This window comes from Flavobacterium rhizophilum, from assembly GCF_046000485.1.
Taxonomy (GTDB): domain Bacteria; phylum Bacteroidota; class Bacteroidia; order Flavobacteriales; family Flavobacteriaceae; genus Flavobacterium; species Flavobacterium rhizophilum.
Window position 1 is genome coordinate 56,761 of the sequence record NZ_JBELQB010000010.1, and the last position, 57,671, is coordinate 114,431.

At 36.7% G+C, this 57,671-nt stretch carries 52 protein-coding genes and 1 tRNA gene (2 of these 53 only partly in view); 25 read left to right on the forward strand and 28 right to left on the reverse strand.

Translation table 11 applies throughout. The annotated features are described in order from the left end of the window. Nucleotides 1-824, forward strand: the 3' portion of a protein-coding gene (locus tag ABS768_RS13365) for an aminotransferase class V-fold PLP-dependent enzyme (RefSeq protein ID WP_408075457.1). It extends 673 nt beyond the left edge of the window; 824 of the gene's 1,497 nt are visible here — the last part of the coding sequence; its start codon lies beyond the left edge, outside the window; it ends in the stop codon at nt 822-824. Here the strand turns inward: ABS768_RS13365 and ABS768_RS13370 are convergent. Next, nucleotides 814-1,716: a lysophospholipid acyltransferase family protein gene (locus tag ABS768_RS13370; protein ID WP_408075458.1), complete on the reverse strand. Its 903-nt coding sequence runs from the start codon at nt 1,714-1,716 to the stop codon at nt 814-816. The two genes, ABS768_RS13365 and ABS768_RS13370, sit on opposite strands and share 11 nt — an antisense overlap. 110 nt (nt 1,717-1,826) lie before the next feature. Here ABS768_RS13370 and ABS768_RS13375 point away from each other — a divergent pair, with 110 nt between their 5' ends. From ABS768_RS13375 to ABS768_RS13420, 10 genes are all read left to right on the forward strand, one after another. Next, nucleotides 1,827-2,474 (forward strand): rhomboid family intramembrane serine protease, encoded by a 648-nt coding sequence (locus ABS768_RS13375; protein WP_408075459.1) that lies wholly within the window; start codon nt 1,827-1,829, stop codon nt 2,472-2,474. Nucleotides 2,475-2,676: 202 nt separating this feature from the next. After that, nucleotides 2,677-3,366 (forward strand): SIMPL domain-containing protein, encoded by a 690-nt coding sequence (locus tag ABS768_RS13380; RefSeq protein ID WP_408075460.1) that lies wholly within the window; start codon nt 2,677-2,679, stop codon nt 3,364-3,366. 488 nt (nt 3,367-3,854) lie between these two features. Further along, on the forward strand, nt 3,855-6,209 hold the full coding sequence (locus ABS768_RS13385; protein WP_408075461.1) for an arylsulfatase: 2,355 nt from the start codon (nt 3,855-3,857) through the stop codon (nt 6,207-6,209). Between the two features lie 556 nt (nt 6,210-6,765). Continuing rightward, a complete protein-coding gene (locus ABS768_RS13390; protein WP_408075462.1) occupies nt 6,766-8,379 on the forward strand; it encodes an arylsulfatase in 1,614 nt (537 codons plus the stop codon). Between the two features lie 78 nt (nt 8,380-8,457). Further along, nucleotides 8,458-9,501, forward strand: coding sequence for an HAD family hydrolase (locus ABS768_RS13395; protein ID WP_408075463.1), 1,044 nt, complete (start codon nt 8,458-8,460; stop codon nt 9,499-9,501). Between the two features lie 50 nt (nt 9,502-9,551). After that, nucleotides 9,552-10,376 carry a hypothetical protein gene (locus tag ABS768_RS13400; protein ID WP_408075464.1) on the forward strand — a complete coding sequence of 275 codons (825 nt, stop codon included), beginning with the start codon at nt 9,552-9,554 and terminating at the stop codon, nt 10,374-10,376. Nucleotides 10,377-10,978: 602 nt separating this feature from the next. Beyond that, nucleotides 10,979-11,584: a DUF4136 domain-containing protein gene (locus tag ABS768_RS13405; RefSeq protein WP_408075465.1), complete on the forward strand. Its 606-nt coding sequence runs from the start codon at nt 10,979-10,981 to the stop codon at nt 11,582-11,584. A 12-nt stretch (nt 11,585-11,596) separates the two neighbouring features. Further along, entirely contained in the window at nt 11,597-12,187 is a 591-nt protein-coding gene (locus ABS768_RS13410; RefSeq protein WP_408075466.1) for an OmpW family outer membrane protein, read from the forward strand. 108 nt (nt 12,188-12,295) lie between these two features. Further along, nucleotides 12,296-13,084, forward strand: coding sequence for a hypothetical protein (locus ABS768_RS13415; protein WP_408075467.1), 789 nt, complete (start codon nt 12,296-12,298; stop codon nt 13,082-13,084). Nucleotides 13,085-13,092: 8 nt separating this feature from the next. Further along, nucleotides 13,093-13,878 (forward strand): DUF2490 domain-containing protein, encoded by a 786-nt coding sequence (locus tag ABS768_RS13420; protein WP_408075468.1) that lies wholly within the window; start codon nt 13,093-13,095, stop codon nt 13,876-13,878. 3 nt (nt 13,879-13,881) lie between these two features. Here the strand turns inward: ABS768_RS13420 and ABS768_RS13425 are convergent, their stop codons facing one another. After that, nucleotides 13,882-14,373 carry a YqhA family protein gene (locus ABS768_RS13425; RefSeq protein ID WP_408075469.1) on the reverse strand — a complete coding sequence of 164 codons (492 nt, stop codon included), beginning with the start codon at nt 14,371-14,373 and terminating at the stop codon, nt 13,882-13,884. Between the two features lie 288 nt (nt 14,374-14,661). Here ABS768_RS13425 and ABS768_RS13430 point away from each other — a divergent pair, with 288 nt between their 5' ends. The 3 genes from ABS768_RS13430 to ABS768_RS13440 all read left to right on the forward strand — a co-directional run bounded on the left by ABS768_RS13430 (nt 14,662) and on the right by ABS768_RS13440 (nt 17,028). After that, complete coding sequence (locus ABS768_RS13430) at nt 14,662-15,243, forward strand: TetR/AcrR family transcriptional regulator (RefSeq protein WP_408075470.1); 582 nt, start codon at nt 14,662-14,664, stop codon at nt 15,241-15,243. Nucleotides 15,244-15,247: 4 nt separating this feature from the next. After that, the gene (locus ABS768_RS13435; RefSeq protein WP_408075471.1) at nt 15,248-16,156 is read left to right on the forward strand and encodes an alpha/beta fold hydrolase; all 909 of its coding nucleotides are present in this window, start codon (nt 15,248-15,250) and stop codon (nt 16,154-16,156) included. Nucleotides 16,157-16,257: 101 nt separating this feature from the next. Beyond that, nucleotides 16,258-17,028 carry a toxin-antitoxin system YwqK family antitoxin gene (locus ABS768_RS13440; RefSeq protein ID WP_408075472.1) on the forward strand — a complete coding sequence of 257 codons (771 nt, stop codon included), beginning with the start codon at nt 16,258-16,260 and terminating at the stop codon, nt 17,026-17,028. A gap of 68 nt (nt 17,029-17,096) precedes the next feature. Here ABS768_RS13440 and ABS768_RS13445 read toward each other — a convergent pair whose 3' ends face one another. From ABS768_RS13445 to ABS768_RS13495, 11 genes are all read right to left on the reverse strand, one after another. Further along, nucleotides 17,097-17,273: a histone H1 gene (locus ABS768_RS13445; protein ID WP_035134746.1), complete on the reverse strand. Its 177-nt coding sequence runs from the start codon at nt 17,271-17,273 to the stop codon at nt 17,097-17,099. A gap of 106 nt (nt 17,274-17,379) precedes the next feature. Continuing rightward, nucleotides 17,380-18,420 carry a DUF4932 domain-containing protein gene (locus ABS768_RS13450; protein ID WP_408075473.1) on the reverse strand — a complete coding sequence of 347 codons (1,041 nt, stop codon included), beginning with the start codon at nt 18,418-18,420 and terminating at the stop codon, nt 17,380-17,382. A gap of 179 nt (nt 18,421-18,599) precedes the next feature. Continuing rightward, nucleotides 18,600-18,791: a cold-shock protein gene (locus tag ABS768_RS13455; protein ID WP_408075474.1), complete on the reverse strand. Its 192-nt coding sequence runs from the start codon at nt 18,789-18,791 to the stop codon at nt 18,600-18,602. Nucleotides 18,792-19,173: 382 nt separating this feature from the next. Beyond that, the gene (locus ABS768_RS13460) at nt 19,174-20,403 is read right to left on the reverse strand and encodes a DUF2254 domain-containing protein (RefSeq protein WP_408075475.1); all 1,230 of its coding nucleotides are present in this window, start codon (nt 20,401-20,403) and stop codon (nt 19,174-19,176) included. A gap of 154 nt (nt 20,404-20,557) precedes the next feature. Next, nucleotides 20,558-20,698, reverse strand: a complete 141-nt coding sequence (locus tag ABS768_RS13465; protein WP_408075476.1) for a DUF2256 domain-containing protein — start codon at nt 20,696-20,698, stop codon at nt 20,558-20,560. Then, nucleotides 20,695-20,970, reverse strand: a complete 276-nt coding sequence (locus tag ABS768_RS13470) for a TIGR03643 family protein (RefSeq protein ID WP_408075538.1) — start codon at nt 20,968-20,970, stop codon at nt 20,695-20,697. The genes ABS768_RS13465 and ABS768_RS13470 overlap by 4 nt, the downstream gene beginning before the upstream one ends. Nucleotides 20,971-20,994: 24 nt before the next feature. Then, a complete protein-coding gene (locus ABS768_RS13475) occupies nt 20,995-21,699 on the reverse strand; it encodes an SDR family NAD(P)-dependent oxidoreductase (RefSeq protein WP_408075477.1) in 705 nt (234 codons plus the stop codon). Further along, a complete protein-coding gene (locus ABS768_RS13480) occupies nt 21,680-22,759 on the reverse strand; it encodes an FAD-binding domain-containing protein (RefSeq protein WP_408075478.1) in 1,080 nt (359 codons plus the stop codon). The genes ABS768_RS13475 and ABS768_RS13480 overlap by 20 nt, the downstream gene beginning before the upstream one ends. Before the next feature lie 79 nt (nt 22,760-22,838). After that, entirely contained in the window at nt 22,839-24,521 is a 1,683-nt protein-coding gene (locus ABS768_RS13485; protein ID WP_408075479.1) for a DUF4397 domain-containing protein, read from the reverse strand. Between the two features lie 449 nt (nt 24,522-24,970). Further along, the gene (locus ABS768_RS13490) at nt 24,971-25,597 is read right to left on the reverse strand and encodes a response regulator (RefSeq protein WP_408075480.1); all 627 of its coding nucleotides are present in this window, start codon (nt 25,595-25,597) and stop codon (nt 24,971-24,973) included. Nucleotides 25,598-25,608: 11 nt separating this feature from the next. Continuing rightward, nucleotides 25,609-27,423: an ATP-binding protein gene (locus ABS768_RS13495; protein WP_408075481.1), complete on the reverse strand. Its 1,815-nt coding sequence runs from the start codon at nt 27,421-27,423 to the stop codon at nt 25,609-25,611. Between the two features lie 269 nt (nt 27,424-27,692). On the opposite strand from ABS768_RS13495, the gene ABS768_RS13500 reads away from it, so the two are divergent. Further along, entirely contained in the window at nt 27,693-29,525 is a 1,833-nt protein-coding gene (locus tag ABS768_RS13500) for a hypothetical protein (RefSeq protein WP_408075482.1), read from the forward strand. Between the two features lie 13 nt (nt 29,526-29,538). Beyond that, the gene (locus ABS768_RS13505) at nt 29,539-31,182 is read left to right on the forward strand and encodes an FKBP-type peptidyl-prolyl cis-trans isomerase (RefSeq protein WP_408075483.1); all 1,644 of its coding nucleotides are present in this window, start codon (nt 29,539-29,541) and stop codon (nt 31,180-31,182) included. Nucleotides 31,183-31,282: 100 nt separating this feature from the next. On the opposite strand, the gene ABS768_RS13510 is transcribed toward ABS768_RS13505, so the two are convergent. From ABS768_RS13510 to ABS768_RS13520, 3 genes are all read right to left on the reverse strand, one after another. Next, nucleotides 31,283-31,948, reverse strand: coding sequence for a hypothetical protein (locus ABS768_RS13510; RefSeq protein WP_408075484.1), 666 nt, complete (start codon nt 31,946-31,948; stop codon nt 31,283-31,285). A 149-nt stretch (nt 31,949-32,097) separates the two neighbouring features. Beyond that, nucleotides 32,098-32,820 carry a LytR/AlgR family response regulator transcription factor gene (locus tag ABS768_RS13515; RefSeq protein WP_408075485.1) on the reverse strand — a complete coding sequence of 241 codons (723 nt, stop codon included), beginning with the start codon at nt 32,818-32,820 and terminating at the stop codon, nt 32,098-32,100. Then, nucleotides 32,820-33,848: a sensor histidine kinase gene (locus ABS768_RS13520; protein WP_408075486.1), complete on the reverse strand. Its 1,029-nt coding sequence runs from the start codon at nt 33,846-33,848 to the stop codon at nt 32,820-32,822. The genes ABS768_RS13515 and ABS768_RS13520 overlap by 1 nt, the downstream gene beginning before the upstream one ends. 203 nt (nt 33,849-34,051) lie before the next feature. Between ABS768_RS13520 and ABS768_RS13525 the strand changes: the two genes are divergently transcribed. Further along, nucleotides 34,052-36,424 (forward strand): outer membrane beta-barrel protein, encoded by a 2,373-nt coding sequence (locus ABS768_RS13525; RefSeq protein ID WP_408075487.1) that lies wholly within the window; start codon nt 34,052-34,054, stop codon nt 36,422-36,424. A gap of 182 nt (nt 36,425-36,606) precedes the next feature. On the opposite strand, the gene ABS768_RS13530 is transcribed toward ABS768_RS13525, so the two are convergent. Next, a tRNA-Tyr gene (locus ABS768_RS13530) sits at nt 36,607-36,690 on the reverse strand. 272 nt (nt 36,691-36,962) lie between these two features. On the opposite strand from ABS768_RS13530, the gene ABS768_RS13535 reads away from it, so the two are divergent. Both ABS768_RS13535 and ABS768_RS13540 read left to right on the forward strand, forming a co-directional pair. Next, nucleotides 36,963-37,844 carry a cation diffusion facilitator family transporter gene (locus ABS768_RS13535; protein ID WP_408075488.1) on the forward strand — a complete coding sequence of 294 codons (882 nt, stop codon included), beginning with the start codon at nt 36,963-36,965 and terminating at the stop codon, nt 37,842-37,844. Nucleotides 37,845-37,930: 86 nt separating this feature from the next. Further along, the gene (locus ABS768_RS13540) at nt 37,931-38,602 is read left to right on the forward strand and encodes a hypothetical protein (protein WP_408075489.1); all 672 of its coding nucleotides are present in this window, start codon (nt 37,931-37,933) and stop codon (nt 38,600-38,602) included. A gap of 40 nt (nt 38,603-38,642) precedes the next feature. Here the strand turns inward: ABS768_RS13540 and ABS768_RS13545 are convergent, their stop codons facing one another. The 5 genes from ABS768_RS13545 to ABS768_RS13565 form a co-directional block, all read right to left on the reverse strand. Further along, nucleotides 38,643-39,800, reverse strand: coding sequence for a redoxin family protein (locus ABS768_RS13545; protein ID WP_408075490.1), 1,158 nt, complete (start codon nt 39,798-39,800; stop codon nt 38,643-38,645). Between the two features lie 111 nt (nt 39,801-39,911). Then, entirely contained in the window at nt 39,912-41,069 is a 1,158-nt protein-coding gene (locus ABS768_RS13550) for a redoxin domain-containing protein (RefSeq protein WP_408075491.1), read from the reverse strand. 106 nt (nt 41,070-41,175) lie between these two features. Further along, entirely contained in the window at nt 41,176-42,324 is a 1,149-nt protein-coding gene (locus ABS768_RS13555; RefSeq protein WP_408075492.1) for a redoxin domain-containing protein, read from the reverse strand. 81 nt (nt 42,325-42,405) lie between these two features. Then, entirely contained in the window at nt 42,406-43,824 is a 1,419-nt protein-coding gene (locus tag ABS768_RS13560; RefSeq protein ID WP_408075493.1) for an MBL fold metallo-hydrolase, read from the reverse strand. Nucleotides 43,825-43,836: 12 nt separating this feature from the next. Continuing rightward, nucleotides 43,837-44,637, reverse strand: coding sequence for a sulfite exporter TauE/SafE family protein (locus ABS768_RS13565; RefSeq protein ID WP_408075494.1), 801 nt, complete (start codon nt 44,635-44,637; stop codon nt 43,837-43,839). 310 nt (nt 44,638-44,947) lie between these two features. Here ABS768_RS13565 and ABS768_RS13570 point away from each other — a divergent pair, with 310 nt between their 5' ends. Continuing rightward, nucleotides 44,948-46,225, forward strand: a complete 1,278-nt coding sequence (locus tag ABS768_RS13570; RefSeq protein ID WP_035134794.1) for a Glu/Leu/Phe/Val family dehydrogenase — start codon at nt 44,948-44,950, stop codon at nt 46,223-46,225. A gap of 554 nt (nt 46,226-46,779) precedes the next feature. Here the strand turns inward: ABS768_RS13570 and ABS768_RS13575 are convergent. After that, nucleotides 46,780-49,272, reverse strand: a complete 2,493-nt coding sequence (locus ABS768_RS13575; protein ID WP_408075495.1) for a TonB-dependent receptor domain-containing protein — start codon at nt 49,270-49,272, stop codon at nt 46,780-46,782. 85 nt (nt 49,273-49,357) lie between these two features. Next, the gene (gene arsC, locus ABS768_RS13580) at nt 49,358-49,699 is read right to left on the reverse strand and encodes an arsenate reductase (glutaredoxin) (protein WP_408075496.1); all 342 of its coding nucleotides are present in this window, start codon (nt 49,697-49,699) and stop codon (nt 49,358-49,360) included. Between the two features lie 75 nt (nt 49,700-49,774). On the opposite strand from arsC, the gene ABS768_RS13585 reads away from it, so the two are divergent. From ABS768_RS13585 to ABS768_RS13600, 4 genes are all read left to right on the forward strand, one after another. Further along, nucleotides 49,775-50,686, forward strand: coding sequence for a CPBP family intramembrane glutamic endopeptidase (locus ABS768_RS13585; RefSeq protein ID WP_408075497.1), 912 nt, complete (start codon nt 49,775-49,777; stop codon nt 50,684-50,686). A 17-nt stretch (nt 50,687-50,703) separates the two neighbouring features. Beyond that, entirely contained in the window at nt 50,704-51,750 is a 1,047-nt protein-coding gene (locus ABS768_RS13590; protein ID WP_408075498.1) for an AMP-binding protein, read from the forward strand. Between the two features lie 216 nt (nt 51,751-51,966). Beyond that, nucleotides 51,967-52,287: a hypothetical protein gene (locus tag ABS768_RS13595; RefSeq protein WP_408075499.1), complete on the forward strand. Its 321-nt coding sequence runs from the start codon at nt 51,967-51,969 to the stop codon at nt 52,285-52,287. Between the two features lie 25 nt (nt 52,288-52,312). Then, complete coding sequence (locus ABS768_RS13600; protein ID WP_408075500.1) at nt 52,313-53,146, forward strand: hypothetical protein; 834 nt, start codon at nt 52,313-52,315, stop codon at nt 53,144-53,146. A 25-nt stretch (nt 53,147-53,171) separates the two neighbouring features. On the opposite strand, the gene ABS768_RS13605 is transcribed toward ABS768_RS13600, so the two are convergent. The 3 genes from ABS768_RS13605 to ABS768_RS13615 form a co-directional block, all read right to left on the reverse strand. Next, complete coding sequence (locus ABS768_RS13605; protein WP_408075501.1) at nt 53,172-53,765, reverse strand: DUF4291 domain-containing protein; 594 nt, start codon at nt 53,763-53,765, stop codon at nt 53,172-53,174. Nucleotides 53,766-53,859: 94 nt separating this feature from the next. Further along, nucleotides 53,860-54,921, reverse strand: coding sequence for an inorganic phosphate transporter (locus ABS768_RS13610; RefSeq protein WP_408075502.1), 1,062 nt, complete (start codon nt 54,919-54,921; stop codon nt 53,860-53,862). A gap of 32 nt (nt 54,922-54,953) precedes the next feature. Beyond that, nucleotides 54,954-55,598, reverse strand: a complete 645-nt coding sequence (locus tag ABS768_RS13615; protein WP_330444423.1) for a DUF47 domain-containing protein — start codon at nt 55,596-55,598, stop codon at nt 54,954-54,956. 292 nt (nt 55,599-55,890) lie between these two features. Between ABS768_RS13615 and ABS768_RS13620 the strand changes: the two genes are divergently transcribed. Beyond that, on the forward strand, nt 55,891-57,012 hold the full coding sequence (locus tag ABS768_RS13620; protein ID WP_408075503.1) for a hypothetical protein: 1,122 nt from the start codon (nt 55,891-55,893) through the stop codon (nt 57,010-57,012). Nucleotides 57,013-57,072: 60 nt separating this feature from the next. Here ABS768_RS13620 and cls read toward each other — a convergent pair whose 3' ends face one another. After that, nucleotides 57,073-57,671 carry the 3' portion of a cardiolipin synthase gene (cls, locus tag ABS768_RS13625; protein WP_408075504.1) on the reverse strand. Its footprint extends 874 nt past the window's final position, so the window shows 599 of its 1,473 coding nt (coding positions 875-1,473); its start codon lies beyond the right edge, outside the window; the stop codon is at nt 57,073-57,075.

The window sequence follows — 57,671 nt, forward strand, 5'->3', positions numbered from 1 at the left end:
GTTTTGTAGACTTTGCCTGTAGCGCACCTTATGTAAATATAGACATGCACCCGGCAGATGAAGAGGCTTACCTTGATGCCATTTTCTTCTCTCCGCATAAATTCCTTGGTGGTCCCGGTACATCGGGAGTGCTTATCTTCAACAAAAAATTATACAAAAACATGGTTCCCGATCATCCGGGAGGTGGTACCGTTAGCTGGACCAACCCTTGGGGAGAGCACAAATACCTTGATAACATTGAAGAGCGTGAAGATGGTGGTACACCAGGCTTCCTTCAGGTTATTAAAACAGCGCTTTGCGTTAAGCTAAAGGAGCAAATGGGGGTAGAGAACATGCTGAAAAGGGAACATGAAATTATAGACTATATTTTCACTCAGTTTAATGAGGTAGAAAATATAAACATACTTGCTCCGCAGCATCAGGAAAGGCTTGGGGTTATTTCGTTCTTTATAGATAACCTGCACTTTAACCTTGGTGTAAAAATACTTAACGATAGGTTTGGTATTCAAACCCGTGGCGGATGCAGTTGTGCCGGTACTTACGGTCACTATCTGTTACACGTAGACCACGAAAAGTCACAGTATCTTACTAACAAGATTACCGAAGGCGACCTGATACAAAAACCGGGATGGATTAGAATGTCCATTCACCCAACTACTACCAATGCCGAGATTGAATATGTTTGCAAGAGCATTATTGAACTGGCTAAAAACCACGAGGAGTGGAGCAGGGAATATGAGTATAACAGGGCTAATAACGAATTTACACACGTAAAATCTCAGCCTGTGGTACAAAATATGGTAGATAACTGGTTTAAGCTTTAGGCGGATATCCCGGCGGATCGTTACGGCGGTTTTTAAATCGTTTGTGTGTCCATAGGTAATAAGCCGGGGCTTTTCTAATCTGGTCTTCCAGCATACGAAGAAAAATATCGGTTAACCCGAAGTTAGGCACTTCTTTAGGGTTACCCTCATACGGAATAAACGTGGCTTTATAATGGCCGCGTTTTATTTTTTCACCCTTAACGTAAATTACGTTCATATCTAACTTTTTGGTAAGTAATTCGGCACCACCGTGTACGGGTACTTCCATCCCGAAGAATTTCCCCCAGTAGGGAACGCGGTATATTTTAGGGCTTTGGTCACTAATAAAACCATAAATACCCAGTATACCCTTGCGGGCATTGTTTTTCATTACAGGTATACTTTCTTTGGTATCAATAAGTTCGGCACCAAGCCTTCCGCGCAGTTGTCTTACCATTTTGTCAAAATACGGATTGGCAAGCTTTTTATAAATACCAAAACCTTTGTGGCTGGTAAAATGCCTGTTCATGGCAAGAAGCCATTCATAACTGCCGTAATGTCCTATAAATAAAGCAATACTCTTGCCTTTTTTTTCGTATTCGTGTATAAGTTCTATGTTTTCAAAAACAAAACGTTTTTCAATTTCCTTATCGCTAATGGTCATTGTTTTTGCCATTTCGAATATGGTATCACAAAAATGACGGTAAAACTCCTTTTCGGTTTTTTTGCGTTGGGCTTCGGTTAGTTCCGGCAGGCAAAGGGCAAGATTAAGGCGTACGGTTTTCTTGCGGTACCCTATTACGTGGTATACCAGTACATAAGCGAAATCAGATAATAAATAAAGTAACCTGAAAGGTAGTATAGAAATTAGCCAGAGTATAGGATAGGCTATGATATAGGCTAAGAATTGCATTCCAAAATTTTTTACAAATATACTTTATTATGGTTTATTTAAGCTTTTCTTCTTCAAATGGTAAGAAAAGTTTCATTACTATTGGTTAAATTTACATTTTAAAATTGAATATGGATATAGGGAATTTAGCAATTTGGGTAGTAATAGGTATTACTGCATTAGTAAGTTTTAAGGGTTTTGATAATGTTTATTTCTTTAGGAAATACGACTTTCATATAGGCAGTATAAGGGCAGGGGAGCAATACAGAATGTTTACGAGCGCATTTTTACATGCCGACCCAATGCACCTTATTTTCAATATGTATGCCCTGTACCTTTTTGGGTTTGATGTAATTTGGGGCATGGGGGTGCTGGAGTTTGTTATTATTTATTTTGCGAGCCTTATTTGCGGTAACCTGCTTACGCTGTACTTTCATAAAAACGATTTGTTTTACAGGGCAATAGGAGCATCGGGGGCTGTAATGGGCGTGATGTATTCGTCAATCGTTATGTTCCCTGATAAGCAATTACTTCTGTTTTTTGTTATACCTATGCCGTCTTATGTTTTGGGTATAGGGTATTTACTGTATTCTATTTATGGTATGAAGGCTAAGGCCGATAACATAGGGCACACGGCTCACTTTGGCGGTGCTATTGGCGGACTCGTTTTTACCCTTTGTAAAATGCCTCAACTGTTTCAAACCAATACACTTGTAGTGGTATTGCTTATAGTACCTATCATTATTTTATTCTTTATGGCCCGTTCGGGGAAAATATAGTATGAATTAATTCTTCAATTTAAAAAGAAAGTTAGTTGTCATAGAATTATGATAAAACACTAAAAAATTATCTTTCTCCATTCATTTGATTATCATTTTCTTAACAGCCTGTGTTGTGAGGTTTTGTTAATTTCGTAACAATTGTACGCTTTTATGGCATGCAATTTGGAATTCATTAGCCAAAACAAAAAATATAATCACTATGAAAAAAATTGCAATAGTATTAGTTATGATGGCAGCAGGAGCTGCAAACGCACAACAGACACCCATGCCACAGGTAACCGTACAGGGTGAGGGTATAGTAAAAGTAACGCCGGATATGGCTACCATTACCATTGGGGTAAATAACGAAGGTAACGATGCCAAAGAGGTAAAAAAGGAAAATGATAAGGCTACCGATGCTGTTATTAAATACCTTAAAAAAGTAGGGATTGACGCAAAGGATTATCAAACTGATCGTGTTTATCTTAACAGGAGCTATGATTACGACAAAAAGAAATACTACTACAGAGCTTCTCAAACCATATCGGTTAAGTTAAAAGATTTAAGTAAGTATGACGAACTTATTACAGGCCTTACCGATGCCGGAGTTAACAACATACAAGGAGTAAACTTTGAATCTTCTAAACAAAAAGAATATGAAGCACAGGCAAGAAGGGAAGCTATGCTTGATGCTCAGAAAAAAGCAAAAGAATATGCATCGGCACTGGGGCAGAGTATAGGTGCTGCTATGATGATTACCGAAAATGGTTCGTCGTCTTATATGCCTTTGCGAATGAAATCAGTATCTTATGAAATGGCAGCTGATTCAGCAGGATCCAGAGAAACTATTGCTGTAGGTGAGATAGAAATAAAAGCAAATGTAACTGTTGGTTTTGCTTTAAAATTATAATATTAGTTAGAGAAAAAAAATATAAAATAGAAATCCCCAAAGGCATTGCCTTTGGGGATTTTTTTATATCAAGTGTCTGTGAATGAGTTGCTAAAGTTTTGTTAAGTTGTGTAAGTAGTCTTTCGGTATTTGTTAATTTAAAGGTGTGAATTTAACACTTGCCTTAATTTACATTTTGTAAAACATGAAAACCGCATCACAAATTATACGAATTAAGAATTTAGTTGTCTACCTGAAATAGGTTGGACTTTGTTCCTGTCCCCGGGATAATGCGCCCCGGGGATTTTTTTCTGTTCTGTAAAAAATAAGTTGATTAAATATTAGGTTAGTTATTGTGATTCCCCTGCAGTCCTCCTGTTAAAAGCAGGAGGACTTTATTTTCCAGAAAGATATTACTTAAAGCATATAAGGGGGATTTTTATAAGGATTTATAATAATCTTTAGGTTTACCTAAAGTGTTTTTATATAGTAATTTAAACCAACCAACAATGAAACATTTTTTCACTTTTTGTATTGTCATATCGTTTATGGCAATATCCTGTAACAATTCCGGTAAAAAGGGGAATGATACTCAAAAAACAGACAGAGAAAGTAACGTTTTACCACATCCCATTCCTGAATTTAATGGGGATATAGGGGAAACTTTTGAAACTTCTACCCCTGACTTCCCTCAGCCTTATAAGGCGAAAGATGGGGCTCCAAACATAGTTATAATACTTTTGGACGATATAGGTTTTGGTCAGCCCAGTGTTAACGGAGGACTTATTAATACTCCGGTAATGGACAGTCTTAAAAATATAGGCCTATACTATAACCGATTTCATACTACAGGTATATGTTCTCCTACAAGAGCCGCTCTTTTAACAGGCAGAAATCATCATCAAAGCGGTAATGGTACTATTACTGAGCTTAGTACAGGTTACCCGGGGTACAATAGTATGTGGGGTAAAGACATTGCTGCCATACCAGAAGTACTAAGGCAGTATGGGTACAGTACTTCAGCTTACGGAAAATGGCATAATACACCTGATTGGGAAACAAGCGCTATAGGCCCTTACGACCGTTGGCCCACAGGTGTAGGGTTTGAGCATTTTTACGGTTTTTTTGGTGGAGAAACCAGCCAGTGGGAACCGCAGTTAATATTAAACACTCAAACTATAGAGCCACCATCATTGCCCGAAGAGGGTTATCATTTAGGTAAAGATATGACAGACCGGGCTATTACATGGATGAAAACCCAAAAATCAATAGCTCCTGAACAACCATTTTTTACCTATTATGCAACCGGTGCAGCACATGCACCACATCATGCCCCTAAGGAATGGATAGATAAATATAAAGGAAAGTTTGATATGGGGTGGGACAAATACCGGGAAATAGTATATCAAAACCAGCTTGAACAGGGTATAATACCACAAGGCACCAAACTTACAGAGCGACCAAAGGAAATTCCGTCGTGGGATTCCCAATCTGCCGATGCAAAAAAATTGTTTGCCAGACAGATGGAAGTATTTGCAGGCTTTTTGGAATATACCGATTATCAGATAGGCAGGCTATTAAAAGCTATTAATGAACTACCTGATGCTGATAATACCCTTGTATTTTTTATTGTAGGAGATAATGGATCTTCGGCAGAAGGAAGTATGTCGGGTACCAGTAACAACATGTATACCCAAAATGGTTTCCCAGATACTGTAGAAAGCCAGTTAGCTATTATGGATGAGCTTGGCGGGCCTAAACATGAAAATCATTTTGCTGTTCCGTGGAGCTGGGCAGGAGGTGTACCTTTTCAATGGATGAAACGTGTTCCGAGTCATTTTGGCGGAACCAGAAACAGTATGATAATCACATGGCCAAAAGGAATTGCTGCCAAAGGAGAAATACGCTCACAGTTTCATCATGTTATTGATATTGCTCCTACCGTTTATGATGTACTAGGCATTACTTTTCCAACAAGTGTTAATGGTGTAGAGCAGGTTCCGTTAGCTGGGGTAAGTATGAAATATACTTTTGAAAATGGAAATGCAGAAGGCACAAGGAAGGTACAGTATTTTGAAACAGGAGGGCATCGTGCTATTTACAATGATGGTTGGGTAGCAGCAAGTTTTCATGGTGCCCCTTGGATACTTACAGGTTCTAAAGGCTTTAAGGATAACCAATGGGAGTTATATAATATAAATGATGACTTTTCTGAAGCGGTAGATCTGGCAGCTAAAAAACCTGAGAAACTTAAGGAATTGCAGCAGTTGTTTGATGAGGAAGCAAAAAAATATAATGTTTATCCGCTTGATGACCGCTTTGCCCAAAGGGCTCAAATACCAGACAGGCCTAGTAATGTGAGAGGTAAAACCAAATTTGAATATTCGCAGGGTGTTGTAAGGATTCCTGAGGGATCTGCGCCACCTATTTATGCCAGAAGCCATAATGTTACAATAATTGGGCAAAATAAAGGTAATAATAGCGGAGTACTTGCAGCTGAGGGTGGAGGTGCCGGAGGATGGACACTTTATGTAAAAAACGGTAAAGTGTACTATGATTATAATTTCTTCGGAAAAGAAATATATTCTGTAGCTTCAAACACTACACTGCCTAAAGGTAATTTCAGCATAAAAATGGTGTATACCCAAACAGGTAAGGAATATGGCGATGGCGGTACGGCCGAATTGTTTATTAACGAAAAACCGGTAGGTAAAGGAGATATACCAAAAGTGGTTCCGGTTAGGTTTAGTGCTACCGAAACACTTGATATAGGTAAAGATTTAGGAGCCTTAGTTAGCGATTCATACGGACACAATAATTCATTTAGTGGTGTTATAGATAAAGTAGTTATTGAATTGAAATAATCCTGTAATTTTTGAGATTCTTCTGTTTTGGTAGTACTTTATTTTACAACTTTAAGCTATATACAAAATACTGCAGGCGGGAACTAGGCAGTAGTGCATATTCAGGTTAATTAATGTAATTGTAATCCCCGCAATATTTCCCCGCATAGTAGTATGTGGGGAAATTTATTTTAATCCCTTTCATTCTAATAGTCACTCTAACCTTAACTAAGGTGAATTATGGGTAAATTATGTAAATTTATTAAATATTTTATATAAAAATTAAACTCCTAAACTTTTGTTAATACTCTGGTTATTAGTTCTTTATTTTTGTTAAATTTAATAATGAATTTAATGTAAATGATGTTATTATTGTCAAATTTTTAACAAAAATCAATCCGGATAATAAACTGTTTACTTCAGCAAAAATTAGTATATCGGTCGTTTAACGACGCGATTTAGAGCCTTTACCACGAGGTTAGTATACCTAGGCGGAAATTTTACTTATCTACTAACTAAACTCAAACCTATAGTTATTAAAGTAAATCAATTTCAACTAATTATTAAATCTATTCTTATGAAAAAAAGATTATTATCACTAGTTTTTACCGGTTTATTTTGCTTTGTATTTACACATACTTTCGCGCAAAGCAAAAAGAAGCCAAACATTATAATGATTATTTCGGATGATACCGGATGGGGAGACCTTGGTGTTTATGGCGGCGGTTTAGGCCGTGGTATGCCAACTCCTAATCTGGATAAGATGGCTAAGGAAGGAATGCAGTTCTGGTCGTTTTACGGGCAGCCAAGCTGTACACCCGGCAGGGCAGCAATGCTAACCGGGCGTATTCCTAATCGAAGTGGTATGACAACAGTTGCCTTTCAGGGGCAGGGCGGCGGTTTACCTGCTGCCGAATGGACACTTGCTTCGGTATTGAAAAAGGCAAATTACAAAACCTATTTTTCGGGTAAATGGCATTTGGGTGAGGCTGATTATGCCATGCCTAACGCACAGGGTTTTGATAAAATGGAGAATGTGGTATTATATCACTTAAATGCTTACACTTATTGTTTTCCTTCATGGAATCCTGATATGTCGCCGGAAATGAATGAGTTTTTCCAAAAATCGACTACGGGTGTATTGGAAGGCTTAGCGGGACAGAAAGCAAGAGAAACAACTAAGGTAACTGAAGATAACATTGCAGAACTGGATATGATGATGACGGATAATAACCTTAAGCAGCTTGAGGCTTATGCTAAAGAGGGCGATCCATTCTTTATGTGCATCAACTTTGCTAAAAATCATCAGCCTAACCTGCCGTCTAAACAGTTTGCAGGCAAATCTCCCGCAAAAAGCAAATATGGCGACTGTGTTATGGAGATGGATTATAACGTAGGGCGTATTATGGATAAGATACGCGAACTGGGTATTGCAGAAGATACTTTTGTAATTTATACTGTAGATAATGGTGCATGGCAGGATGTACATCCAGACTCAGGCTATACACCATTTAGAGGTACTAAAGGTACTGATAGAGAAGCGGGTAGCCGTGTACCTGCCATTGCATGGTGGCCAGGACAGATTGAAGCAGGCAGTGACAGCCATGATATTGTAGGCGGACTTGACCTAATGGCAACATTTGCAAGCCTTGCAGGTGTACAATTACCTACTAAAGACAGAGAAGGAGTAGCTATGGTATTTGATAGTTATGACATGTCTAATGTATTATTTAAAAAAGGAAAACCACTTCGTGACAAATGGTTCTATTTTACAGAAACAGAATTGTCTCCGGGAGCTGTACGTATAGGTAAATGGAAAGCGGTATTTAATACACGTGGTGATAATGGTGCTATAGCGGGCAGCGATATGCCGGGGCAGCAACTGGGCTGGAGAGGTGACGAAACGTATATAGCAACAGTGCCTGCTATTTATGACCTTTGGCAGGATCCGCAGGAACGCTATGATTTATTTATGAACAGTTGGACAGAAAAGACCTGGACTCTAGTAGTGTTTAATCAGGCAACTGCCGAGCTGATGAAAACCTATGTAGACTATCCGCCAAGGCCACTGCAAAGTGAAGTGTATACAGGCCCTATGACAATAGAACATTTTAGGAACATTGAAAAAGTAAAAAAACTGATTAAGGATAACGATATAAAAGTTCCTTCCTTAAGCGCAGATCCAAAATAATATAAAGGATAAGAAATGCTGTTGGGCTATTATGTTCAGCAGCATTTTTTTTTGACCAACCTTAAATGATATCCAATTATGAACAATAAATTAATCTCCCCTATAACAAAAGCCTTTGCTTTTATGGTGCTTTTTATCTCTTTATCGGCCTGTAAGCAGGAACCTGCTAAAGATACTGAGTCAGGAACTGAAACAGTTGAAGTAAGTAACTCAGATCCGCTGCCGTCATGGAATGAAGGAGCCAATAAAGAAGCCATAATAAACTATGTAAAAGATGTTACTACTGATGGCAGTGCTGACTTTATCCCCGTAGCCGACCGTATTGCCACCTTTGATAATGATGGAACCCTTTGGAGCGAACAGCCTGCTTATTTTCAGTTGTTTTTTGCCATGGATAGGATAAAAGCCCTTTCGGCAGACCATCCTGACTGGAAAAATAAACAACCTTATAAGGCAGTATTGGAAAACGATATGAATGCATTAATGCAGCAGGGTGAAAAAGGTCTTATGGAAATAGTAATGGTATCCCATAGCGGTGTAACTACCGATGAGTTTGATACAATAGTGAAAGACTGGATTGCTACCGCTAAACACCCAACTAAAAATGTACCGTATACCGATATGGTTTTTAAACCAATGTTGGAGCTTGTAAAATATTTACAGGCAAATGACTTTAAGGTGTTTATAGTTTCGGGTGGTGGTATAGGCTTTATGCGTGCCTGGGCCGAAGGTGTATATGGTATACCAAAAGACCAGATTGTAGGCAGCAGTAATAAAACCGAGTTTGACTACAATAACGGAAATCCGGTTATAAGAATACTGCCCCAGCTTGAATTTATGGATGATAAGCAGGGTAAGCCTGTTGCCATAAATAAGTTTATAGGGCGCAAACCTGTTTTTGCGGCAGGAAACTCTGATGGCGATTTGCAAATGCTGCAATACACAGCCTCAAACAAGTATAAGAATTTTGAACTTTATGTGCATCATACCGACTCTATAAGGGAGTGGTCTTATGACAGGAAGTCGCATATAGGTACTTTTGATAAAGGCCTTGACGAAGCCAACCAGAAAGGCTGGACAGTTGTTAATATGAAAGACGACTGGAAAACAGTTTACAAGTAAGAATAAATATTCCTGCCCTTCACTGATTATCAATTTAATAAAAAGTAACTATGGGAAAGAATAACAGATGTCGGTATTTTCTAACTCTTTTAGTAACAGTAGTGTATTGTTATTTAATGAACGCTCAGGACACTGTACAAGAGCCTGAAGGTACCACTTCGGTAAAATTATCACAGCAGGTAATGAATCCTACCACGCTTGCATGGCAGCTTCAGCTGGAAGAGTTTACAATTTTTAAAACACATAATCAGGATGGGGTTGCCCAAAATTTCCGTATACGGGGTATTATCCCTTTAAAAGAGGGGCTTTTAATTAAAGTACCCCAGCTTATAAGGGTTATTGCTTTTGTAAATACAGCTCCCGATGGTACTACGGGCTTAGGAGATGTGACCCTTAACCAGTTTTTTATACTGAGTAAAAAAGACTGGGGGCAGTTTGGTGCCGGATGGAACTTACAAATACCCACAGCAACAGATAATCAGTTAGGTTCTCCGCAATTAGCAATTGGCCCCGCTTTTACAGTTACTTTTACTGATTTGGGAAAATGGCAGATGTACTGGATTTGGGAAAACTTTTTCTCAATTTCCGGCAACGGTAAATATGGATCTTCAGCTTTTGCAATACTACAGCCTAATATATTTTATACATGGGCAAATGGTATATATGCAGGAATTGAACCTGAATGGCAGTTTGACTATAAAACCGGAAAAGTAGCCATCCCAATGGATTTTAGAGTAGGCTATATATGGTCGGGTAAATTAAAGTATAACGCTTATATAGAACCTGAGATTATGGCTTACCGTTCTGATGGATATACACGAAACCTAAACGATTTCGGAGTACGGTTTGGTTTTAGGTGGTATCTGCCTATGTAATTAAATACTATAAAAGCCCTTATTAACTGAGGTTTTTTGTAAAAACACTTTTCCTGAAAAAAAAAATGTTAACAACCTGTTTTTCAGTATTAATTTTTATTGATTTTAATAAGAGTTTAAGGGAAGCATTATTATAAACCTATAAAATTCAAAAATAGCATTTAAGTAATCACTAGTGTTATTTTACTTCATTTAATTAGTGGTCGGTCACATACCTGGCGCGACTTTGAGCTTATACCACAGGACTAATCACTGGCGGTAAAAATTAATTTTTCATCATTAACTCATAGATCTTCACTATTTGAAATTTAATCTAACCACTAAATTAAAATACATGAATGTTACTACTCTAAGAAAAAGCATTTTACTTCAGTCCGGGTTTATGAAGACTTTTGCAAAGTCTGCCCCAAAAAGAAAACTTTAAAAGGGTGACCATATTTGGTGTAGGTATAGATGTTAGCGAAGAAAGTTTTGCTGACCTTGAAACAGAAGCAGCAAGAATGATGAAGTGAGATTAGATCTCATTTATAGTGTTTAGCCCCTAACCATAATATTGGGGTGTTTTTTTATTTTTTTAAAATTCAATTTAAACAAAGACTGTTATGCGTAAAATTTTACTTTTTTCTCTGTTTATACTATTGGCAGGCTGTTATCCGGACGGACCTGAGTATACAGATGAGCTCGACTCGGTTTATACCAACTATTCACCTGATTTTAACTTTTCACAACCCCTTACTTATTCATTACCCGATGCAGTAATTGATGTTGACGGTAACCCTGATAACAGCCCTGTATTTATAGATACTAATTTTAGTGATGCTATAATAAGCTCGTTGAAATCTAACCTTAACGCGCAGGGATGGACAGAAGTAGATGAGAATGATGACCCTGATGTTGTAGTGCTTGCCGCAGCAATGGACTCTAACTTCCTGTACTATAGTGTTGACTGGTGGGGCTGGTATTATCCTGGGTATTTTCCGGGATGGGGCTGGTACTACCCCGGCTATTACCCAACCTATATTAGTGGATTTAGTGTAGGCACCATAGTGATACAGATGACAAGCCCTTCGGGCATTACAGGCAATCAGGTTCCTGTGGAGTGGGTATGTGTTATTAATGGCCTTTTAGAAGGTACCGATGCCTATATAATAGACAGGATAGATGCTAATATAGACCAGGCTTTTATGCAGTCTCCGTTTAACAATTAAAATCCCTGTATTATGAAAATGAAAATATTTTTAACAGCAATTTTTTCCCTTATATGCGCACAGGGATTTTCTCAAAATTCGTTTGGATCTGTAAATTACTCAATTGGATTCCCTTCGGGCGACCTTAAAGATTTTACAGGTAATACCAGTGGAAGGGGAGTAGCCGTAGATTATGCCTTTATGCTAAAGAGTAATGTAAGTGTAGGGTTAGGTATTGGGCTGCAAACCTTTTATGAAGAAAAAGGTTATAGTTCACTAACCGATGGTACCCAAACCTTTTCGGGGAACCAGTTTAACTATGTAAACGCACTGCCTATATATGTAAATGGTGCCTATTATTTTGGCAACAGCTCTAATGTAATGCCTTACATAGGAGTAGGCATAGGGACGATGTATGTTAACAAACGGGCAGATATAGGCATTTTTGAGATTGAAAACGACGGCTGGGCTTTTTTAGTAAAACCCGAAGTTGGATTTCAGTATAAAGCAGCCTCAAATATAGGGTTAAACCTTTCATACAGGTATAACTATGCTTCTGATATAGATAATGTGGGAAGTATGACCTATTCGTCAATAATGATAGGGGCTATATGGTTTTATTAAAGTTAGTTTCATTTAAACAGGTTATTGTTATAATCAATTCCCCAACCCTAAATGAGGGGTGGGGAGATACATCTCACTAAAATATCATTAACTAATACGAATCATACTATGAAAAAAATATACGCCTTAGCTTTTCTTTTTTTAGGAATGCTAACAGTAAGAGCTCAGGATGATGCTGCCGAACTTGCAAAAAAACTGTCTAACCCTATAGCATCACTTATAAGCGTGCCTTTTCAGAATAACAGTGATTATGGTATTGGCGACCTTAACGGATCCCGAAACACCATGAACTTTCAGCCTGTTATTCCGGTAAGCTTAAATGAAAACTGGAACTTAATAAACAGATTAATTCTTCCCGTAGTAACCCAATATAACATTACCGGACCGGGTGAAAAGCAAAACGGGCTAAGCGATGCGGTTGTGAGCAGTTTTTTTAGTCCTAAAAATTCTAAAAACGGACTTACATGGGGTGTGGGGCCTGCTTTACTTTTGCCGGTAGGTACAGATGATTTCCTAACTACTAAAAAGTTTGGTGTAGGGCCTACGGCTGTTGCACTAAAACAATCTAACGGATGGACATATGGTGCTCTTGTAAACCAGATATGGAGTGTGGCAGGAAGCAGTGACAGACCCGATGTAAGCCAAATGTTCCTTCAGCCGTTTATTACCTATAACTGGAAAAGCGGTGCCGGACTGGGGGGGAATATGGAAATGACTCAGGACTGGCAAAACAGCAATACAACCTTATGGCTTAACCCTACCATAAGTGGGGTAACAAGCCTTGGTGGGCAAAAAGTATCTATTGTAGTGGGACCAAGGTTTAACCTTGCAGCTCCCAGTGGTACCAAAGCAGACTGGGGGTGGCGTGCCGTACTGATTTTCCTTTTCCCTAAATAATCCATGCTGTGCATCTTGTAAATAATTATAAAAACATTTGGCCTTACCTGTTATTACTAACAGGCTTTGCCGTTTATTGCCAAACCGAAAACTATACGCAGTTTTGGAATGAGTATGCTTTTGTAAAGGATATAAATGAAAAATGGTCTATTGAGGCTGATGTAGGTATTACCACAAGCGGTATACCCGAACATAACAGCCCTTTTTACGGAATCATACAGTTTTATGGCAGGGGATGGGGACACTATTATCCCAGTGAAAGATGGAAGCTATCCTTTTTTTATGCCTTTTTTTATAACACTAATGTACCCGAGCTTTTACAGGAAAAATCACCCGAACACAGGCTTGCTGTACAGCTAACTTACCTAATGACAAAAACCAGGCTACGCACTAACCTGAAAGCAAGGCTGGAAGACAGGCATCTGGAAAATGATACCGGTTATTTTGAAGCCGTTATGCGATTAAGGTTTCAGGCTAAGGGAACTTATCCGTTAAACGGGCCTATTATTAAACCGGGAATACTATATACTTTTCTTTCAGATGAGGTTATGTTTAAAACACGGGGAAGTGTTAGCGGCAATACTTTTTTTGACAGAAACCGTTTTACTGTTGGTTTTGGTTATTCGTTTGTTAGTGAATTTCAGGTAGAAGTTTCTTATGTAAACGAGTTGTTACCACGACCTGATAAGACTTCAAGTTATGATGCTTTTCAGATAAATGTGGTTTTTACCGATTTGTTTTCAGATCTTTTTGCTAAAAAATATAAAAGAGAAAAAACGGCTATTGACAAGTAGGTTTCAATTTTCTCCCTTTTTAAGAAAATACAGGCTTAAAGCCAATAAAAAAACAGCTCCCGGAAGTATTAATTGTGACGTTGTGAAGCTACCGTGTTTAAGTACTTTATGTAATGCTAAATCGGCAATGTAAGTAACTATAAAAGTGGTAAGTATAGTTTCCCATAAAATTACTTTTAATTGTGTAAGATTTTTTATTTGCAGCCATTCGGGGAGGGTGAGTATCATAGCCTTTTTCTCTTCGCTTTCTTTTGTAAACAGTATGGCTATACCTAATGAAAAAATAAAAAACACTAATGAAATCAATACAAAATCTACGGTTTTAAGCATACCCGCTGCAATCATGGCCGATTTATTGTTAGTTTCTTCAAAAACCAGTTTAATGGCTTCTATAAAGTCTTTCCCGGCTAGGCATAATATAACTATACCGCATAAAAATACAAGTCCGGAAACCAGGCGGGAAATATTCCCCATAATAGTAAAGAGGATTTTCATAATTGGTTGGCTTTTAAAGTTTTAATTTACTAATACTTTGTTAAAAATTAAAGCCGATTATGTTTTCTTTAACATATTAAAAACCATTGTGATGAGGTTTAAATTTCTCTGGTTCTTATTTTTTCACGGTGATTTTCAACCTACTTAACAAGGGGCAGTACAGGCTTTAGGGTGTCATTGGGCAACGGGTATAGTACTTATAGTTTTATTGAGTATTTCATACACCCATTATCATAAATTGTAGGCAGCGAAAAAGGATAAGTAATTTTTGTCTTTTTTTAAAGATAAATGTCGTATATTAGCGACATGAGTAAAACGTATGATAAAATAGTAGACGCAGCAATTGAAATATTTAACAATGATTTTTCGGCAAATCTGGATCTTGTTGCTCAAAAAGCAGGGACTTCTTCAAGAACAATGCAACGCCATTTTAAGGGAAGAGACGACCTTATACATGTTTGCAGAGAAAAGATGATGGTACATTGTCAGGGTATGATGCAGGATGCCTATTATGCCACAAATAACTCGGTGAAACAGCTAGAACTAACACTATATGCAGTAATTGATTGCGGAAGTAAATTCAGGTTTTTACAAAAACTGGATAAGAGAAAATCTTTTTCTGAACTTTCTATGAATGAAAAACAAACAGGTATGGATAATATAAAGTCTAGGTGGTTTGGTGTTATTTCTGAATTAAGGAAAAAAGATTTGATTAATAAGGATTTAAATGATGCATGGGTTTATACATTATTTGGATGTATAGTTGACGGTACTATTGAAGTATTGGAATCAGGTGATGTTGCTCCTAATGAAGTTAAAAAGATTGCATGGTATTCATTTAGTAAGGGGATTGGATTAACTATTAAATAATAATATGAAATATTTAGAGGAACAATTATCTGATGAAGCTTTAGTACAGCATCTTCCCGGATTTGAAAATCATTATATAAGCACTAATGGTATTAAGCTTCATTATGTTAAGGGAGGCACAGGTAAGCCTTTGTTTTTATTACCGGGATGGCCCCAAACATGGTGGAGCTATCATAAGCTTATGAATAAGCTAGCTGGCTTTTATACTGTAATAGCTATTGATATTAGAGGGATGGGTACAACAGATAAACCAACCGATGGTTATGATAAAAAAAACATGGCTAAAGATATTTATGAGCTTATTATTGAATTGGGCTATGATGAGGTTTTTGTGGCAGGGCATGATATTGGGGCATCTGTTGCTTACAGCTTAGCGTGTGATTATCTTGATAAGGTAGCTAAGCTTATTATATTAGATACCCCTCCGGCAGATGAGAATATGTACAGGCTACCTATGCTTCCGTTAATGGACTTAACTGATAAATCAACAGGTTATACTTACCCTTGGTGGGTAGCTTTTAATCAGATTGATGAATTACCCGAGAAATTACTAAAAGGAAGATATAATTTAGTGTTGGATTATATATTTAATAATCTCTGTTTTGATAAAGAAACAATTACTGATTTTGATAGAGCTGTATACACAAATGCTTATGAATATGATTATGCTATTTCGGCAAGTAATAAATGGTACAGCACTTTTCCAAAAGATATAGCAGATAATAAACATAATAAGGTTTTAAAAATACCTGTTTTAGGAATTGGAGGAAGTGGTTTTAAATTACTTGAAATGGTTTTACCGGTACTTGTAGAAAATCTTCAACTGTTTGAAATAAAGAATTGTGGACATTTTGTTTGTGAAGAAGCTCCTGATGCAACATTTAGTGAAATCATCAATTTTTTAGGTTCCTAAATTGCACTTTTCATTTTTTACTGACTTGAGAAGTAGTTTATAGTTATGTTGAAGTGAAGTTTAGGTTAGAAGTTATAAATTTGGGCTTTTATGATTGAAGGATGGTAAGTAAAGAAAAATTAAAGAAATTTTGTTTAGCTGTATTATTCACCTTTTTACTAATAGGTTGTGGTGATGATAATACCGAAGAAAAGAAAATATATGACAACAATGGGAATATTATTGAAATCGAGTTGTATAAAAATGGAATATTAAAAGAAAAGACATGGTTTTCCAATGATGGAAAAAAAACAAGTGTAACAAAATGGCTTGATCAGGACAATAAGATTATTGAGAGGTATTATCCAAATGAAAATGTTAGAATAACAGGAACTCTTTATCGTGATTTAAAAACAGGTTGGTGGTCAAGTTACGATGAAAACGGGGCGCTAAAATCAAAGCATGAGTTTTTAGTTATTAACGGTCAAGAACATGCAAATCAATCCATTATTTATGATGATAGAAATAATATCAAGGAGGAAAGTGTTTATGCTAACATTAACTATCCCGATCATCTTGTCGTAGGCCGTCAGATTATAAAGGTGGATTATCATTCACCCCATATCTCAGATAGTCATGTAATGGTTTGTGTTTCAGATTCTATCAAAGATGATTTTAGTAATATAAATGAAGTTGCTCTTGATACTTTCTATTCAGGAGATAATAAAAATGTTTGGTTTGGGGTAGAATGTAATGAAAAAAAATCAAAAATTATTAGAGGTTTCATTCTTGAGGAATATATTCACGAAGAAGAGAGTGAAGCGGAAGATTCTGTTTATATAGTGGTTTCAAACATCAAACTTTATTTTGATAAGAAACTCCCTGTGAAATAATTGTAAAAGTAAAAAAACCTGCAAATTTTGCAGGTTTTTTTATAATGTATAACTATACAGTTATAGTCTTATTTTTTAGACTCTTCAACAGAAACTTTTCTGAAATCTTTCATTAGTTTGCTTACTTCAAGAGCTGCTTTACGGGCACGGGTACCTGCTGCTTTGTTACCTTTCTCGATGTGTTGCTCAGCTTCTGCTTTAAACGATTCAAACTGTGCGTTAATCTGGTCAAATAATTCTTTCATGTTATACTGTATAATATATTGGTTACTAATTGGTGTAAAGATAGTATTTACAGGACATCACGCAAAATTGATAACTATTTTTTAACGCTTGGTTTCTTATGTTTCTTTATTGTTTGTAATTTTCTAAAAACTGTACTATCTCCGGGTAAAAGGTATCAATCTCCTTAAAGGAAGTCCTGTTAGATAGGTATGAATCAAAAAAATCATAAAGTGGTTTTGCCAGTTTGAAATGTTTTGCCTGATTGTTAATCTCCTCAATTCCCTTTTCATTACCAAACTTTTGGGTTAAAATGTGTGCTGTACAAACTCTTACAAGTAGTTCATCAAGTTCGTTTTCCCATTCAGATTCATTTAATACCTCTCCGCTACTTGTGGTGAGGAACAGGTGACGTATTTTATACAGACGCTGGCGGTATTTTGGAATAAACTCTTTAAGGAAGAGGTGGCTTATTTCGTGTGTTACTACATTAATGTAGGGTGTAAATACTACGGGAGACTCATCTGTTAAGTTTTTGCTTTCATCATTTAGATATGCCAGCCGGAACATTCTCTCTTTAATAAACAGGGGATCATTGCTGCTAATAGCATTACTGCCTAAATTATTTAGCAAATCTAAATAGATAACAAACTTGCTCTCAACAGTAGTACCGTAGAAGGATTGTATATTGTTTAATATGCCCGAAGTTTTAACAGTATCTTCTGCACTTTGACAGACAGACTGGTATAGCTTTTTGTGCTTATTGATAAAGCTATACATATCTGTATCCTTATAAAATTTATTAAATTGGTAAAGAAATGTTTCGGGAGTAGAACTTCTTATATATTTCACTTCCGGTTCAATAGTTATAGTAAAAGGATATTGTCCTGAAAGGAAAAGCCCCAGTGAAGCCATATCATAACCATCCCAAGCGTCAAGGTTTCTGTACCAGTTTAATGATTCATGGTTTTTAAAAGGTTCAAAATACAGTTTTACATCCCTGTAGTATGTTGACGGAGTAGGTTTTATATCCAGTGTGTCTGCTGTTGCCAGTGTGTAAAAAATACTCAGTGCTTCCATCCTGGCATCTACTTTTATATCTAAATTATCTTGTGCCCATAACAGGGTAGGGAGTAGTAGCAGATAGAACCGAAAAAAATTAATAGTCATGCTGATTGGAGTTTAGCTAAATAAGGTAGCTCTTTAATACGGCTAATTAAACTATATTCTATAAGATATTAAAAATAAAAATATTTAATTAGATAGAAAGACTTATTTCATGCCTAACAGGAAGACAAAAAAAAAGCATCTGCTAATTGCAGATGCTTTGTAACGAATCTTATAGAATATTAAGCTACGACTACGTTTTTTGCACTTGGGCCTCTTTGCCCTTCTTCAACATCAAAATGAACTACGTCATTCTCACGAATAGTTTCCGTAAGACCTGAAACGTGAACAAAGATTTCTTTTCCTCCATTAGCCGGAGTAATAAATCCGAAACCTTTTTCTTCATTGAAGAATTTTACTGTACCTTCTTGCATTTTAAATAATTTAAATTTTTTGTAAAGATAGTCTTTTGAATTTAACTTATTGAAAAATAATAATTTATTTATTAAAATATTTTTTTTTAGGTTACTGTTTCATACTTTCACCCATGTTTTGTGGCTTCATGATGTTTTTTAACGTGCAAATGTACCATGATTTTGTCACAAATTATATCTTGGTAGCCTTAGCTGAAGAAGATTTAAGGTACAATAGAGGTAAAACTTCTATCTAAATATTACAAACAAACCATTTGTTTTAATTTTAGTTTCAATCAAACAGATTTATTAGAGATAGTAATTGGAAATTAGGTAATTACACTTATTCTGCAATTATATTAGCTATTACTACATTGTTTAAGTAATAACTGGTATTAGCTGTTTACAGTTTATTTTTTTCTTTCAATTCATTGATTTTAAACTGAAGTTTATCAAAAAGATCATGATAGCTGTTTTTTATATCTCTTTGTTTTAAAAGTGCTATAGCATTTAACATTGCTTCCTGTATAAATTGATCATTTTTACCGTAATTCCATATTGGAATGATACAGGTTTTAAATATTTCTCTAAAACCTGATGACGGGCAGTATATTCGTGGCATATTTTCTTTATCGGTGTAAACTTCAGGCAGTTTACTATACAAGCGGCTGGCTAAAACATTTGTAAGGGCATTAAGACTTAGCACAGCAGTTGCAGGATCATTTATTCCCGGGCTCAATGCTTTAATAGCTACTTCGCTTAGTTGCATGCAGCCATAATCAGCATTTAGTTCAATGGGTTGTCCGTTGTATAAATCTATAGTCCCTATTATTTTGTCTACAACTTCTTTAGTCATGGGCTTTTTTGAGATAACATTCATTAATATGGTATTATCTAATAAAAAACTACTCCGTTTATAACAGAAATGGATTATCAAATCATTTTCTATAGTTGTTTTTAGCAAACTATCTGTATTAAGGCCCTGAAAATATCCGGAGTAAGGAACTGCTATGGGAATACCTTTGGATTGTGACATGGTATATTCTGCAACTTCATTTTTAAATGTATTAGATATTGCGGTAAGTGTTTTCCGTTCAATCCTTTCTATTACTGTTTCATATTTTACTGTCTTGGTAACATAATCCAAAAAATAAATAAAAAGGAAAACAGCTATTACTGTTAGTACAATAAGCAGATAAACACTAAGTGAGGGGATTGTGATGGAGTCACTTGTATCACGTATAGTGGTTAATATAGCGAGAGCATACACAATGGTGCCAATATAATAACCCAGTACAATTTGTTGAAAGCGATTTTGAATCATACTGGTAAGTACCCTGTTGCTCATTTGTGAGGCAGCCTGATTAAGTACTACCATTACCATAGTAAAGCTAAAAACAGTAAGAGAAAGCAGTGCAGCTGCTATTGTAGAGGCGATTGACCTTGCTGTACTGGCATCTTTTAACTGTAGCCAGCCAGTACCTGATTTAAGTTTTGTACCAAAAGATGATAAATCAATCTCTAACATGATGATTGATAATATTAAAAAACATATAGCAATTATAGCCGGTAGAAATGCAATACTGTTAATGACTCTTGTATACAGTATCCTGAAATTGTTTTTAATATTCATTGTGTATCTTATTGTTGGTATATTAAGATATGAAAATTTTACAGACTTTCAATTTCATGGAGGTAATTAGTTGTTTTTTGCAGAATATCCGATTTTTCTTCAGGGTTCATTTTGTATCATAATCGGTATATCATGCCCAGTTTTGCAGTTTTTTTCATGATTTGTTTTTACTGCACTTTTTACTGCAATACTTAACCTCCTCCCAGTTTTTATCCCATTTTTTTCTCCATGTAAAAGGACGGTTACATACAACACATGTTTTAATGGGTAAATTCTTTTTTTTTACTTTTTTCAACGTTTAGAAATTTTATTACCCGTTAACTTTTGTCTTGTGCATTTAAAACGGGTAATACCTGCAATACGTTTTGCAGCATGTTTGGTTTTGCAGTTTTCAACTCTTTTTCGCCATAGCCTGTAGCTGGAGAACTTCAAATGGATTTTCATAAAACTCTTCACTTCATCTTCTCTTAGGCCGAACTGATGATAAATAGCTTCAAAAGGAGTTCGGTCTTCCCAAGCCATCTCTATTATTCTGTCGGTATCTTCTTCCGAAAATTTGTTTTTCATCATTAATAATCAATGTTAAGGGTTTTATTTTATAATGGTCCCCATTCCTCCGTTAATCCCAAAAACCTGTCCTGTTATCCAGGTAGACTGGGTAAGCAAATGATTTGCAAATAGGGCTATTTCCCGCGGCGAACCAATATTTTTTAGCGGATGCCTTTGTTTATTGGCTTCTATTTTAGCTTCGCTGTTAAGTAATGCACCTGCCAATGGCGTGTTGGTTAACGAAGGTGCAATTGCATTTACCCGAACAGTAGGGGAGAGTTCTGCAGCAAGAGCACGAGTGAGTCCTTCTACAGCACCTTTTGCCATAGCAATACTTATGTGATAGGGCAGGCCTGTTTGTACTGCTACGCTGCTAAATAGAAGTATAGACGCATTGGTACTGTTTTTAATATTGTTTGTATATTTTTTTACAAAAGAGAATGCACCTTTTGCATTGATAGTAAAATCATTATCAATATCGCTAACAGATAGTCGTTCTAATGGCTTAAGGGTTATACTCCCCGGACAGTATATCAGTCCGTTTGCATTTGCAGAAATATCGGGAAGGTTTTCATCAGTTAAAAAATCAAAAAGGATGTGCCTGTAGTTTTCATGATGCTGAAGTTCACCGGGAGTACGGCTTATGCCGTATACAATATTATTTTTAACCAACGTTTTCGCCAGTTCCAGTCCTATTCCACTACTGGCTCCGGCTACAATGTAAGTTTTAGAATCGGAAGTATTCATAGTCATTTTTTTTAATTGTTTTAAGGTATTTGGAGTAAGAAGCGAAATATCCTGTAATCTCTTCGGCTAGCCATTCACGAGGTTCGATTTCAGCTCCCTTATATTTAAAAATGGGATGCTCTTTGGCAATAAATATGTTAGGGAATTTATTTTTAAGATTGTCGTATTCCCCAATGTAAATTTGTATGCCAGAAATATTACTTGCCAGTTGTAAAATAAAATTCATGACCTTTTCACTAACGGGATAGGTCTTAAAATGAGAAGGCTCCAGTAAAAGGACACGGTTAAAATTTTCGTTAACATGCCATTTAGGATCAAGATTATAGGAGTTGTAAATAAGAACAGGTTTGCTGTCTATCTCTATGTTTTTAGTTTCAGGTAATAGGGTAGTAAAAGTGATATTACTGTATTGATTCAGTTCCTCAATGCCTTCAATATTTTGCAGCACTTCATAAGGGTAATCCAAAAAGGTATCTTTTTGTACTGTACTGCAAAATCTATTAATATTATCTTGGTTAGCAATGTATCTTTTCCCGTTAAGTAAACCATATACCCACTGCCAACTGAAATAATTACTGGCTACATCACCATCCAGCAGATGATAATACATCCACTGTGCAGGAATATTATACCTATACCCAGACATATTACAAACAGATGCTGTATACATCCTTACATGATTGTGCATATAGCCTGTGGTGTAAAGTGATGAAATAGCATAATCTATAGCTCTTATACCTGTTGCTGCATGTAATAGCGCATCAGGTATCCCTTCTTTATATTTTAATCCTGTAGGAGAGATGTATGATACATTGTTTTGTAGCAATCTCTGGAAATATTCTCTCCATAAAAGTTCCTTTACAAATGTTTCACACTGATCAGCTTTGTATTTAGTTCTGATAATGGAGTACACCTCATTACTGCTTATCACCCCTCTCGAAAGGTATGGCGAGAGCATAGAAACACTGCCTGTAGTATAGTTTCTGGTTTGTGCATATGCTACAGGATTAATGGCGGTTATCCGCTCTATAATTTTATTATAATCAGTAGGAAACTCCATTTAAGTTAGTTAAAAAGCGTACCGTGTACTCATATAGTTACACGATACGCTAAAATGGGGAAGAGGATGATATGGAACTTTATCTTTTTATTACAAGTTTTTGTGTACTTACTTGTTGTCCGTCAGTAGATATAATATTATAAATTCCTGCTGAAAGCCCCGAAACATCTATAGTACTGTTTGTGGTAGCTATTACTTTACGTCCGTAGGAATCAAAAATTTTGTGCTCTGCTGTTCCCTCAGTAGTTCTCAATCCGGTTATATTTATACTGTTAATGGCCGGGTTAGGGTAAACGGTAAAGTTATTGCTTTGGAATTCATCGGTACTAAGTGTAGTGAGCGGTAACTCAAGCATAGCACCTCCTGCACTGGTGGCTGCCCATAGGCCAAAAGCCGGACCATCACTATTTTCTGAAGGATCTAAGAAACCACTTGCCAATACCGTTAGGGATTGTCCTTCCAGTCCTAATGTGCTTAATGGTGCCTGATAGGAAGCTACAACTGTTGCCCCGTCTGCTGTTGCTATACTAATTATATAATCATCTGTAGGTAGCTCTAAATAATCTCTAAAGTTGCTGTATTCCAAATCATCTACCAGAGTACCTGCACCAACAGCCTGTACATCAACAGTAGGAGCATCGGTTGCTCCATGGAATACCAATATATCGGTATTTTCATTCATACTTGCCATCTCTCTTGCCATAGGGTAAACAAACAAGCCGAAAGGTTGAGAAGGATTGTACCCTGATTCGCTTACAATTCCGTTAGCTACTACAATATATGTTCCGTCAGGATCAAGTGTTACGTTAACCGAGTAAATATTATCTTCAACCGAAGTACTGTTTGAAGGGGCAACACTTAAGGTTATTTCTTCTCCTGCCGGGGCATCAACAAAAGGAGATGCAGTTCTGAAAGCAAAATCATTAATAAGTAGGGTTTCGTTAAGATAAACATCTACAGTTTGAGCAGCGAGATCGGCTGCATTGTGAAGTACCTGTACACGAGCTGTTTGATTAGCAAGAGGTAGCTCAATTAAATCACCGCCTTCAGCAGTAGCTACCCACAGTCCAAATGCAGGTCCGTCGCTGTTCATTGAAGGATCAAGGAAACCACTGGCTAATACAGTAAGTGCTGCACCATCAAGACTAAGGCTTGCTAAAGGTACCTGATAAGATGCTACAACAGTCATACCTGTCTCATCTGTTATATCAAGTATATAGTCTTGGGTTGCCAGTTCCAGATAATTTTCTGTAAATGAAGGATAGGAAAGGTCGTTAACAACAGTACCGGCAGGAATACTGGTTTCAACTGCATCAACAGTCGGTGCATCTGTAGCTCCGTGATTTACCAGTATATCAGTACCGGCAGACATGGCCATTTCACGTGCACCACTGTAAACAGAAATCTCAAAAGCCTGATTTGGGCTGTAACCGATAGCACTTACAATACCGTTAGCTACTAAAATATACTTTTCGTTTTCGGTTAGTGTAGTGCTTAGTGTATAAATACCATCATCAGCAGAAGAGCTGTTACCGGGAGCCACTACAATAGTTATCTCTTCACCTGCAGGTGCATCAATAAAAGGTGTTGCAGTCCTGAATGCAAAGTCATTAAGAAGTATAGTCCCATTAAGGTATACATCAACGGTTTGTGCGGCAAGATCGGCACAATTATGTATTACCTGTACACGGGCTGTCTGTGCTGTGGCACAATTAAGTGCTAAAAGAAAAATAGCTGTCAGAAATTTTGTAATTTTTTTCATGGTTATCTATTTTTTTTGTTTAAACATTTTCAAAATTAATTAAACAAAAAATATTTTACTCATTTCTTAACAATATGTAATTTAAAATTAACTATTGTTCAGTTGTTTAGGTTGTGCTTTATGTTTCTGGTTTTTAATGTTTTATATTTTGTTTGGCTTTTGTATTTAAATATAAAACAATTGTAGTTTATCTTGATTAGTGGAATAGGCTGTGTATCACACAACTCACCGGTAGTCATTCATTGTTTGAAAAATATTGATATTTTTATGATAGATTTAAAAAAACAGGTTAAACAAAGTTTGTAGAGGAATTATGGATTTATGATGCTCTTAAAATTTGAACATCATTAAACAAAACACTACCTGTCAAAAATTCACTTTTATTATTTTAGGAATTAAAGCGTTAGCCAGAGGAAAGTGTTATTTATAAAAGTCGTATTCGGCTTGGCTTATAAGTTATTTTCATAAGCATAAGAGATAAGTTCTTTAAGGGAATTTAGTTTTAGTTTTCTTAAGATGTTCTTTCTGTGAGTGTCAACCGTAAACTGACTGATATTAAGTTCTTCTGCAGTAGCTTTTGATGTAAATCCTTTTTTAACATATAGAATAATTTCCCTTTCACGTTTACTGAGTAAAAAAGCATATGATCCTCCCTCCAAATCAACTTTTGTCTCAGGGTTTACGGGTTTAATAAAAATATCTTTTCCTTCCATCACTTCCCGTATTGATTTTTTAACCAGTGCGGCATCAGTAGTTTTAGGTATATATCCATTAGCACCTGAGTTTTTACCCTCATTAACCACATTCAAAGATTCGAACATTGAAATCAGTATAATTTTTATTTGAGGCATTGTTTTTTTTAAATCACTACAAAGCTCAAGCCCGTTAGTACCTCCCATTTGTATGTCCAGCATTATCAAATCAGGTTTATGGTTATTGAGCATATGGTAAAGCTCGGTACTATTATTACAAATACCAATTACTTCAAAATCATCCTCGTCTGCTAAAATACGTACCATACCATCGGCAAAGAGCTGATGGTCATCTACTATGATTATTTTATAGTTCTCTTTCATATTATTGATTTTTAATTCAAAGGAATTGTGACAATAGTTGTAGTTCCATTAGCTCCGCTTGAAATATGTATTTCTGCATTCCATCGTTTAGCACGGGCATATATATTATTTATACCCATCCCATTGCTTTTCGCCTTAGGATCAAATCCTTTACCGTTATCTTCCATCATAATTTGTACTTGTGATGAATCGGCAAACAACTGTAATGTGGCTTCAGAAGCTTGGGAATGTTTTAGTACGTTGGATAATAATTCAAAACAAATCCGTATGATAGGTAATTTTAAAGCATCGGGTACTATATCTTCTTCACCTGTAGTTATAAACACAAATTGTATAGTACCAATGTTATTAAGTTCATCCACCTTATCCCTAAGAATGTCAAATAATCCCTGTTGTGGTAGTGTTAGCTTGTTAAAAAAGTACCTCAAATCATTATTAGCCTTTGTTATCATTTTAACCAAGGTTTTGTCGTTAAGGTAACTGTTTGTTACAATGAGTTTTATTGCGCTTATAGTAGTGCCTAAATCATCATGAAGGTCACGGGCAATTTGTTCCCTTTCCTGTTCCTGTATCTCTATCTCCCTGGTAAGAGATAGTTCGTCCTGTAAGGCCTTTTCCTGTAAAAGCTGATAATGATTTTGAACGGTTTTTTTGTAACGCCAGGCTAAAACGCAGCCTATACCTATAAACTCTATGCACACTATCCAGTAAAATTGGTTAGGATAGGTTACTTCATAATAGCTTAGTATTCCCGCATAGTTTAGAAAATAACCTGCCGGATTAAAATATAGAATAACAAAAGCCAAAATGAGTCCGGGTATTAATAATCTCTTTTGTTGCATAGTTACAATCATCATTACTGCAGTTATGAGAATAACAAAAATCACGACTGCAATTCCTGTATACCACATAAAGGGATAAAACCATTGCCCATGATTCAGTTTTTCCATGTAGATAAAGTAGTAAACAGAATACACTATACCATACAGTAGGAATACATTATTAAGCCGGGTTAGAAACTTAATCAGTTTTCTTTTGGTGCTTTCCGGTTTGATAATATATAGTATGATATGGTAGTGAATAGCCAAAGCTATTATAGCTATGGGTAAAGAATGTAGCCTTTTTAGGATATTAAAAAGAAACGGATTAGAAATAGAAGGAACCATTAACTCCTCCATTAATGCCATTGCAATGATTAAGATTAGGTAGACTCCATATCTAAAAAAGTTTTTTTCACGAAGTACAATACTGATAAAAAAACTAATACTACTAATTAGTAAAAAACACCCTATAAAAAAGCCGATTGACCAATAAAAATTTGTTTCCCAAAATAAATTATTCTCCGGAGTAGTGAAGTCGGTAATAGCATTTTGAGTATGTCTGTAGTTTTCAATTTTAACTAATAGTTCTTTGTGCTCATAGCCTTTTAGTATTATTTCGGCGGTGGAAAATCGGGTTTTTATTTTTCGTTTGGAGAGTTGTAATCCATAAGTAAGGGTATCTGTACTTATCCAGCCAATAGCAGATTTTTGATAAACAGTTATAGTATCAGCATGAGTATAAAAGCCCCACCAGTATTTTTTTAAATCAGGCACCGTGCTTTTTACATTAAGATGCAACCACAACGGATGTGGGTTTAATCCAAGATTAAGGGTTGTTTCCCGATTCCAGTGAATGAACTTATTTTTTTTTAATGCTGTTTCAGCATTAGTTATATCGGGAGTTTTTGTACTGTCAACCCAAAAGGTAAGGTATTTGGAAAGATGTTCAGAGTTAGGCCCATTAACAAACAGGGTGTCAGAATAAATAGCTTTATCCTGAGCCATAATGGGATTAAGGCAACCTGAAAAGCTGCATAAAACGCCTAATAGTAAAAAAATAAACCGCTTCCCCATTTGTTTTTTTATAGCTGTGAACAAATATGCTTTAATATATTGAATATAAAAATACCTAAAACTTGGTATTGTTATGTGTATACTGTTCTGGTTATTTTTGAATAGGTTTAGATTGATTAACTAAATAACAATGAATTAGGTATGCTGGAGTATTTTACTACAAGGTGTATTAATAATCTATAATTTAAAGCTTGGGCAACATGAGAACATTTATCATAATAGTATTTATTATATCTAGCCTGAAGCTTAATGCACAAAGTGTAGTTAATGGCGGATCAGGGCAGGGGTTAGTAAGTCTTGTACCTGATAATGGCTTTGAATTTAAAAGCGGATTTAAAAACATAAATCCTGAAACAAATCTTGGTTTCTGGCGATTAAGGATATTACCTGAAAGATTATCTACTGGTTTACAGGAAGTCAAGGTAACTTTTGAGTTTTCAATTGATAAGCCTGTTAAGATTAGAGGATATAATTCAAGCGGAGGAGAAATGCTATATAATCCTTCTGATTTTCAGGTTGTATTGAGTGGGAGTATGAACTTTATAATTGAAGGGCAGTATACAGATCCCATTACAGGAAAACAATATACTTTTAACAATAAGAAGTATGTTTCGCAGTTGGGAAATAGCACCATTAACGGGGGACTTTTTACTTATGGGCCTGAAATAGTAACTGCCATAGGGAAATTAAAGATTACTCAGGAGGCCGACCCTCTTGCGGCCTTTTTAAGTAAGTTTAAAGTTCAGGTTACTTCTATTAAGGCAGTATCAAGGAATTTAAGGGGGTTTAAGGATTTAGATAATAAAATTGGAAAGTTGCTTGAAACAGGAAAAAGAGAGGCCGAAAATAAAGCGCAGGCAGACTCGTATTTACGTCAGGGACATGTACAGTATGGAATAGCAGATTACAAAGGTGCAAAAGAGTTATATCAAAAAGCTTATCTGTTAAATAAAGACCCAAAGACATTGGCTTTAGTGGAAGATGCCGACAAAGCTATTCTTAACAAAGCTGAACAGGAACGGCTACAGAAGGAAACTGCAGAGAAACAGGCTAAAGAAAATAATGTATCCCAAGCCTCGCCCAATGCATCACTTACACAAACAACAATAAAATCTAATAACAACACAGCATCTACTTCATCATCTAATCAGTCTAATAAAAATACAGCTTCAAAAAATACTTCAAATTCTAACACCACTTCAAATTCGTACAGGAAGGAAGAAACCACTAAAACCTATGAGCAAATGCTGTATGAAAGAGAGGTTTATCAGCGTCAGCAAAAAGAGAAGCTGCAACAGGCTACTAATCCCGGCGGATATTATATGGAGAAAAGCGGAGTAAATGCTTATTTTGATGCTCAAAATGAACGTATTAAGAAAGAATATGCAGAAAAGGAGGCTCGGGAGGAGCGGGAGTGGCTCGCACGTAAGCGTAGGGAAGAAGCAGAAGAACGTAGGTTACAACAGGAATATGAGGAGCGTAGACGTAAAGAGGAAATTTTTAGTAATAAAATAAAAAGCCTCAATGCATTCCTAAAGGAACATGGTTATTATTCGGGAGCCACCCTGCCCAATTCCTCTTTAAATGTTAACAGTGATAAGCTATATTATTTTGCCTACTATACTGATCATGGAAGCCATACCCGAATAGAAGATGCAAAACTTCAAATCACTAATGTATTTGCCATTGGTCGTTATGCTGATGGTTCATGGCCTTTACAGGATGCTATAAAAAGTGAAATAAACAAGCTCGTAAACCCCTATTGTATATATAGAGGTTACTACACGTCAGAACAGGCGGCAGCAGCTGAAAGAAATGCTTTTATTACAAAATTTAAAGCAGAAGGTGTTACAGTAACAGAGAAATACTATGAGGGTAAAAATACTAATGTGGCTTCCCGGAATACCGATGTAAAAGTAGATTATTGGGGTAATCCGGTAAAAAAAACGGGCAATCCGTCACCTGAAAAGAAGCAAAGTACACCTGCAAAAAAACAAAAATTAGATTATTGGGGTAACCCAGTGAAAAACTAATAAATACTAAGCTATGAATAAAATATTCATCATTATCTGTTTACTCTGTGCCTTTTGTACAACAAGTGTTAAAGGACAAAATACTCTGGCAAAACTGGAATATGAAGAAGCTGAAAAATGTTATCTGAAAGGAGATTATGCAAATGCTGTAACAAAATTGCAGGTGCTGGAAGATAAAGGATTTAAGAATCCAAAAGTACTTCATTTGAGAATTATAGCAAGAAGCTGTTTTGTTTTAGGTATATCCCGATTAGATTATATTCTGTCTGGTTTTTTAATGTTGGAAAAATTAAATAATGAATGTGATTTTTATTTAAATAATTATGACATAGAAGGGTTAGAAGATAAGTACAAAGAGGTTTATTTTATTAAAAAAGAACTAAGCAAATTTCCGCAAACACAAGCGGCATGGGATGCAAGGGTTGCAGAAATAAAAGCTGCAGAAAAATCAAAAAAGGATAAAATAATTAAGGAATTCCTAAACAGTTTTGTTTTGGTAGAGAAAGGGAGTTTTTATAAAAATGCAAAATCTTATGGACTGGTATACCGTAAAAACGGATATAAGGATACTACTAATTATCGTCCTGTAAAAACTACGGTAGCTAATAGTTTTTATATTTCAAAAGCAACCATAACTAATGAGTTATACTGGGCATTATATCAAACTCCGGTTTTTTCTTATGTTACGGTATCGCCGGAGTACAGAAATAGGTCGGACAAAGATGCTATGTATGAACACCCTGTATTAGGTATACTAACCAAAAATATGGAACTGGCTTATCCTAACGATTTGTATGTAACTTATCCCAAAATGAAAGCATTTATAGAAAAAATTAATGCAGTAACAGGAAAAAGTTTTCGTTTACCAAGTGACGATGAGTGGGAGTATGCTATGCGTGGCGGGCAAAAACAACGGCTGGTAGAAACTAAATATGTTATAGGAGGAAATAAGCGAAAGGGGTTTAAATACCGCTATGTATACACCTATAAAAACAGGACGCAGTTTGCCGAACCAAACGAACTTGGTATGATTTTTTATAAGTTAAGTAGCCCTGGCGATAGCGGGGTGTCCCAGTCAGAAATGGTAGCAGATAAGGTTTATAACGGTTATCCGCCATCATCACAATCCATAATAGGGCGCGGTATGGCACACGGGCGCACCTACCTTATAGAGGAATTATGGAGATATACACCTAAAGAAGGAGGATATAATCCTGACAAGGATAGTAAAAAATTTCGTTTGGTAATGGATGTTGATACTGGTAGTATTTTTGGGGATAATTCCGGAGCCGAATCAATGCCTGATAGTAATGGATATATACATACTAAAACAGGCTTAAAATATAAAGTCACAAAAAAAGTGAACATTGGAAATACCGTTAAGGACGAAAGTACATATGCTATACATTATACATGTAAATTGAGTGATGGTAAAGTTATTGATGACTCTTACAGTAGTGGTGATCCACCTTTGTTTACCATTACTAAAGGAAGTCTGATTCCGGGTTTTTATGAAGGTGTCAAATTACTAAAGCCAGGTGAAAAAGGAACTTTTGTTATTCCTCCTGATTTGGCTTATGGTACAAAAGGAAAGGGAATAATACCTCCGGATGAAACCTTGGTTTTTGAAATAGAGGTATTATATCTTGTAAAATGAAATGTAAACACCTCTTATCTTTTGAATAGAACAGCTTAGAGAGATTTAGACAGTATTGATTTTGAAAGTTTGATGTTAGTTTTTAAAAGATATATTATTCTCAATATTCTCTTTTCAGTGATTTATTTAACCTTTCAATATATTCTTTTCTCTCAACTAACTGATTGATTTCAGCCTCAAATGTTCTGGTCTTATACAAATTAGGGAATGATAGTTTGTTTTTAGCAATTGAATTTGAAATCAAAATATTGAAGTAATTATAGGTTATAATCACTTTTTGTAAAATGTCGGTCTCAATAATTTTAAAACCAATTTTTTCTGCTGTTCTCTCATTTATAATGTAGCTTGTTCCGTGAATTTTAATTTGATTATCGTTTTTGTGCTTTTCTATGAAAGACAAAAGACCTTCTAAATACTGCTGGATTATGAAATCTGTCCTTTGTTTACCGTTCATTTTTCTGTCAATTACGAAGTAGTAATCAAATAAAGTTCCGCCGTGAATTTTAACTACATTATTTTTAGGTTTTTCAGTTAGAAATAAAGATGAATAATAAATAATTCTTCCGCTTTTCTTTAAGCTAGGCAGGTCGAAGAAAGGAGCTACTATAGATAGGGTTATTGCAAACATTAAAAACCCAATCAGGTATATTCCTGAGTATATTGATATAATAATTGAAAAACCTATAATTGTAAGAGAAAGGACAGCGATTAACAGTAAAATTCTGTTTTTCTCGTTGTTATTTTTGTTGTAAAATCTATGATTCAATTGTTCTATAAATGGATTTTTATAATTGTAAAGAGCATTTGCTTTGTTTTTTTAAGCTATATGGTCTGTTGATTTTTCAGTTCATCACAAATGTATAAAAAAGCATTTACGCTTAACTAAGAACATAGATTTCCTTTGTTCTAACCGCATCAAATTTTGGATTGTTCTATCCTGTTAAAAAAATCATTCTTGTAGGTGTCACCCAAGGGTAGGCACTTACTGTTAATCCATACTTCATTATTGTCGGTTTTCTCAATTTTACCTATAGCTGCAATAAAAGACTTATGTATTTTTATAAACAATTTATTGGGCAGGTTTTCTTCAAAATATTTAAGGGTGTTATAGGTTACCACCTGTTCGCTTGAGGTATGTAGTACTACGTAGTTTTTTATACTTTCTATATAGTTAATGTCTTTAATTTCTATACGTTGATAACGGTTCTTACCATCAGTTTTTACAAAGAAATAATCATCTTTGGTATCATCGGTTATCTTTACATTATCTGAATCTGTATTTTGCTTACGTATCTTTTCTACAGCAGCTATAAAACGGTTAAAGGGGATGGGTTTTAGCAGGTAATCTGCCGCATTCATTTCAAAACCTTCTACGGCAAACTGCGGATAGGCGGTGGTAAATACAATTTTCACTTTATCTTTAATAATTGCCGAAAGCTGAATACCGGTAAGGTCGGGCATTTGTATATCTAAAAATATCACATCGGGTTTATGCTGTTCTATAAGGGCAAGAGCTTCAACCGCACGGGTACAGGAACCCACACACTCTATGTCCTGCAACTGCTCAGTATATTTTTGCAGCAGGCGTATTGCAGGCGGTTCGTCATCTACTATTATACAGGTTATAGTATTACTCATTAGCTTAATGGTATGATAAGTGTTACATTATAATACTGTGTATCCTGCTCAATATTAAGGCTATGATTTTCAGGATACAGGATATTTAATCTCTGGCTGATGTTTTTATTACCTATACCGTGCTCATCATAACTTTGTGTGACACGGTACTTATTGTTTACGGTAAAGATAAGCCTTCCCGATTGTGTTTTTGCCTCTACAACAACAGGATTATCATCATCATCGGTAACACCGTGTTTAAAGGCATTTTCAACGAAATGTATCAGTAACAGTGAGGGTATTTTGTAAGTACCAAAATCATGAGGGTGTATAAAGGTTACAGCCACTTTGCCGTCAAACCGTCTTTTAAAGAGGTCTATATAGTTTTGAAGGAACAGTATTTCATCTTTTAACAGCACCATATCATTCTCACTTTCGTAAGTAACATAGCGAAGCATTTCAGAAAGTTTCAGGATATCGGCAGCTACGGTGGGATTTGTATCATACAAATCAGAATAAAAACCGTTTAGCGAATTAAACAAAAAATGCGGACTTAATTGGTTTTTAAGCGACTGTAATTCGGCCTGCTTTTTTTCTACAATTAGCTGGGTAACCTGCGTGTTGGTATTCCACATGTATTTCATAAAATATCCCACAAGACTAAAGAGCAGTATCCTTATAGAATAATAGGAGTTATCATATATGTAATACAGAGGATCGAGATCGCGCATATCATAATTATGATAGCCCGTTATTTTAAAAAGTATCACCTCTTCATACACAAAACGTATGGCAGGGAATAATATTATAAGTCCGAATTGTGCTACTATCAATAAGCGCCATCTTTTATTTGGAATTGTCTTTGGGCAGATAAGCAGGTAATTACTGTAAAAGATAAGGAGCTCCAATAAGAGGAAGCCTAAATTCTGTAAAATACTCCATGTTGTATCTAAATCTTTATAAACCGTTATGCTCTTTAAAAGCTGTTCAAGCCCTACGAAAAGGAACCAGAATATAATATGGTAAAGTATTTCTTTTTTCTTGCTCATAGTGCTAAAGTAGTGCTTATGCTATATGTATGCTGACATATTGTTTAAACAGGTAAAAATACAGTACAAATACCGTTTTTAAGACAACGAACCCGAAAATAACATGTTATAAACGTTTTGTTTTACAAACAGGCGGGTTGGTACCAAAGGTGATTTATCCTGAAACAGGCAACTTAATATTGCTGTATAAAATTAATACAACAATGAAAAAATTACTACTTGTTACATTTATCCTTTTTACCTCATTACCGGCACTGGCTCAGGTTACTATTAAAGGCGTGGTAAAAGAACAGAATGATACCCTTGTTTCTTTTTCTTCGGTATATATTACCAACGCAGATACTATAATTGCTTACACAGAAACCGATGACACAGGAAGCTATACGCTTAGCATCCCAACCAAATTTACAAGTGGCACCTTTACCGTAAATTCCCTTGGCTTTACTACTTATACTCAGGAAATCAGTATGACTAATTTGCCCCGGGAAATAAATGTTATCCTTACTCCGCAGCAGGAACAGCTTGACGAGGTAGTAATAAATGCACGCCAAAAGGCAATAACCATGAAAGGCGATAAAACGATACTGAATGTTGTGGCCGCGGGTATTGGTAACGGTAATAACGGGCTTGAAACCATAAGCCTTGTACCGGGAATGCGTCTTGATAAAGATGAAAACCTAGTGTATAGGGGCAGTGCTGACCTGCAAATAATGATTAACGGAAAAAAAAGCCTGCTAACCGGCGATGCCCTACGTGAATACATCAGGTCTTTAAAAGGTAGTGATATTAAGTCTATTGAAATTATAGCACAACCTTCAGCTCGATATGAGGCAGCTGGAACGGCGGGCATAATAAATATTATACTGAAGAAGAGCCGTAAGGCAGGGCTTTCCGGTAGCGTGAATACGGCAGCATATTATGGCGAATATTTTAAAAGCCAGCAGGGAGGAAGGCTGTTTTATAACGATTCTCTGTGGACGGTTACGGCAAATGGCTCGTATTATAGTGGTGAGTCTGTTAACCACAGGCACATAAAGCAATCCATAGCTACTGAAGAAGGCGAAAGAATTATTGACCAGTATAACACTTGGTTACCGGTTACAAAATCAGGTAGTTTTAACGCTGCGGTTGAGCGTAAGATTGTTCGGAATCAGGTGATTAGTACCGAGTGGCAATATTATAAAGTTAGCTGTACCGAAATCACTAACGGCTATACCAACGAATACCTTAACAGTATACCACAAAACAGAGTAAACCTCAGTCAGCACTTTAATACGCCCGAGAACCGTGTAACCGGTAATCTTTTTTACAACTTTACATCAGACAGTCTTACCACCAAGCTTGATCTACAGGCAAATTTTGCACAATACAGCACAGAGCGAAACGGTTTTCAGCGTAATGATTATGCCGACGGGACATATCTGAATCTGGAAGGCAAAAATAAAACATCATATACCATTGCTAATGTTCAGGCCGATTTTAACCACAAGCTGTTTCGCAACATAAATCTTGAGACCGGTGCCAAGTATGCCCACGTAAAAATGAACTATTACAACGGCTATGAAGCTAACAATACAGCCCTTTTGTTTATACCCGACAGCCTGCTGGTAAATGATTTTAAGTATGATGAAAAACTTACCTCGATATATGCTCAGGCCTCAGCCGAGTTTGGTTCATGGAATTTGCAGGCAGGACTTAGAGCCGAGTATTATAGGTTTACGGCAGTATCACCGCTAAATGCACAGGTAAATAAAGGTGAATATACCAACCTGTTCCCGTCGTTTTCATTTGGTTACAGGAATGAAAACCACCAGTACCAGTTTAGCTACAGCAGAAGGATAGGCAGGCCTGATTATTTATCACTTAACCCTTATTATCAGTATATAGATGCCTATACGCTGCAAACAGGAAATCCTGCACTAAGCCCACAGTATTATAACAGTTTTCAGGTTAATTATATCTATAAAAGCATGCTTAACCTTAGCCTCTATGGATATTTATTTAAAAACGGTTTTACACAGGTTATTGATTATCAGCGTGACCAAAACTATAATATTACTTATGAGGCTAATGCAGCAAACGGCAGCAGGTTTGGTTTTTCGGCTTCTGTGCCTTACCAGCCTGCTAAATGGTGGACTGTACAATTGAGCTTAGATACATACCTTAACAGTGAAAAATCACACATTAAAAACTTTGCCTACAATGGCACAGGCTTTGGTTATAATATTAACCTATACCAAGCTGCTGAGTTAAAAAATAACTGGAAACTGACTATAACTGGTTTTTACTACGGACGCTCCAGTACACCAAATGGTTTTTCTAAAGCTACCTATGACATCAGCCTTTCGGGTAAAAAGAGTCTGCTGAACAAGAAACTTGTACTTGCTGCCGGATGTTCTAATATATTAAAGAAAAGTCTTTACAATCATACCACCCAGGTTAACAATGTGTCTACAGACTGGACTAACCGTTGGGAAACCCGTCGCTTTTTTGTACAGGTTACCTATTATTTTGGTTCAGGCAAGAGTAAAGAGATTAAATCTACATCGCTGGATGAGGAAACTAACAGAATATAATAAGTATATATATGAAAAAAAATGCTCTTGAAAGTGATGGTATTATTTATTTTGTGGTATTAACAGTGGATCGTAGTATCGCTTTTTTATGTTTCTAAGATATTTGTTTTGTAACAAACAGTCTTAAATTTTATGAAGGCAGAAAATAAAAAAGCCCCGCAAGTTGCGGGGCTTTTAATTTTTGGTGGGGAGAGCAGGATTCGAACCTGCGAAGGTTTCCCAACGGATTTACAGTCCGTCCTCGTTGGCCGCTTGAGTATCTCCCCATGCCGTTTTAGACATGCATTATTGTTTAATGCGGTGCAAATATAGTACTGTTTTCTTACTAAACAAACATATTTTAGGGTATTTTGAAAACTATTTTTTAAATGGCTGAAATCTAAATAAATAAAAAGGACTTTTTATTTATTGAACGTTATCTTTAAATTAAAAAGTGCTGATAGCTTTATATTTTAACCTGTGTATAGTATTTTTGTACCGTGAAAATAAGACAGGAATCCTGCTTTAGATCTTCAAAAACTTTACTCCCCCATAACCAATGTTAGAAACGAATATAGATAAAGCTATTAAGGCCACTTACTTTAGTATTATAGGCAATACCCTGCTGGCATTATTTAAAGGTGCGGCGGGCTTTTTTGGTAATTCGTATGCGCTTATTGCCGATGCGATTGAATCGACCACCGATATATTCTCGTCAATACTGGTGCTGTTTGGTATTAAATATTCCACACGCCCGGCAGATGAAAACCACCCGTACGGACATGGAAGGGCAGAAGCACTTATTACTTTTATTGTAGTAGGTTTTTTGATTACGGCAGCTACTGTTATTGCTTACGAGAGTATAGTGAATATACAAACACCACATGATTTGCCTAAAAGCTGGACACTAATTGTACTGGGAACTATTATTATTTGGAAGGAAATATCATTTAGGATGGTGCTTAGAAAGAGTAAGGAAACCAACAGTTCGGCTCTTAAAGCCGATGCCTGGCACCATCGTAGTGATGCCATAACATCGATAGCGGCATTTATAGGTATCTCCATAGCGCTTTTTTGCGGAAAAGGGTATGAGTCGGCAGACGACTGGGCAGCGCTGTTAGCCTCAGGTTTTATTATTTACAACAGTTATCTTATTTTTCGACCTGCACTGGGTGAAATAATGGACGAGCATTTGTATGATGATGTGGTTGAGGATATTAGGGAAGCATCGGTTAAGGTAAAAGGTATACTGGGTACCGAAAAGTGTTTTGTAAGGAAAGCAGGGATGGTATATCACATAGAACTTCATGCTATTGTTGCTGCCAATATTACCGTTAAGGAAGGGCATAGGCTGGCACATGAACTGGAAGATTACCTGCGTAAGCAAATCACCGGGGTAGGGCGTGTGCTGATACACATAGAGCCCGATGATTACAGCTGAATTAGAAAGGTAGAAAACTAAAGGAATATAAAACAACGTTATAGAAATATAGCGTTGTTTTTTTATTTTTATACAAATTTAAAACCATGAAACCAGCCTTACTCGTTTTGTTCTTGGGACTTTGTCTTATTTCCTGTAAAGATAACTACAGGCAGGCTATGTATCATGTTTCGCCTTATGATACGCTTGATATTCCTAAAGGGACTTCTGCCGAATGTATTGAAAAATCTAAAGGATATTTTAAGGCTTACGGGTGTATGGTTTCATCTTACTATAGGGTTATAGATGCAAAACCCATGGATGTAAATAACGATGTTTTGACAGATACCCTTGTTATAATTTCTCCGCCATCATTAAATCTGGATTATCCCGGATTTGATTATTGCGGGGAAGATAACCGTAAACTTGCTGTACTGCTTAATGTTGACGGGAAGAGGAGCAGGATAGGTCGTGTGTATGATAATGTGATATGTAACGAAGTAAGCCGTGCATGGGGAGGTTATGATACATTTGATAAAAAAGCCGATAATATGGTTTTATACCACGATGCCGGGCAAGGTTGTAAATTTGAGTACAAAATTTACACCTCACTGGTGCAACAGGAGTTTTATATTGATAGTATTTATTATTACTCTAAATGCCTGGGAGATGGTAAGCCAAATGGGAATGAATATACTTTGACCTACGAGCAAAGACTGCCTTTGCAATATTATAAAAGAACTTTGACAGATTCAATACGTGAAGTTAAAGGAATATAAGAATCCCCGCTATAGCGGGGATTCTTAATTTATATTAAGATTATTCAGCTAAAAGCTCTTTTATTTTATTCTTTAGTTCGGGGTATTCAATATCACGTGCAACAATAACACCTTCTGAATTTAGCACAACAACTTCGGGTATACCTTTTATGCCATATTCCTTAACTATAGGGTCGTCCCATCCGGTATAATTAGTAATATGCTGCCAGTTTAGGTTACGTTCTTTAATCATTGTGTTCCATATTGCTTCGGTTTCCTTATTGTCTAAAGAAACTCCTATAATATTTAGTCCCTTATCGTGAAACTCGTTATAAATGCTTACCAGTTTTGGTGTTTGCTGAATGCATGGTCCGCACCATGAAGCCCAAAAATCTATGATTGTAACTTTTCCCATAGCTTCTTTTAAAGAAAGAGTTTCTCCGTTTGGAGTTGTCCCTTTAAAATCAGGAGCCAGGGTGCCAACAGCAGTTTTAGCTCTGGCTTTTTCCGTTATCCCCATGCTCTCTATTTCTTTGCCCACTTTTTTGCCTCTTTTGGTTTCCTTTACTTCCTTGCCCAGCATTTGGTAAAGGTTATTAAGCGTATCAAAGTCTTTATCTGTTTTATAACGGCAGTAGGAGCTAAATGCTAAAAGAGATACTTCAGAGTCAGGGTGCTCCTTCATGAAGTCACTGTACTTGCTGTAGTTTTTGTTGTAAAAATTATCAAATATATTTTTAAGCCTTTTTTCGTTAGCAGTATCTTTTTCCTTAATCGCTTTCATATAATCATCATTGTAGGCGTTGTATATTTTAGAATATTGGGAGGTGATCTTCTTATCCAACTGCAGGTATTCATAAATTGCATCGTTGTTAAGAGTACCGCTAATTACTGAGTTAGAAACGGTGTCTTTATCGACCTTAATATCAATAGCGCCTTTTTCAATATACACGGCCATAGGTTCTTCCTCTTTTCCTTCAATGTAAAAGAACCCGCTTTTAATACTGTCTGTAGTGCCCCTAAAACTGAATTTACCATTTTCTATCACGGTAGAGTCTACCGTTTTTATAGCCAGAATACTTCCGTTATTCTCTTTTAAAATAACATGTCTGCCATTAAAAGAAGGGTCTACAGTACCCGCAATAAGGTATTCGTTTTCTTTAAGGTTGTTGCAGGAAACAGCCAGTATAGCTGCACTAACAAGTAATAAGTTTTTCATAACAATTTAGTTTGGTAAGATGTAAATATTTGAAAATAAATATACTAATTATTGTAAAACGAAAAAAGCCACACTATAGTGTGGCTTTTTGTTTATGGTTTTTGGTAAAAACTATTCGGCTAAAAGCTCTTTTACTTTTGCCTTAAGCTCTTCACCTCTTAAATCACGGGCAACGATAACACCATTTTTGTCCAGTATAACCGTAGCAGGTATAGATGTAACACCATATTGTTTTGCAATTGGTTCGTCCCAACCCTGAAGGTTAGAGATGTGCTGCCATGTAAGATTATCTTTCTCTATGGCACCTTTCCATTTTGCATCGTCTTTATCCAGTGATACTCCGATTATGTTAAGTCCTTTACCGTGCAGCTCATTATACATAGCTACTACATTAGGATTTTCTTTACGGCATGGTCCGCACCATGAAGCCCAAAAATCGATAATAGTTACCTTACCTTTTGCCTCTTTAAGCGAAAGTGTTTTTCCGTTTGGAGTTGTGGCTGAGAAATCAGGAGCTGTTTTACCTACTTCGGTAGCTTCCATAGCTTTTTCATTTGCCAGCATCTGGTTAAGGTAAGTTTCTATTTTCTGACCCATTTCGGTTGCTTTCGGCTCCGGCCCCATTTTGTCATATACCGGTTTTAAATCTTTTGCTTTTACATTTTGATCTCTCAGTATAATAGGGAAAAGTTCTACACATATAACACTGTTAGGGTTTTCTTCAATAAATGCAATATAGGTTTTGTTGTATTCTTTGGTAAGTTTTGAATATTCTTCTACAATCCTGTTTTGGGTTTCTGTATCACCTTCTTCCTTGGCTTTGGCAAAGTTGTCCATGTGCTCATTTTTAAAAGCCAGCTCTTTATTACCAACTTCAACAAGTATTGTATTTAGTTTAGCCAGTGCATTATTGTTTATTGTACCGCCTACTACTGATTTTGAAATATCTTCAGCATTAACATTTACTGTAATATTTCCCTTTTCGGCATAAACAGCAATTTGCCCGTCCATTCGTTTTTCTTCAAAATAAATCAGTCGCTGTTCCGGCTTGTCTGATACACCACTAAAGGTGAATTTTCCATTTTTTACTATTGTTGAGTCCAGTTTACTCATTACTTCCTCAGTAATAGTTTTTGCCAGATATACTTTCTGTCCGTTAAAATCAGAATTTACTGTCCCAACAATTTTAAACTCATTTCCAACCAAATCAAGCCCCTTAAAGGACATGATGGCCAAAACGGTTAAGGTGATTACAAAAATTTTTTTCATAGTGTAAAGGTTTTGATTTGTTACATAGGTACGCCTAAGTTACTAAATTATATTTATAAAAAAAGGCGCAGGGATTAACTGCGCCTTAGTGTATATTGTAAATGAATTACTTAGCCAAAAGCTCTTCTACTTTTGCTTTAAGTTCATCACCTCTAAGATCTCTTGCCACAATTACACCGTTAGCATCAAGAACTACAGTTGCCGGTATACTGTTTACACCAAATTGTTTTGCAATTGGCTCATCCCAACCTTTAAGGTTAGAGATGTGTTGCCATGTAAGTTTATCGGCAGCGATAGCTTGTTTCCATTTGTCTCCGTCTTCGTCAAGAGAAACCCCAATAATGTTAAGTCCTTTACCGTGAAGCTCGTTGTACATAGCTACTACGTTAGGATTTTCTTTACGGCATGGACCACACCATGAAGCCCAAAGGTCGATAATAGTAACTTTACCCATAGCTTCTTTAATAGAAAGCATTTTACCGTCTGGCGTTGGAGCAGCAAAACCAGGAACCTGCTTTCCTACAGAAGTTGCCGATTTAGCAGCGTCTGCCTGTTTTTTCTTTTCAAGGTATTCGCTTATTTTTTTACCTAAATCACTGTCTTTGCTTGATTGTGGCAGTTTGTCAAAAATAGACTGAAGCTCTTCATAAGTAGCTTTTTGACTTCTTAATAAAGAAGGGAATGCCTGAATAGAGATTTCTGCTGTAGGGTTTTCTTCAATAAAAGCCTTAAACTTTGTGTACATCTCATCAGAGAATGTCTCAAATTTATCTTCAATTTTCGTCATAGCCTCTTCATCTTGTGACTGAGAAGCTTTGGTATACTCCTGGCTAAGTTCCTGCCCTTTTTTGCTTACTTCGTTGTTCAGCTTGTTGTACTTAGCAAGTACTTCGTTGTTAAAGGTACCTGTAACGGTAGAGTTATAAATTGTATCTTTATTTACGTTGATGGCAATATTACCTTCTTCAGCAAAAAATCGGATAGGTGCATTTTTTTCTTCTCCTTCAATGAAAAGGAAACGCTCCTGCGGAGTTTCGGCCATACCTCTAAAAGTAAATTTACCGTTCTCTACAACAGCTGTATCTAAAGATACAGGCTGAGCCATACGCTCTTTTGGAGCTTCTTTAAGGAATACCTGCTTACCGTTGTAAATAGTATCTATGGTTCCTGTAACAAGGAACTCATTTTCTTTAAGTGAATCGTTGCAGGAAACTGCAAAAGCAGCTACCGATGCAAACAGAAGAAATTTTTTCATGTGGTTTTTATAGTTTTTATTTAAGCTGCTAAATTATCTAAAAATAAATGGTAAGCAGCAGCATTAACAATTATTTTATATTTATGAATTACTGCATGAAGGGGCTTGGTTTACAACTGTTTGCACTGTTGTGTTTTTAATTCCGCCAAAACCTTTTTCTACATTAATCATATTATGGTAGCCTCTTGCTTTCAAAATTGATGCCATTATTACCGAACGGTAACCACCGGCACAGTGAAGATAAAAGTCGGTCTCACTTGGTACTTCTGCAAAACGTTCGTTTACAAAATCAAGCGGAATATTTACAGCCTCAACAACATGCCCGTTACTAAACTCCCCCGGTTTACGTGAATCAACCACAGTAATAGGGTTTTGTACTAATCCTTCTGCAAACTCTTCAGGAGAGATAGAGCGGATGCTTTCGGTTTCAAACCCTGCAGCTTTCCATGCTTCCATGCCACCTTTAAGGTAGCCCAGTGTGTTATCAAAACCTACGCGTGCAAGCCTTGTAATGGTTTCTTCTTCCTTACCCTCGGGAGTAACCAGTAGTATAGGCTGGTTTACATCGCGTATAAGCGCACCTACCCAAGGAGCAAAACCTCCGTGAAGACCAATGAATATAGAGTTAGGAATATGTTCTTTTACAAAGTCGTTTTCATGTCTTACATCAAGCACTATAGCACCCGTGCTGTTTGCTGTAGCTTCCAGTTGTTGTGCTGTAAGCGGTGTAATACCTTTTTTGATGATGTTGTCAAGGCTATCGTACCCTTTAATGTTCATTAAAACATTTTGAGGGAAATAAGCAGGAGGGGCTCCCAGTCCGTCCAGTAGTTCGGCGGTAAATTCCTCTTTAGTCATATCAGCCCTAAGAGCATAATTTGTTTTCTTTTGATTACCCAGCGTATCAGTAGTTTCCTTACTCATGTTTTTTCCGCAGGCACTTCCGGCACCGTGGCTGGGGTATACTATAAGTTCATCAGGTAATACCATTATCTTGTTACGAAGCGAGTCGAACAGGTGAGATGCAAGTACCTCTTGTGTAAGTTCGCTGGTAAGAGCCTGTGCAAGGTCTGGTCTTCCTACGTCGCCTATAAATAGAGTGTCACCTGTAATAATACCATGCATGTTATTGTTTTCGTCTAACAGCAGGTAGCACGTACTCTCTAAAGTATGTCCCGGTGTGTATATAGCCCTGATGGTATAGTTTCCTACTTTAAACTCCTGATTGTCTTCGGCAATAATAGCGTCAAACTCTGGAGCGGCGGTTGGTCCATATACAATTTCGGCTCCGGTTTTCTTAGCCAGATCCAAATGGCCCGAAACGAAATCGGCATGGAAATGGGTTTCAAAAATGTATTTTATTTTAGCATTGTCTTTTGCTGCTTTTTCAATATAGGGCTGCACTTCCCTTAACGGATCAAAAATGGCAGCTTCGCCATTACTTTCAAGGTAATAGGCTGCCTGTGCAATACAGCCTGTGTATATCTGTTCTATTTTCATATCACGGTTAGATTAAAATCCAAAAACTTCTTTAGAGAGAATAAAGCAGGCCATAATGAGTATAAATACTCCAAAGCCTTTTTTTAGCTGTTTCTCGTTTACGTACCTGTGCAGGTAACTGCCTACAAATATACCAAAAATCGAGATGGCAGTAAAAGATAACAGGAACTGCCAGTTTATGGTTGTGTTATGTAAATCTCCTAAAAATCCGGTTAGGGAGTTTACTGCTATGATTAGCAGGGAAGTACCTACAGCTTTTTTCATATTAAGTTTGCCAAAAAATACCAGCATGGGTATGATTAGGAAACCACCACCGGCACCTACAATCCCCATGGTTATACCTGTTAAAATGATATAAGGAAGAATACGGATGTAACTGGTTTTTTCAGTCTTAATATCAGGTTGTTGTGCGGTTTCTTTTTTTGTAAGCATGGAAAGTGCCGCAAGCAGCATTATTATAGCAAATAATGCCATAATAAACGTATCTTTGTGTAAGGTAATGTTCTTAGTATCAATAATGTTTTGCGGTAGGGAAGGGACTATATACCTTCGGGTGCAGTATACGGTTATAAATGACGGAACAGCTATAAGTAAACCCTGTTTTATGGCAACATTACCTTTAAGGTAGTTTTGCACTCCGCCAAAAGCGGCAGTAAAGCCAACTATAAACAGCGAATAGCCCGTTGCCAAAATCGGGTTTATACCCATTACATAAACTAACAGGGGTACGGTAAGTATAGAGCCGCCACCGCCCATTAACCCTAAAACCAGGCCAATGGCACATGCTCCGGCATAAGCTGTTATTAGTTCCATTTTTTTAGTTAATGCGGCTAAAGATAATATTATAAAAGTGAACTATTTACAACTTAAATAGGGAAAAAAGTAGTCGCCATTATAGTGTGTTGATAATTAGTGGTTTATGGAGTTGTAAAGTTTGGTACATTTTATGATATGTATATTTTTAATACTTAAAAATACGTTCAAATTACAGCAATGATAATTTTAGGTTTTATTTTTTGTAAAATTATTAATCAAAACGTTTTGCATATTGGTAATTCCTATATATTTGTACGTCTTTTTAAGGCAATTTTGTTTAGAGAACACACGTTGTAAAAAATTTGTTATGGCAACAACTCAAAAGCCCCGTCGCGTGGGCATGTACGAAAACGTAAAGAATCAGTTTGAAAAAGCTGCAGCCGTTATGGGATTGGATGAAAGCGTAAGAAAAATCCTTTCTATTACAAATAATGAAATTGTTGTTCACTTTCCTGTAAAGATGGACAATGGTCAAGTAGAAGTTTTTACCGGTTATAGGGTACAGCACAATAATGCTTTAGGACCTTATAAAGGAGGTCTAAGATATCACCCAACGGTAGATATAGATGCCGCAAGGGCTCTTGCTACCTGGATGACTTGGAAAACATCGCTTGCCGGACTTCCTTACGGAGGTGGTAAAGGTGGTATCCAACTGGATCCTAAAAAGTACTCTCAGGGTGAACTTGAAAGAATTACCAGACGTTTCACCTATGCACTGGGTGATAACATTGGACCTGAACACGATATTCCTGCTCCCGATGTAAATACCAACGCACAAATGATGGCTTGGATTGCAGATACTTATATGTCTACAAAATCACCAAGCGAGCGTTCTAAAAACCAGCACGTTGTTACAGGTAAGCCTGTAGGATCTGGTGGTCTTGAAGGACGTGACCGTGCTACCGGTTTTGGTGTGGTTGTTACACTGGAGTCATGGGCTAAGCTTAACGGTACTTCGTTAGAAGGTAAAAAATATATTGTACAGGGATTTGGTAACGTAGGGTACTGGGCTGCACACTTTATGCACAAAAACGGTGCTATACTTATAGGTGTACAGGATGCTACAGGTACTATTTATAACCCTGAAGGTATTGATCCTGAGGCTTTATTAAGATACCAAAGCGATAATGCTACTATTACAGGTTATAAAGGTACACAGGATTACCCGTCTGAAGATTTCTTCGGGATTGACTGTGATGTTATTATTCCTGCTGCTTTAGGTAACCAGATTACCGAAGATAACGCAAACACTGTAAAAGCTAAAGTAGTTGCAGAAGGTGCTAACGGACCTATTGATACCGAAGGTGAGGCTATTTTACTTGCTAATGGCGTACAAATGATTCCGGATATCCTTTGTAACTCAGGCGGGGTTATTGGTAGTTACTTTGAGTGGCTACAAAACCGTAACGGTGAGATATGGACAATGGATGATGTTATCGTGAAACTGAGAAAGAAACTTGAAGATGCTTTCAATAAGGTAATCAACACTTCTGTTCAGTATCAAACAGACTGGAGAACTGCCGCTTACATACAGGCATTAACCAGAATTGAAATGGCTTATAAACAAAGAGGAATTTTTCCTTAAGATTATAACTAAACTAAAACTCACTAAAAGCAGCCTTAGGGCTGCTTTTTTTATTGGATTAGATTTAGATTGCCACGTCGTTCCTCCTCGCAATGACAAATGGGTTGTCATCCTGACGAAGGAAGGATCTCTCTCAAACAGCGGATGCTTTTAACGCCTCATTTATAATTTTCTTTACGCTACAGAGCTTATTGCCATTGCTCACACTGTTGTTACGTAACAGTGTTGTCATTGCGAGCGTAATGCAATGGAGCGAGGCAATCTCACATCATAGATTTTTCGACTCCACTTCGTTTCGCTCAAAATGACAGTAGGCGTTGTCATTCCGATACGAAACATAGTATAGTGGAGAAATCTCTTTTACATTTTGAATGCAGATGTCTCCTGTTGTCGACATGACAGATGAGTTTGTCATAATGAAGGTAGAAAGGCTCTTTTTTATATATTTTGACGTTATTAAGAATCTCAATTAAAATGCATCATTCCATAATAAACAAAAAGGGCAGCTTTTATAAAAGCTGCCCTTTTTAAGGAGTGTCTGTAAAAATTAATAATTAACCTCCCATGTTAAAATCGTCGTCACCGCCCTGTCCCTGTCTTTCTTGTTTCATGCGTTGTTGATTGTTCATGTTAAAGCGGTAGGTAAATGAAAGGGTAACCTGTCTTTCTCTCCATTGCCATTCACTATATGATGAAACTGTAGGCAGGTTGGTATAATTTTTTCTTTTTCGGGAATTAAAAATATCGCTTACGTTAAGTGTTAAAGTAGCTTTTTCTTTAAGTATGTCTTTGCTTAACGCAGTATTAAAGTGCATTATGCCAAGGCTGCGTCCCTGTGCTGTGTTTTGCGGAGCGTTATACGTTCCGTTTATCTGCCAGTCCATTTTCCACGGAAGGTTCATTTTACTGCTTACGCGGGTAAACCAGGTGTATGCCGTATTATCAAAGTTTTGGAAATCGGTAATCTCTTCACCATTTCCGTTAGTATAAGTCCATGTATAGTCACCATCGGTCTCAACCCTAAAGAAGTTAAAGTTACCATTAAGTTTCCACCATCTGAAAGGGTTGTAGTTTAAGGTAAACTCAAAACCAAAACGGTATTCCTTAGCTAAGTTAATAGGGGTAGAGTAGGTAATAGGGGTTTGTCCCGGCAGGGCATCTTCAGTTCTTCTTACAAACTGGAATGAATCTTCGGTAATGTTTAAATAAGCCGAAGTGCTTAGAGTAAGGTCTCTCCATTTTTTAAGATAACCTAAATCAAACGAGTTGGTTTTAGACGGGTCTAGATCAGGGTTACCCTGAAATACGTTAATGTTACTTTGCAGGCTTGAGAACGGATTAATGAAAAAGCCTCTGGGTCTGTTTATCCTGCGGCTATAGCTAATGCTGGCGCTGCTTCCTTCTGTAAATTCATAAGTAAGGAAAGCACTTGGGAAAAAGTTATTATAACGCTTGTTGTTATACTCGTCCTTGTTTATAAGGTTTACATCGATATTAGAATCTTCCCAACGAAGCCCTAAAAGGTAAGAGAATTTCGAACCGAATTTTGAACCATACTGAGCGTACAATGCATTTACATATTCGTTATACTCAAGTATACTGGAGAAGTTTCCGTTTTGCTGCCATTCGTTGTTCTCATCAAGAATTTGTGCTTTGGCATCGGTATCCTTTTGAGTAAAACTACCACGGTAACCTGCTTCAAACCTGTTATTTTCGCCAAAAGGCAATACGTAGTCAGCCTGAATAAGGGTACGTTTTTCCTCTTCATAATTAAGTGTCCTTTCGGTAGAACTGTCATCAGGATTGGTGCTTCCTAAAATCATGTCCCTAATTTGAGAGTTTTCATCATCAGTACTTCTTGAAATCGTACCATTTACTGAAAGTTCGTGTCCGTCGTTATCAAACTTTTTAAGGAAGCTGGTAGTGTAGTTAAAGTTTCTGTCTTCCTCGTCTTCCGAGTTAAAACGATAACGGGTATTATTAAACGAACCGTCTGCAAAATAGTTGTAGTAATACGTATCTGTAGGATTGTCACCATTACTGTTTCTGGCAGAAACCGAGTTGGTCCAGCTAAAAGTACTGTCTATATACCACTCAAAGCCAAGAGTAGCATTGTATCCTTTACGTTTTCTTTTGTTTTCCCTGCGCTCGTTTATAAAGCTTGTAGTGTTTCCATCCTCATCAAAATATTCGGAGTCGGTCATACTATTACCCGGGCTGTTTCTGTAATTGTAACCAAGGTTAGAGAAAATGTTGAATTTTTCTGCCCTGTAGTTAAGATTGGCCATAATACCGTGATTGGCCGGCGTACCTGTGTTTGCGGTAACCGAACCATTAAAGCCCTGAGCTTTCCCTTTTCTAAGAATAATGTTGATGATACCTCCACCGCCTTCGGCATCATAACGGGCAGAAGGGTTGGTAATAACCTCAATTTTATCTACCGAGTCGGCAGGAAGTACCCTAAGCACATCTGCAAGGTTAGAACCATACAGGTTAGATGGTTTTCCGTCTATCATAATAGTAACGCTTTCGTTACCTCTAAGGCTTACGTTACCTTCTACGTCTACGGTAACCGATGGTACATTGTCAAGTACATCGCTAATGGTTCCTCCTTTAACAATCATGTCCTGGCCTACGTTGTATACTTTTTTATCCAGTTTAATATCTACGGTAGAACGCTCGGCACGAATTTCCACTTCCTGCAAAAGTGTGGCATCGGGAGCCATTATTGTAGTACCTAAGTTAGTATCAGTATTAACCTGTTTGTTACTAATAACAACAGACTTAAATGATATAAAATCGTATTTAATATTGTATGTACCCGGAGCTATATTAATGCTGTATTCACCGTTCATATCGGTCATAGCGCCGTTTACGGTTGTGTTATCGGGTTTTTGTATTGTTACTGTTGCAAATTCAAGGGGTTGTTTTGTTTCCTGGTCAATAAGCTTACCGCTAATGGTAACATTGCCCGGATTTCCTTGTGCTATTGCTCCTATTGAGGTAAAAAGTAAGAGTAATAAGAATACGGATTGTATTTTTTTCATGAATGATTCTGGTTTTTTATTGGGGGTTTGACTACAAAAAGCAGCCCAAGTTTAATGGATACCCCATAAAAAAGTGTTAAAGTTTTTAAAGGACTTCTTTTATCTTTTCGGCTGGTCTTGCAATAACAGCCTTGTCTCCGTTTATAACTACAGGTCGTTCTATAAGATTAGGATGTTGTAGCATAGCTTCAATAACTTCATTTTCAGAAAGTTCTTTTTCTTTATAGTTAGAAATCCATATTTTTTCCTTTGTCCTAACCAGTTCAATAGGGGCAATTCCCAGCTTTTTTATAATGGTTGTAAGCTCGTCTTTGGTTAAAGGCTCGTTTAAGTATTTAACAGTTGTAAATGGTTTTCCTTCCAGTTCTAAAAACTGCAATCCCTCGCGGGACTTGCTGCAACGCGGGTTATGGTATATAGTAATCATGATAATTTTTTTGCAAAGAACGGCATTATAATTTTAAAATTAAATTAACTTAGGGCAAACTAAATTTTATTCTTAATGTATATTGAACAGGCTTATCGTAAAGGATTTAACTTTGGACTGTATTTACCTATCCCGGTTGTTTTTTTGGTAATGATGGTATTAAACTATGCAGCTATTAAATTATTAAATATTAACACCGAAGATTTGCTTAGGCAACAGGTGGAAGAAAAAGGGGAGAACAGGGTATTTGTCGAACTTATAGCACCGCTTTCTATAGCGCTTGTTTTATTACTGTTATGGGTGAAATATGTACATAAGCAAACCATTAGGAGTTTAACTACATCCCGTAAAAAAGTTGACTGGGGTCGCATATTTTTTGCCTTTGGTATTTGGGCATCTTTTACCGTCGCAGTAACTTTAGTAGACTTTTATTCTAATCCGGGTAATTATGAATGGAATTTTCAACCTGTACCTTTTGCCATATTGGCAGTACTCTCTATAGTTCTTATACCTATGCAAACCAGTTTTGAGGAATACCTGTTTAGGGGATATCTTATGCAGGGTATTGGTATAGCAACCAGAAGCAGGCTGGCAGCTCTGCTTACCACATCTATTATTTTTGGGTTACTGCACGTAGCCAATCCTGAGGTAGGTAAAATGGGTATGGTTATAATGGTATATTATATAGGTACCGGGTTGTTTTTAGGGATTATTACCCTTATGGACGAGGGTATGGAACTGGCACTGGGTTTCCATGCGGCAAATAACCTCGTTACAGCATTACTTGTTACGTCTGACTGGACTGCATTTCAAACCAATTCGGTTTTAAAAGAAGTAACCGAACCACAGGCCGGACTGAGCATAGTACTGCCTGTTGTTATTATTTTTCCGATTCTTTTGTTTATCTTTAGTAAGAAATATAAATGGCACAACTGGAAGGAGAAACTTACCGGAAAGGTTGTGTTGCCAACCCACGAAATTTACTAACAAAATACTAACCCCACATGAGTAATCCAGATTATCATTTTGTGCACAACAGCTTTAAGCTGAATGGATTTCATCTTAATGAAGATGACCTGTGCCGTACGGCTTACATTTACATTAAAGAAGGAGAACCGCATGAAAAAGCGGTAGGTGAATTTTTACTGGACTGGTTTGATCATCGTGATTTTATAGAGATGCAAACATCCGGCACTACAGGAGCACCTAAAATGATTAGGGTAGATAAGCAGGCTATGGTAAACTCGGCACTTGCAACGGGCAGCTTTTTTGAGCTGGACGAAGGGATTAAAGTACTTCATTGTTTGCCTACACAGTTTGTGGCAGGTAAAATGATGCTGGTGCGTGCCTTTATACTGGGCTGGGATATGGATATGATTGCCCCTGTGGCTAATCCGTTAGAGCGACTGGATACGGTTTATGATTTTAGTGCTATGGTACCACTACAGGCACAAAATAGCCTTATGAAGCTTAAAAAAGTAAAAAAGCTTATACTGGGTGGTGCAAAGGTGAGCCAGGCGCTTACAAAGCAGCTTAGAGGGCTTCCTGCAAAAATTTATGAAACCTATGGTATGACCGAAACGATTACCCATATTGCGGCTAAGCCGGTTGGGGATGAGGCGTTCACGGTACTACCTAATGTTAATATAAGTCAGGATGAACGCAAATGCCTGGTGATTGATCCTTATGTGATTTGCGACGAACCTGTAGTAACTAACGATGTGGTTGAGATTGTTAATGACAAGCAGTTTATATGGCTGGGGCGTTATGATAACGTAATTAACAGCGGTGGTGTTAAACTGTTCCCTGAGCAGATTGAAGAAAAACTATCGGAATACATAGGACGACGCTATTTCGTACAGGGTAGTCAGGATGATACATTAGGTGAAAAACTGATACTTGTTGTGGAGGGCGAACCTTTTGATTTGCCATCGGACGCATTTAAGCACCTTGGTAAATTTGAAAAACCGAAAGAGGTGGTGTTTGTCCCTCAGTTTATAGAAACCGTTAGCGGGAAGGTAATAAGGGATAAAACCCTTGAAAACGCCTAATAAAAATATATTTTGATATAACTGTCTCAAATGTCATTTTGAGTGCAACTGAGTGGTACCAATAAATCTCTTGCCAGAATTTTAAGGGTTCTCCGCTTTGCAAAGTGACACTATATTTGAGGCAGTTTTTTTATTGTTATGAAGGATACTTTTTTTAAACAGTATTTCCCTGAAGGGGATATAGATTTTTCTGTGATTATTGAAGATGACGGATAGGTGGCTTATGCTTATTTATTACATGATAATGCTATAGTTGCTGATGTTTGGCTTTATAATTCATCTGCTCCGTTATATGATGATTGGGAGAATATAAGTGAAGAAGATCTGCCTTTGCAAAATCTTGAAAATTTTATAACTGAGATAGTCAAGCCGGTTGAAAGTGAAGGTGATATTGAGGTGAAATGGAAGGTTAAAGCAAATGATATAAAGGTTTTTATATATATTTATAAAAGGTTAACAGCAATATTACAGCCTAATATAAAGCCAGGCTATAATATGTTTGTAAATACTAATACACCTGTTGCTATGAAATTATAGTTATGATATTTTTTGAGTCAGGCTTATGAAAAACATCATCATCATATTAATAATCTTACTTGCTTTATCCTGTAGCAAGGAGAAAGAACTGAATAGTGATTTTTTTTATAATACACAAATATTTAATGATGGAGGGCTTTGTGGACCTGTTAAAAAATCTGGGGCTGGGACATTTTCTTATAAGTTAGATTCCTTAAGGGTTATTTATTCCTGTAGTAAAGATTATGAGACTAAGTTTACAGTAACTAATGATGGTTTAAATGAAATCTATACAGAGTTAAACTTTCCTGAAGCTAAATTTAATCCTTGGATAGTTACTTATGATAATAAACAAATAATTGCAATAAAAACAACCCCTTTTGATGAGGACAATATGGAAATAGTCTCTATTGACTTGAACACAAGAGTTATGTCAACGCTATGTGTATTGCCTTATAATGTTACTTATTCGTTTTCAGAGCATCCGTTGTCAGAAAACGGAATACTCATTTTTAACTCACTTAGGAATAATGTTATGATGTATAATTTGAGTTCAAAGGAGTTAAATAAAAATATGTTCTCAAGTTATAGTGACCCGGTTATTTCCAAAGATGGTAGAAGTGTATTATATGTATTTGATCAGAAAGTATACCTATATGTATTTGAAACAAAAAAGAAAGAGCTTATTTATAGCTCTAAAGATGACAAAGGGTATAATGCTTTTAATGCTTTTTTTGGAAAAGAAGGAGAGGTGATTATAAAGGGGATTAAAACCCCGGGATATAAACCTCTTGAGAAAGCTGAGTATTTAATAGTCAAAAACAAAAAAGTTATAGATAGAGGGCAAATAGATATCAATAAATACTATAGGTATTATTAATTAAGTACTGTCTTTTTAGAAAAAATTACATTGTTGCAGCAATAGGTTCGCCAATAGCAGCGGGAATAGTATAAATCTCCTCTACAGGTAACAGGGCTTTGGCTTCTTCTATTTTACCTTCGTTTATAAGCTGATGGATTTTTTTACAGTCATCGGTAATATCTTCAATTTCTGTAATCCATTCGTTTACATATTTACCAACTGCATCGCCCGACAGCCCTATTTGTATCGAACGGTAGGAAAGTGCTTCCAGAAAGATATTTTTCTCAGGATCCCATTGTATCCTTACCGGGCTTTGCTGTAGTGTTGTTTTCCAGCTTTCACGGTCTTGGTGGGTATTGCTGTCAAAATGAGAAAGGCAGGCGTTGCTTAAAGCCCATTCAAACCCTTCGCGCTTAATTTTTATTTTAAGTATGTGTTCCTGTCCTTCCTTTTGTGCCCAGCCCGAACGGTACATCATCCATAAGTAGGAAGGTTTAATCCACGTCATACGTTCCATTTTAAAGGGATGTACAAAGGTTTGGTTTTCTACTGCGCCTTTTGCTATGGCGCTGTTGTAGGCCTGATATACGGTTATGGTAGTATCGTTATACTGTGCCCTGATTTGATTGTTTGTCATAATTTGTAAAGTGTGTAATTCAAATAAAAGTATACAAAAAAAGCATATACCTAAAAGATATATGCTTTTTTGATACTCGTAGTATATATTTTTTTTAGATAAAAATTTTAATAAAGTAGTATACCAAAGCAGCGATAATTGCTGATATTGGTATGGTTAATATCCATGCCCAAAGCAGGCTTATGGTTACACCCCAACGTACTGCCGATACCCTTTTTGTTACACCAACACCAATAATAGAACCGGTAATGGTGTGGGTTGTAGATACAGGGATACCAAAATGCTCTGTGGTATACAGGGTAATGGCACCTGCTGTTTCGGCTACAACGCCTTCAAACGAGTTTACCTTGGTAATTTTAGATCCCATAGTCTTAACGATTTTCCAACCGCCACTCATGGTACCTAAACCTATCATCACGAAACTCGCAAGCGGCACCCAGCTCCAGTGGTCTACAAAGTAGGCGAACTTATTATCTGCAGCAAGGTAAGCAGGATCGGGGTCTATATTAAGATGGTAGTATATAACTGCTGCCCCTATAATACCCATAACCTTTTGAGCATCGTTTGCACCGTGACCCAAACTGAATAGTGCTGAAGATACTAACTGTAATCTTCTAAACCATTTATCGGCCTTAGACGGGTTTGCCTTGCGGCAGATATTGAGCACCAGTATTGCAAGAAAATAGGCTACCACCATACCAATAAACGGAGCCATGAATATGAAAAGTACGATAGGGAGTACTTTTGCATAGTTCACTACAGTGTTCAGGTCGGCTCCCGGTATAGTAAAGGCATGTGCCAGTGCTGCCCCCATAAAGCCCCCTATAAGGGTATGTGATGAAGATGAAGGTATACCCAGTTTCCAGGTAAGCAGGTTCCAGGTAATGGCTGCTATAAGCCCGGCAAGGATAACCTCCAGCGTAATAAAGTCTTCACTAACGGTTTTGGCTATGGTATTACCAATTTTAAACTCACCAATCCAGTACTTGGATATAAAGTAAGCCATAAAGTTAAAAAATGCAGCCCATAATACTGCCTGAAACGGCGTAAGTACTTTTGTTGCAACGATGGTTGCAATGGAGTTAGCTGCATCATGAAATCCGTTAATATAGTCGAATATTAATGCTAAAACTATGATTATAATGAGTAAAACCATGATGAATCAGTTTCTTGGGGTTTTGGTTTGTTTTACGAATGTTTTACAGCAATAGACTCTAAAACGTTTGCTACCCCTTTGCATTTATCTGATGCTGTTTCCAGTGCAGATAGTACTTCTTTGTACTTAATCACGTTAATAGCATCGGTTTCGTTTTCAAATATATCGGCTACAGCCTTATCAAAAACGCTATCTGATTTGTTTTCCAGTTTTGCAATTTTTTTACAGGCATCTGTAATGCCTTTAAGGTTTTTCATGTCTTTCAGGTCGGCAACGGCACCCTGTATAAGCACGCAGGCTTCAAGGTTAATTTCCGTCATCTTTCTAATAGACTTAGTAATCTTCTCTACCTGATACAGTCTCATTCTGCTGGCAGCACCATAAGTATAGTCGGCTACATCGTCAATAGCTGTAATTAGCGAGTAGATATCCTCCCTGTCAAAAGGAGTGATAAAGTTTCGACTAAGTTCAAGATTTGTTTTGTGGGCAATGCCTTCAATAATGCCTTCTAACTCTTCTATTTTAGTAAAGTACTCGTCTCTTTTGCCTTTAGGAGCGTTAACCGCTTCATGTAGTGTTTCGGCAAGTATTACAAGGTTTTGCGTTGCCTGCTCAAATAGCGGGAAAAATTTCTTATCCTTCGGAACAAGAAACTGGAAGATACTGTTTATTGACATGAATAACATTTTGCCGCAAATGTACTTAATCAATGTTAAGAAATCGTTAAGTTACAGTGAACCGAGTGTTATTAAAAAAAGGTGTTTTGCGAGTGTTAATTTTACATTATTTTAAAAATCAGGAAAATAATTTTTGGGAAGGTGCAAATAAAGTCCTGAAAATGAATTAAAAAATAGTTATCTTCAAAATTAATTTTTAATTATTGATTAATTAACAATAACTTAAAATTAGACCTTGTAACTAACTTTATTAACTGGTTACTTTTGCAACGATTTTTAAACTACCCTACACATGAAAATGAAATACAAGAAAAAGTCGATACCTCCTTTAAGTTTAATTGAGAAGTTTTCGAATGAAAAGATATTCCTGGTAATTATATCAACTATCTTCATTTTCAGTGCACTTTTTTACAATCAGCCGCAGGTGGCAATGTGGATAGGTTTCCTTACGGCAGCTTATGCAACGGTTTCTAACGACAGTATACAGTCGCTTGGTACCTTTATTGAAAGTAACAAACACCGCAAGTGGTATACATTGTGGCTGTATATAGGTATTATATTTTTAGTAACCATTTCTATAAGCTGGTTTACCTTAAACGGAGATGTTACTTACGGAAGGCTTATTAATGCCGAAGAGGTAAGTAAGTATCCGCACCCGGAGAACTTCTCGTTCTTTATGCTTATGGCACCGCTTGTACTGCTTATCCTTACAAGGTTAAGAATGCCGGTTTCTACTACATTCCTTATGCTGAGTGTTTTCAGTTCAAGCTCAAGTGGTATTACCTCTATGATCACCAAGAGTTTATCGGGTTATGTAATTGCTTTTGTATTCTCAGTACTTATATGGTTCTTTGGTTATAACTACATCCGTAGGAAGTTTAAAGGCCGTAAAGTGCACCCGTCATGGATGGTGGCTCAATGGATTGTGAGTGGTATATTATGGTCGGTTTGGGTAATGCAGGATGGTGCAAACGTAGCTGTATTCTTACCAAGAAGGCTGGATGCTATGCAGTTTGTAATATTCGGACTTGTAATTTTCCTTGGTTTAGGTGTGTTATTCTACCTGCGTGGTGACAGGATCCAGAAAGTGGTTAGTGAAAAATCGCGTGTGTCTGATGTTAGGGCAGCTACGCTAATCGATTTCTCTTATGCACTTATCCTTATTTACAAACTGTTTATCAGTACCGTACCAATGAGTACAACATGGGTTTTCTTAGGTTTAATAGGTGGTCGTGAAATAGCCATAAACCTTGCCCGTTTGAAAAAAGGTAAAAAACATAAAAATAAAGCACTTAAGATGATTGCTAAAGATTTCTCTTTTGCTTTTATTGGTCTTATAATATCTGTTGCTCTTGCTGCAACAGTAAACCCGGCTATTAAAAATGATGTATTAAGCTTTTTGGGCTTAAATTAAATATTGTTTTAGTTTATTAGTTAAGCTAAAAAGGGGATGTTTTTTAAAAGCATCCCCTTTTTACATAAAGGGCGATATGAGTCTTACCAGGCGTTCGGTAACTTTTATGGATTTAGGACGTTCAAACCATTGTTGTGGCTTTATTTCGGTTGCGTTTTGGCAATCTTCGTCAAAGTGGGAGGCAAGCTGTTGTGCTATATTTTCGTCATAAATAACAGTGGCAACCTCAAAGTTCAGGTCAAAACTACGCAGGTCTAAATTTGCCGTACCTACAGATGTCAGCGTCCTGTCTATCACAAAAGTCTTACTGTGTACAAATCCCTTTTCATATAAAAATATCCGTACACCCGCCCTTAACAGGTTTTCAAAATAAGCACGGCAGGCAAGGTTCACTATTTTGGAGTCCGACTCTTTAGGAACCAGTAGCTTTACCTCAATACCGCTAAGTGCAGCAATGATAAGTGTTTCCTGTAGGGCTTCGTCAGGAATATAGTAAGGGGTAGTGAGCAGTATTTCCTGTTTGGCCAGGCTAATGGCTTTGATTACTGTGTAGAGTATATTGGGTAGGTCAGAATCGGGCCCACTGGAGACCACCTGTATATTAGCAGTAGCCTTTTCGTTTAATGGATATAACGGGAAATAGGTGTTGTCTATACCTA

Coding starts and splice junctions, on each gene's coding strand:
- ABS768_RS13370 (WP_408075458.1), bottom strand. CDS start 1,716: ATGCAATTCTTAGCCTATATCATAGCCTATCCTATACTCTGGCTAATT.
- ABS768_RS13375 (WP_408075459.1), top strand. CDS start 1,827: ATGGATATAGGGAATTTAGCAATTTGGGTAGTAATAGGTATTACTGCA.
- ABS768_RS13380 (WP_408075460.1), top strand. CDS start 2,677: ATGAAAAAAATTGCAATAGTATTAGTTATGATGGCAGCAGGAGCTGCA.
- ABS768_RS13385 (WP_408075461.1), top strand. CDS start 3,855: ATGAAACATTTTTTCACTTTTTGTATTGTCATATCGTTTATGGCAATA.
- ABS768_RS13390 (WP_408075462.1), top strand. CDS start 6,766: ATGAAAAAAAGATTATTATCACTAGTTTTTACCGGTTTATTTTGCTTT.
- ABS768_RS13395 (WP_408075463.1), top strand. CDS start 8,458: ATGAACAATAAATTAATCTCCCCTATAACAAAAGCCTTTGCTTTTATG.
- ABS768_RS13400 (WP_408075464.1), top strand. CDS start 9,552: ATGGGAAAGAATAACAGATGTCGGTATTTTCTAACTCTTTTAGTAACA.
- ABS768_RS13405 (WP_408075465.1), top strand. CDS start 10,979: ATGCGTAAAATTTTACTTTTTTCTCTGTTTATACTATTGGCAGGCTGT.
- ABS768_RS13410 (WP_408075466.1), top strand. CDS start 11,597: ATGAAAATGAAAATATTTTTAACAGCAATTTTTTCCCTTATATGCGCA.
- ABS768_RS13415 (WP_408075467.1), top strand. CDS start 12,296: ATGAAAAAAATATACGCCTTAGCTTTTCTTTTTTTAGGAATGCTAACA.
- ABS768_RS13425 (WP_408075469.1), bottom strand. CDS start 14,373: ATGAAAATCCTCTTTACTATTATGGGGAATATTTCCCGCCTGGTTTCC.
- ABS768_RS13430 (WP_408075470.1), top strand. CDS start 14,662: ATGTCGTATATTAGCGACATGAGTAAAACGTATGATAAAATAGTAGAC.
- ABS768_RS13435 (WP_408075471.1), top strand. CDS start 15,248: ATGAAATATTTAGAGGAACAATTATCTGATGAAGCTTTAGTACAGCAT.
- ABS768_RS13440 (WP_408075472.1), top strand. CDS start 16,258: ATGGTAAGTAAAGAAAAATTAAAGAAATTTTGTTTAGCTGTATTATTC.
- ABS768_RS13445 (WP_035134746.1), bottom strand. CDS start 17,273: ATGAAAGAATTATTTGACCAGATTAACGCACAGTTTGAATCGTTTAAA.
- ABS768_RS13450 (WP_408075473.1), bottom strand. CDS start 18,420: ATGACTATTAATTTTTTTCGGTTCTATCTGCTACTACTCCCTACCCTG.
- ABS768_RS13455 (WP_408075474.1), bottom strand. CDS start 18,791: ATGCAAGAAGGTACAGTAAAATTCTTCAATGAAGAAAAAGGTTTCGGA.
- ABS768_RS13460 (WP_408075475.1), bottom strand. CDS start 20,403: ATGAATATTAAAAACAATTTCAGGATACTGTATACAAGAGTCATTAAC.
- ABS768_RS13470 (WP_408075538.1), bottom strand. CDS start 20,970: ATGAAAAACAAATTTTCGGAAGAAGATACCGACAGAATAATAGAGATG.
- ABS768_RS13475 (WP_408075477.1), bottom strand. CDS start 21,699: ATGAATACTTCCGATTCTAAAACTTACATTGTAGCCGGAGCCAGTAGT.
- ABS768_RS13480 (WP_408075478.1), bottom strand. CDS start 22,759: ATGGAGTTTCCTACTGATTATAATAAAATTATAGAGCGGATAACCGCC.
- ABS768_RS13485 (WP_408075479.1), bottom strand. CDS start 24,521: ATGAAAAAAATTACAAAATTTCTGACAGCTATTTTTCTTTTAGCACTT.
- ABS768_RS13490 (WP_408075480.1), bottom strand. CDS start 25,597: ATGAAAGAGAACTATAAAATAATCATAGTAGATGACCATCAGCTCTTT.
- ABS768_RS13495 (WP_408075481.1), bottom strand. CDS start 27,423: ATGGCTCAGGATAAAGCTATTTATTCTGACACCCTGTTTGTTAATGGG.
- ABS768_RS13500 (WP_408075482.1), top strand. CDS start 27,693: ATGAGAACATTTATCATAATAGTATTTATTATATCTAGCCTGAAGCTT.
- ABS768_RS13505 (WP_408075483.1), top strand. CDS start 29,539: ATGAATAAAATATTCATCATTATCTGTTTACTCTGTGCCTTTTGTACA.
- ABS768_RS13515 (WP_408075485.1), bottom strand. CDS start 32,820: ATGAGTAATACTATAACCTGTATAATAGTAGATGACGAACCGCCTGCA.
- ABS768_RS13520 (WP_408075486.1), bottom strand. CDS start 33,848: ATGAGCAAGAAAAAAGAAATACTTTACCATATTATATTCTGGTTCCTT.
- ABS768_RS13525 (WP_408075487.1), top strand. CDS start 34,052: ATGAAAAAATTACTACTTGTTACATTTATCCTTTTTACCTCATTACCG.
- ABS768_RS13535 (WP_408075488.1), top strand. CDS start 36,963: ATGTTAGAAACGAATATAGATAAAGCTATTAAGGCCACTTACTTTAGT.
- ABS768_RS13540 (WP_408075489.1), top strand. CDS start 37,931: ATGAAACCAGCCTTACTCGTTTTGTTCTTGGGACTTTGTCTTATTTCC.
- ABS768_RS13545 (WP_408075490.1), bottom strand. CDS start 39,800: ATGAAAAACTTATTACTTGTTAGTGCAGCTATACTGGCTGTTTCCTGC.
- ABS768_RS13550 (WP_408075491.1), bottom strand. CDS start 41,069: ATGAAAAAAATTTTTGTAATCACCTTAACCGTTTTGGCCATCATGTCC.
- ABS768_RS13555 (WP_408075492.1), bottom strand. CDS start 42,324: ATGAAAAAATTTCTTCTGTTTGCATCGGTAGCTGCTTTTGCAGTTTCC.
- ABS768_RS13560 (WP_408075493.1), bottom strand. CDS start 43,824: ATGAAAATAGAACAGATATACACAGGCTGTATTGCACAGGCAGCCTAT.
- ABS768_RS13565 (WP_408075494.1), bottom strand. CDS start 44,637: ATGGAACTAATAACAGCTTATGCCGGAGCATGTGCCATTGGCCTGGTT.
- ABS768_RS13570 (WP_035134794.1), top strand. CDS start 44,948: ATGGCAACAACTCAAAAGCCCCGTCGCGTGGGCATGTACGAAAACGTA.
- ABS768_RS13575 (WP_408075495.1), bottom strand. CDS start 49,272: ATGAAAAAAATACAATCCGTATTCTTATTACTCTTACTTTTTACCTCA.
- arsC (WP_408075496.1), bottom strand. CDS start 49,699: ATGATTACTATATACCATAACCCGCGTTGCAGCAAGTCCCGCGAGGGA.
- ABS768_RS13585 (WP_408075497.1), top strand. CDS start 49,775: ATGTATATTGAACAGGCTTATCGTAAAGGATTTAACTTTGGACTGTAT.
- ABS768_RS13590 (WP_408075498.1), top strand. CDS start 50,704: ATGAGTAATCCAGATTATCATTTTGTGCACAACAGCTTTAAGCTGAAT.
- ABS768_RS13600 (WP_408075500.1), top strand. CDS start 52,313: ATGAAAAACATCATCATCATATTAATAATCTTACTTGCTTTATCCTGT.
- ABS768_RS13605 (WP_408075501.1), bottom strand. CDS start 53,765: ATGACAAACAATCAAATCAGGGCACAGTATAACGATACTACCATAACC.
- ABS768_RS13610 (WP_408075502.1), bottom strand. CDS start 54,921: ATGGTTTTACTCATTATAATCATAGTTTTAGCATTAATATTCGACTAT.
- ABS768_RS13615 (WP_330444423.1), bottom strand. CDS start 55,598: ATGTCAATAAACAGTATCTTCCAGTTTCTTGTTCCGAAGGATAAGAAA.
- ABS768_RS13620 (WP_408075503.1), top strand. CDS start 55,891: ATGAAAATGAAATACAAGAAAAAGTCGATACCTCCTTTAAGTTTAATT.